General features: G+C 45.0%; 35 protein-coding genes and 1 pseudogene (1 of these 36 cut by a window edge). 27 read left to right on the top strand and 9 right to left on the bottom strand.

Annotated features, from left to right (window positions below; all coding sequences use genetic code 11):
* Positions 1-685 precede the first annotated feature (685 nt).
* The gene (locus G343_RS0106715) at positions 686-1699 is read right to left on the bottom strand and encodes an NAD(P)/FAD-dependent oxidoreductase (protein WP_020007360.1); all 1014 of its coding nucleotides are present in this window, start codon (positions 1697-1699) and stop codon (positions 686-688) included.
* A 133-nt stretch (positions 1700-1832) separates the two neighbouring features.
* Between G343_RS0106715 and G343_RS0106710 the strand changes: the two genes are divergently transcribed.
* From G343_RS0106710 to G343_RS0106660, 12 genes are all read left to right on the top strand, one after another.
* Positions 1833-2762 (top strand): ABC transporter substrate-binding protein, encoded by a 930-nt coding sequence (locus tag G343_RS0106710; RefSeq protein ID WP_020007359.1) that lies wholly within the window; start codon positions 1833-1835, stop codon positions 2760-2762.
* Between the two features lie 18 nt (positions 2763-2780).
* The gene (locus G343_RS0106705; RefSeq protein WP_020007358.1) at positions 2781-3596 is read left to right on the top strand and encodes an ABC transporter ATP-binding protein; all 816 of its coding nucleotides are present in this window, start codon (positions 2781-2783) and stop codon (positions 3594-3596) included.
* The gene (locus G343_RS0106700; RefSeq protein ID WP_020007357.1) at positions 3586-4557 is read left to right on the top strand and encodes a FecCD family ABC transporter permease; all 972 of its coding nucleotides are present in this window, start codon (positions 3586-3588) and stop codon (positions 4555-4557) included. The genes G343_RS0106705 and G343_RS0106700 overlap by 11 nt, the downstream gene beginning before the upstream one ends.
* Complete coding sequence (locus tag G343_RS0106695; RefSeq protein ID WP_020007356.1) at positions 4550-5542, top strand: FecCD family ABC transporter permease; 993 nt, start codon at positions 4550-4552, stop codon at positions 5540-5542. The genes G343_RS0106700 and G343_RS0106695 overlap by 8 nt, the downstream gene beginning before the upstream one ends.
* 167 nt (positions 5543-5709) lie before the next feature.
* Positions 5710-7125 carry an anthrax toxin lethal factor-related metalloendopeptidase gene (locus G343_RS0106690; protein WP_020007355.1) on the top strand — a complete coding sequence of 472 codons (1416 nt, stop codon included), beginning with the start codon at positions 5710-5712 and terminating at the stop codon, positions 7123-7125.
* 124 nt (positions 7126-7249) lie between these two features.
* Positions 7250-8155 (top strand): AEC family transporter, encoded by a 906-nt coding sequence (locus G343_RS0106685; protein WP_020007354.1) that lies wholly within the window; start codon positions 7250-7252, stop codon positions 8153-8155.
* A gap of 149 nt (positions 8156-8304) precedes the next feature.
* Entirely contained in the window at positions 8305-8949 is a 645-nt protein-coding gene (locus tag G343_RS0106680) for a GntR family transcriptional regulator (RefSeq protein ID WP_020007353.1), read from the top strand.
* A 14-nt stretch (positions 8950-8963) separates the two neighbouring features.
* Positions 8964-9863 (top strand): acetaldehyde dehydrogenase (acetylating), encoded by a 900-nt coding sequence (locus G343_RS0106675; RefSeq protein ID WP_020007352.1) that lies wholly within the window; start codon positions 8964-8966, stop codon positions 9861-9863.
* Complete coding sequence (gene dmpG, locus G343_RS0106670; RefSeq protein ID WP_020007351.1) at positions 9863-10885, top strand: 4-hydroxy-2-oxovalerate aldolase; 1023 nt, start codon at positions 9863-9865, stop codon at positions 10883-10885. Before G343_RS0106675 ends, dmpG begins: the two co-directional genes overlap by 1 nt.
* 76 nt (positions 10886-10961) lie before the next feature.
* Positions 10962-11459, top strand: coding sequence for a XylR N-terminal domain-containing protein (locus G343_RS14975; RefSeq protein ID WP_020007350.1), 498 nt, complete (start codon positions 10962-10964; stop codon positions 11457-11459).
* Positions 11366-11839 carry a hypothetical protein gene (locus G343_RS14790; protein ID WP_156823583.1) on the top strand — a complete coding sequence of 158 codons (474 nt, stop codon included), beginning with the start codon at positions 11366-11368 and terminating at the stop codon, positions 11837-11839. Before G343_RS14975 ends, G343_RS14790 begins: the two co-directional genes overlap by 94 nt.
* A 15-nt stretch (positions 11840-11854) precedes the next feature.
* Complete coding sequence (locus G343_RS0106660) at positions 11855-12631, top strand: 2-keto-4-pentenoate hydratase (RefSeq protein ID WP_020007348.1); 777 nt, start codon at positions 11855-11857, stop codon at positions 12629-12631.
* Positions 12632-12795: 164 nt separating this feature from the next.
* Here G343_RS0106660 and murQ read toward each other — a convergent pair.
* Together murQ and G343_RS0106650 are read right to left on the bottom strand one after the other, a co-directional pair.
* Positions 12796-13006: pseudogene (gene murQ / locus G343_RS15740) on the bottom strand (N-acetylmuramic acid 6-phosphate etherase); the annotation flags it as partial.
* Complete coding sequence (locus G343_RS0106650; RefSeq protein WP_020007346.1) at positions 12963-13826, bottom strand: MurR/RpiR family transcriptional regulator; 864 nt, start codon at positions 13824-13826, stop codon at positions 12963-12965. The gene G343_RS0106650 and the pseudogene murQ, both read right to left, overlap by 44 nt.
* A gap of 363 nt (positions 13827-14189) precedes the next feature.
* Between G343_RS0106650 and G343_RS0106645 the strand changes: the two genes are divergently transcribed.
* The gene (locus G343_RS0106645) at positions 14190-15044 is read left to right on the top strand and encodes a MurR/RpiR family transcriptional regulator (protein WP_020007345.1); all 855 of its coding nucleotides are present in this window, start codon (positions 14190-14192) and stop codon (positions 15042-15044) included.
* Positions 15045-15093: 49 nt separating this feature from the next.
* On the opposite strand, the gene G343_RS0106640 is transcribed toward G343_RS0106645, so the two are convergent.
* The 4 genes from G343_RS0106640 to G343_RS0106625 are packed head-to-tail and all read right to left on the bottom strand — an operon-like array spanning position 15094 to position 19478.
* Positions 15094-16476: an alanine/glycine:cation symporter family protein gene (locus G343_RS0106640; protein WP_020007344.1), complete on the bottom strand. Its 1383-nt coding sequence runs from the start codon at positions 16474-16476 to the stop codon at positions 15094-15096.
* A gap of 56 nt (positions 16477-16532) precedes the next feature.
* Entirely contained in the window at positions 16533-18134 is a 1602-nt protein-coding gene (locus G343_RS0106635) for a M20/M25/M40 family metallo-hydrolase (protein ID WP_020007343.1), read from the bottom strand.
* Positions 18135-18156: 22 nt separating this feature from the next.
* A complete protein-coding gene (locus tag G343_RS0106630; RefSeq protein WP_156823582.1) occupies positions 18157-18363 on the bottom strand; it encodes a hypothetical protein in 207 nt (68 codons plus the stop codon).
* 50 nt (positions 18364-18413) lie between these two features.
* Positions 18414-19478, bottom strand: a complete 1065-nt coding sequence (locus tag G343_RS0106625) for a branched-chain amino acid aminotransferase (RefSeq protein WP_020007341.1) — start codon at positions 19476-19478, stop codon at positions 18414-18416.
* A 257-nt stretch (positions 19479-19735) separates the two neighbouring features.
* Here G343_RS0106625 and G343_RS0106620 point away from each other — a divergent pair, with 257 nt between their 5' ends.
* From G343_RS0106620 to G343_RS0106605, 4 genes are all read left to right on the top strand, one after another.
* Positions 19736-20056 (top strand): oxidoreductase C-terminal domain-containing protein, encoded by a 321-nt coding sequence (locus tag G343_RS0106620; RefSeq protein WP_020007340.1) that lies wholly within the window; start codon positions 19736-19738, stop codon positions 20054-20056.
* Between the two features lie 102 nt (positions 20057-20158).
* Positions 20159-21070: a glycine betaine ABC transporter substrate-binding protein gene (locus G343_RS0106615; protein ID WP_020007339.1), complete on the top strand. Its 912-nt coding sequence runs from the start codon at positions 20159-20161 to the stop codon at positions 21068-21070.
* Positions 21071-21368: 298 nt separating this feature from the next.
* A complete protein-coding gene (locus G343_RS0106610) occupies positions 21369-22799 on the top strand; it encodes an SLC13 family permease (RefSeq protein WP_020007338.1) in 1431 nt (476 codons plus the stop codon).
* 21 nt (positions 22800-22820) lie between these two features.
* Positions 22821-23876 (top strand): tartrate dehydrogenase, encoded by a 1056-nt coding sequence (locus G343_RS0106605; RefSeq protein WP_020007337.1) that lies wholly within the window; start codon positions 22821-22823, stop codon positions 23874-23876.
* Positions 23877-23937: 61 nt separating this feature from the next.
* On the opposite strand, the gene G343_RS0106600 is transcribed toward G343_RS0106605, so the two are convergent.
* Positions 23938-24819: a LysR family transcriptional regulator gene (locus G343_RS0106600; protein WP_020007336.1), complete on the bottom strand. Its 882-nt coding sequence runs from the start codon at positions 24817-24819 to the stop codon at positions 23938-23940.
* A 118-nt stretch (positions 24820-24937) separates the two neighbouring features.
* Between G343_RS0106600 and gltB the strand changes: the two genes are divergently transcribed.
* The 4 genes from gltB (at position 24938) to G343_RS0106580 (ending at position 33730) form a co-directional block, all read left to right on the top strand.
* Positions 24938-29410, top strand: a complete 4473-nt coding sequence (gene gltB / locus G343_RS0106595) for a glutamate synthase large subunit (protein WP_020007335.1) — start codon at positions 24938-24940, stop codon at positions 29408-29410.
* Positions 29411-29426: 16 nt separating this feature from the next.
* On the top strand, positions 29427-30896 hold the full coding sequence (locus G343_RS0106590; RefSeq protein ID WP_020007334.1) for a glutamate synthase subunit beta: 1470 nt from the start codon (positions 29427-29429) through the stop codon (positions 30894-30896).
* Between the two features lie 129 nt (positions 30897-31025).
* Complete coding sequence (locus G343_RS0106585) at positions 31026-32450, top strand: SLC13 family permease (protein ID WP_020007333.1); 1425 nt, start codon at positions 31026-31028, stop codon at positions 32448-32450.
* A 113-nt stretch (positions 32451-32563) separates the two neighbouring features.
* The gene (locus G343_RS0106580) at positions 32564-33730 is read left to right on the top strand and encodes an MFS transporter (protein ID WP_020007332.1); all 1167 of its coding nucleotides are present in this window, start codon (positions 32564-32566) and stop codon (positions 33728-33730) included.
* 44 nt (positions 33731-33774) lie between these two features.
* Here G343_RS0106580 and G343_RS0106575 read toward each other — a convergent pair whose 3' ends face one another.
* The gene (locus G343_RS0106575) at positions 33775-34107 is read right to left on the bottom strand and encodes a winged helix-turn-helix transcriptional regulator (protein WP_020007331.1); all 333 of its coding nucleotides are present in this window, start codon (positions 34105-34107) and stop codon (positions 33775-33777) included.
* Positions 34108-34344: 237 nt separating this feature from the next.
* Here G343_RS0106575 and G343_RS0106570 point away from each other — a divergent pair, with 237 nt between their 5' ends.
* The 6 genes from G343_RS0106570 to G343_RS0106545 all read left to right on the top strand — a co-directional run.
* On the top strand, positions 34345-35130 hold the full coding sequence (locus G343_RS0106570; RefSeq protein WP_020007330.1) for a class I SAM-dependent methyltransferase: 786 nt from the start codon (positions 34345-34347) through the stop codon (positions 35128-35130).
* Positions 35130-36629, top strand: coding sequence for an FAD-dependent tricarballylate dehydrogenase TcuA (tcuA, locus tag G343_RS0106565; protein ID WP_020007329.1), 1500 nt, complete (start codon positions 35130-35132; stop codon positions 36627-36629). The genes G343_RS0106570 and tcuA overlap by 1 nt, the downstream gene beginning before the upstream one ends.
* A 137-nt stretch (positions 36630-36766) precedes the next feature.
* Complete coding sequence (locus G343_RS0106560; RefSeq protein ID WP_020007328.1) at positions 36767-37249, top strand: (Fe-S)-binding protein; 483 nt, start codon at positions 36767-36769, stop codon at positions 37247-37249.
* A gap of 112 nt (positions 37250-37361) precedes the next feature.
* Positions 37362-38195: a glucose PTS transporter transcription antiterminator GlcT gene (gene glcT / locus G343_RS0106555; protein WP_020007327.1), complete on the top strand. Its 834-nt coding sequence runs from the start codon at positions 37362-37364 to the stop codon at positions 38193-38195.
* Between the two features lie 109 nt (positions 38196-38304).
* Positions 38305-40338, top strand: coding sequence for a glucose-specific PTS transporter subunit IIBC (gene ptsG, locus G343_RS0106550; protein WP_020007326.1), 2034 nt, complete (start codon positions 38305-38307; stop codon positions 40336-40338).
* A 123-nt stretch (positions 40339-40461) separates the two neighbouring features.
* Positions 40462-41171, top strand: the 5' end (the start) of a protein-coding gene (locus G343_RS0106545; RefSeq protein ID WP_020007325.1) for a S9 family peptidase. 1075 nt of this gene lie beyond the right edge of the window; only the first 710 of its 1785 coding nucleotides appear in the window; its start codon is at positions 40462-40464; its stop codon lies beyond the right edge, outside the window.

Raw genomic sequence — 41171 nt, 5'->3', positions numbered from 1 at the left:
GTTCTCTTGTGTTCGATCCCCAATCGAGTATAAGCGGAGGTGTTCTCCTGTATTCGATCCCCAATCGAGTATGAGCGGAGGCGTTCTCTTGTGTTCGATCCCCGATCGAGTATAAGCAGAGGCGTTCTCTTGTATTCGATCCCCGATCGAGTATAAGCGGTGGCGTTCTCTTGTATTCGATTCCTGATCGAGTATAAGCGGAGGCGTTCTCTTGTATTCGATTCCCGATCGAGTATAAGCGGTGGCGTTCTCTTGTATTCGATTCCTGATCGAGTATAAGCGGAGGCGTTCTCTTGTACCCGATCCCCAATCGAGTATAAGCGGAGGCGTTCTCTTGTATTCGATCCCCGATCGAGTATAAGCAGAGGCGTTCTCTTGTATTCGATCCCTGATCGAGTATAAGCGGAGGCGTTCTCTTGTATTCGATCCCCGATCGAGTATAAGCGGAGGCGTTCTCTTGTATTCGATCCCCAATCGAGTATAAGCGGAGGCGTTCTCTTGTATTCGATTCCTGATCGAGTATGAGCGGGGGGGTTCTCTTGTGTTCGATTCCCGATCGAGTATAAGCGGGGTGCCTGGCACATACCCGATCCCTGATCGAGGATGAACGTTTCAACTAAAAAACTGCAGGCCCGTCATTTATCATGACTATGCCTGCAGTCTGCAACACTTCGACTCCGAAAGATCACATTTCCTTCATCAGCGCTTCGTTCTTCTCGGCGAAAATATCATTGTGCGAAGATACCATGCCTTCTGTGACGGGCTCCTGGGTGATGAAGGCTTTGGCATGGTTAGCGGCCTGGGCGGCTTCGGTGAAACAACCGGCAATAAGTTTTACTTTATTATCGTAGATGACCTGATCACCGCATGCGAAAATTCCTGCTACGGGAGTGTCGACGATATTGTTTGTTTTCAGCATCTGATGTTCATTGAAATCGAAATCGGCTTCCATAGCTTCCAGAAAGCCGCAGTTGGAATCATAGCCGTGACTGACTAATACGTCATCGACCGCCACGTGCGAGCCGTCATCCAAAAAGACGTATTCAATCGCATTTTCCTGCTCATTGGCAATTAACCGGTCGATACATTTTCCTGGTTTAATCGTGATTTCCTTCTTATAAAGACCTTCGACCATTGCCTCATGCCCCCGCATTTCATCGCTTCTGAAAATGAGTGTCACGGAGGCTGCGATATCTGCCAGTGCTGATGCCCAGTCTATGGCGGAATTTCCTGCACCTGAAATCAATACATGTCTGTCTTTGAACCGGCTGAATTTCTTTACGGTGTAGTGAAGATTAGTCATTTCAAACTTATCTGCGCCTTCAATATTCAATTTTACAGGGGTGAAAATTCCGCGGCCTGAAGCGATGATGATTGATTTACTGTAAAATATGCCGTTATCCGTGATCGTTTCAAAATACTTTTCATGTTTATGGATCATTTCGCAAGTTGTCGATGTATGCATTCTAGCATTGAACGTTTTAGCCTGTCTTACCATGTCATCTTTTATATCTGTTGCGGCTGCTGGCGGTACGCCGCCAATATCCCAGACGATTTTTTCCGGATATATATTGAGCTTACCCCCCAGTTCCGGGTGGTGCTCGATGAGTTCGACATTCAGTCCTCTTAATCCGGAGTAAAAACTGGCATACAACCCGGCGGGTCCGCCGCCGATAATCAGCGTATCGGAAATACTCATGACCGTCCCTCTTTTCAATTGAAAATATAATTATTATGATATATTATAAACGCATTGAGAATGATTATCAACGAAGATATCGAGAATATCGGATGATTTTCAAAAAATTATTTTATTAAGAGGAGAAAATGGGATGAAAAAATACATAACATTATTGGCAGCCGCAATTTTACTGGTTGTCTCTGCATGTGGCAATGAAGAAATATCCACGGAGGAAGCCGGCAGCGGGGGATCTGATGAATCGAATATGGTGCCTTATACCACTGATGGAGGCGAAGAGATAGAAATTCCCGAGGATCCGCAGCGCATCGTTGTACTGGCCACCAGTTATTTTGGCAACCTGAAACAGCTGGATGCAAATGTTGTCGGCGTTGGAAATGATGTTGAAAACAGCGAGGTGCTCGGCCCGATGACTGAGGATGTTGAATTGTTGGAACCCGGTAATGTGGAGCAGGTGATGAACCTTGACCCGGATCTGATCATCACTTTCGCTTCTGATGAAAATCTGGATAAATTAAAAGCGGTTGCACCGACGATACCTGTGGATTACAATAGTTGGAATTACCTGGATATCCATGAGGAACTGGGAAGGATTGTCGGTAAGGAAGAAGAGGCCGGACAATGGGTAGAAGATTGGGAGGCTGAACTTGCTGAAGACAAGGAAACGGTTCAACAGGCGGTCGGAGAAGATGCAACTGCCAGTGTGATTGAACAGTATGCCAAGGATATTTATGTCTACGGTACAAACTGGGGCCGAGGCACTGAAATCATTTACCAGGGGCTCGGACTCGGCGTCCCTCAGAAAATACAGGATGAGGTTGTAGAAAGCGGATGGGAGAGTATCTCCGCAGAAGAGATAGAGGAATATGCCGGGGACTATATGTTTGTCGGTTCCGGTGACGGCGGTGCGGACAATGCTTATAGGGATACGGCGGTATGGAATAACTTGGATGCGGTGGAAAACGACCGGGTCACCGAGTTTGATTCCCAGACATTCTACTACAATGATCCATATTCACTCGAACATCAGAAAGAAATAATCGTTGATGCATTGACGAAATAATTCAGGCAGGTGTCGAAAATGACGAATGTTACTCTAAAAGATATAGATGTGGAACTCAATGAAAGAAAAATATTGAATAATATAAACCTGGAACTGATGGAAGGGAAAGTCACGACGATCATTGGCCCCAATGGCTGCGGCAAGTCTACGATGCTCAAAACGATTTCAAGAATCATTTCAGCGAAAGAAGGCGGTGTGTATATCAATGACATGAATATCCGCCAGATGAAATCGAAAGAGGTCGCCAAAAAAGTCAGCATATTGTCGCAGAGAAACGGGCTTCAATACGATATTCCGGTGAAAGATCTGGTCAGTTTCAGCAGGTACCCGCATCTGAAGAGATTCCAGAGTCTGAAACCGGCGGATTATGAAATCATCGAGTGGGCGCTGGAAGAAACGGGGGCCGTCGAATTCAAGGAACGTATGATGAGTGAGCTTTCGGGCGGTCAGGCGCAGCGCGTCTGGATCAGCCTGCTGCTGGCACAGGAAGCGGATGTCCTCCTGCTTGATGAACCGACCACGTTTTTGGATATCCACCATCAGCTGGAAACGTTGAATATTGTTAAAAGGCTGAATGACGATGCCCGTCAGACAGTGGTCATGGTGCTCCATGATATCAATCATGCTATTAAATATTCGGATAACCTCGTCATCATGAAAGCGGGGGAAATCATCACGACCGGGCATCCAAATGAAGTGTTAACCAATGGTATTCTTAATGATGTATTCAACATAAACGGAAAAATTTCCATTGATCCCATAACAAATAAACCCATTCTTGCGGACTATGATCTGTTCTGTGAAACCGTCAAAGGTGTCAAATATGGATCGTAGATGGTACCCGATGCCCGTCATTCTGATGGGCGTCTTTATTTCATTCATCGCTGCGATGATGTTTGGGGCCGACAGTTATGCTTTTTCGGATATCTGGCATGTCATCTTCAATCTGGATATGACACTGCAATCCCATCAGATTTTATATGAAATACGCATGCCGAGAGTGCTGGCTGCCCTTGTCGCAGGTTTCATGATCAGTGTCTCCGGGCTTGTGCTGCAATCCGTGACCCATAATGTCTTGAGTGAGCCCAGCATTCTGGGGATAAACGCTGGGGCCAATCTGGCAATCATACTGGCGGCACTCATTATTCCGGCGGTATCATTTGCCGGTATCATGGTAAGCGGTTTTATCGGGGGTATGGCCGTAGGACTTGTGATACTGGGCGTGACCCGTCACAGGTCTCCCCTGCATCTGATATTGGCCGGCGCGGGTATCTCTTTATTCATCTATGCGATTACGGATTTTTTGGTATTGGCGAACGATATGGGGCAGTATGTGGCATTCTTTACCGCAGGCGGCGTTGCCGGGCAGTCCATGGGCAACCTGGCTATTGTGGTGCCGGTTGCCATCCTGCTGGTCACAGGACTGTACTTGATGGCTAAAGAACTCGATGTGCTGCTGTTTGGAGATGAAATGGCTCTGTCCCTGGGTCAGAACCGCGCGCTCTATTCATGGCTCACTCTGATTATTGCTATCATGCTGGCGAGTGTTGCGGTTTCGATGGTCGGAAACGTAGTATTCCTTGGACTGCTCGTGCCGCATATTGTGAAAATGATATTCGGCAATATGCACAGATTCACAATAATATATTCCGGGCTCTTCGGGGCGACCATTTTTGCATTATCAGATATGCTTGCAAGAATATTCAACGAGACGCCGGTGAATGCAGTCATCGCAATGATCGGTCTGCCTTTCTTCATCTACATCATCAAGAAGAGAGGTGGACAGTATGCATAATACGCGGAAATTTACCATCGTGATTCTGCTGCTTGCTGCTGTGATCATCACCACATTGGTGACGGGTACTTTCAGTCTCAGTTTCAATGACCTTTTAAGCCTGCTCACCGCTCAGGCCGGCCAGGACGTACAGCTTGTAATGTTTGAATTCAGAATGCCCCGGCTGCTGATTACGCTCATCTGCGGGGCGGCGCTCGCGATCAGCGGGCTAATACTGCAAGCTGTATCAAAGAACGCACTGGCCGATCCGGGGATTATCGGGGTAAATGCAGGCAGCGGCTTTGGTGTTGTACTGTTCATCACGTTTATCAGCGGTTCCATGGATCAGCAATTATATATGCTCCCGCTCATGAGTTTCATCGGGGGGCTGTTGATCGTTCTGCTCATATTCGCTCTGTCATTCGCCGGCGGGGCATTCAAAAGTAATATTTTCATCCTGATCGGTATTGCGACAGCGATGGGGGTGACGGGATTTGTGTACGTGTTCACCTCAATGTTTGATGACACACAGATGGAAATGCTGAACCGATATTTCGCCGGTAATATATGGGGCGACACATGGCCGTTCGTCTGGATCTCTGTACCTTATATCCTCCTGATCATGGCATTTGTCTTTTTCAGAATACGGGAGATGAGCATGCTGAACCTGGATGATGAAATGCTGACGGGTTTTGGCATGAATGTCAATAAAGAAAAAATCATCCTGATTGTCCTTTCTGCAATGCTCTCCAGTCTGGCAGTCAGCGTGTGCGGCGCCATCAGTTTTATCGGTTTGATCGCACCGCATATTTCAAGGCTGATGTTCGGTCAGAATATGAAACTGCTCTTTTTCTCAAGCATCCTGATCGGCTCGCTTCTCCTCACAGGTGCAGATCTGATCGGCAAGCTGATAATGGCGCCAATGGTCATCCCCGCGGGTATTGTTGTATCGCTGATTGGCGGGCCTTACTTCCTGAGGCTGCTGTTTAAAACAGGCAGGGTCTAAACTAAAGCGGACTCAGAAAAAACCTGCCCGTTTCAATTGACTTTATCGATTGAATGGGTGTAAGTTGCAATTAAGTTTATTCTTAGGAAATTTATTTTCCAGCATACAAACACTTGAATCAGGGAAGAGATCATTAACGCATAAGAGTAGAAAGGAGGGGGGAGGTCTTGACTATTAAGACCATTGGAAAATTCAGCTTTGCAGCATTTTTCATGATCATCACTTTCTTGATGGTATTTAATACTGATGACGTTTCTGCCAATACTGCCAGCTTGGACCGCATGATTGAAATACGTGATAATGATAACAGCTATGACCAGCAGGAAGCTCAGGCAATGATCAACAGACTGGATAACATCGATGATCGCATTTTAAATCACACTGACCGTGCAGGGGTTCAAATTGTGCTGATGGATATGCCTCTGACTCAGCTGCAGGAATTTGAGCATCTGGCAGGGGTGACGCCCAGAGGCTGGGAGAACACCGGCAGAACCTGGGAGGATGTCCCCGGGGCCGGCGGATATACGACAGCTGCAAGAATCGGTTACAGTGAACCCGGGAATGGCCATTCAACAATCAATCTCGAACTGCATGAATTTGCTCACGCAGTGGATAGTTATGCTGCCGGCTTCACAGTCAGCGATTCGGCATATTTCCAGGAACTGATGGCTAGTGAGAAAAATGCGCTATTCAGTGATCATAATGTGCCGGAATATTTTGATACCCCAAGTGAATATTTTGCTGAAGTTTTCGCAATGTACTACCTGGGTGGTGAGCAGCGTCAAAAACTGGCTGACCGTGCGCCGGAGACCTATCACTTTATCAGCACTTTCCATAACAGACTCGTGACGATTGATAATGTCACCGGTAACACTGCAGAGTTTTCATGGGACGGACTGGAAAATGCAGAGCAATATGAAATCTATCGCAATGATGAACGCATTGATACGACAACAAAAACAAGCTATGAAGATGAAGACCTGGATAGTTCGACAAACTATGATTATTATGTCAGGGCGCTGGATTCGAATGGCGACCCGCTTCTGACAACCTACTTTAGATCGATGACTACACAGGCAACGGATGATGCACAGGATACAGAACTTGAACCGCTGGAAACGGCAATTTCAGAAGCCGAAAATCTCAGTGAAGCAGAACGTTCGCCGGAAACTGAGCAGGCACTGGACAATGCCAATGAAGTGTTGAACAATGAAGAAAGTTCCCAGGAAGAAGTAGATGAAGCTGCCGAAGCACTTCAGTCTGCTGTGGAAAACAACGATGAAGAAGCCAATGTCGCTGAAAATCAAACGGAAGAATCCTCTGGGGAAGAAACTACAGAAGAAGTGACAGAGGAAAGCACTGAAGAAGCAGCGACTGAAGAACCAACAGAGGAGAGTACCGAGGAAGAGACGACCGAAGAACCGACAGCGGAGGAAACAGAACAATCTGCTGAGTCCGTCGATACCGATGAAGAAAGTCAGCAGGCTGACTCAGGGCTTAACATGGTGATGATTTTTGCGGGGGTCATACTGCTAATCCTTGCCATTGTTTCTGGATTCATCATCTGGTCGAGAAGGAAATAATACTGAATGGGGAGCCTGAGTCACTCAGGCTTCTTTTTGCATATAGATACCTTTATCGTAAAATGTATCCTATCATGGAATGAATGGGAATCATCTAAATCTTTACCGAAGGAAGTTGAACCGCTTGGAACTATTGATGATTATTTTACCGGTATTTCTGGTTTTTGCGACCGGATATGTCGCACAAAAAATGCTTCATATGGATATTAAGTCCATATCGGCGATGTCTTTATACATATTGCTGCCGATACTGACATTCAACACATTCTATAATAATGAAATGACGATAGATTATCTGTATCTGTTCGTGTACTCGCTGATCATTACAGTGATACTTGCAGTCATCACCATCATTTTTGGATATTTTATGAAGTCGTCCAAAGAGGATGTCTCGGCCATGATGCTCGGGACACTTTTTCCCAACAGCGGCAATTACGGTTCACCGGTCGTCTTATTTGCGCTGGGGGCAACGGCATTTGACTACGCCATCGTGCTGATGGTGCTGCATGGCTTCATCATCAGTACGGTGGGGATATTCATCGCTTCATATGGGAACGGGGCAGTAATTTCAGTGAAAGATGCCATCATCAGCATATTCAGGGTGCCTGTCATTTACGGTGCCATTTTCGGCGTGATCTTCCAGGTTTCGAATGTACAGATAGATGAAAAGCTGATGGATATTCTGAATATGACAGGGAATGCGGCCATTCCGGTCGTCATGTTGATATTGGGCATGCAGCTGGCACAGATTACAAAAGAAAAATTTGATCTGAAAGACATCACTAACGTGACAATTATACGCATGCTCATCTCACCGATTGTCGCGATGGTCCTCGTCCTGTTCATGCCGGTGGATGAAACGATGAAAATGGTATTCGTTATTCTGAATGCGATGCCGATTGCAGCGAATTCCACCATGCTTGCAGTTCAGTTTAATGTGAAACCGAATGTGGTTTCTTTCTCAACACTCATCACCACGCTGATCAGTCTGATTACCATACCGATATGTTTATATTTGATAGGGATTTAAAGCCGGGCAAATACACTCGGCTTTTTTCTATGTCTTTGTTAACAATAAAGAAATTTCAGAAAATAACTTGACAATCAAACAGGTCTATTATAGAGTATCAATATGTTAATTGTTAACATTTCAGAAAATTTATAAGGTGCGGGATTCATATGATAATTAATCGGAATATTTCTACGCAGGTCGTTGATCATTTACGTAAGGAGATCATCCTTGGCAGATATCAGGAAGGGGAGCCGCTGGTTGAAACATCAGTGTCAAAGGAACTGGGTGTCAGCAGAGGGCCTGTCAGGGAAGCGATCAGTAAGTTATCATCTGAAAATCTGATCGAGAAATTCTCAAATGGCAGAAACGCAGTCGTCGGTTTCGAATTGGAGGATATACGCAACTTATATGACACCCGGATATTATTGGAGAATCACGCACTCAGCCAGATTACTGAAGCATCTTACTCTGAAGCCAGGGAAAAATTACTGCACTTTATCAAGCAGATGGAAGAAGCGGATTATTATGAACAACGGGATGTTGAAACGGATCTTGCCTTTCATCACCAGCTGGTTAAAATGTCAGGCAACAAAAGCCTGCGCCTGCTATGGTCTGCCCAGCGGGACATTTTTAGGACGCTGATAGACATTACGAGTGAAGTGACATTTACCAATCAGCCGGAAATTATCAATCAACATATTGAGATTGTGAAAACGCTTGATGAAGGGAACGTAGAAGCGGCGCAAAATTTATTGAAAACGCATTTATCAGAAGCCTGTGACCATTGTTGCAGAGGGAAAAAATTAATTTAGAGAGGGAGATTGAGATGAGCGAAAAGATAAAATGTGCCATTATCGGCTCCGGGAATATCGGAACCGATCTAATGATGAAACTACTCAGGAGCGAGCACCTGGAAGTGACTGCGCTGATTGGTATCGATCCTGAATCGAAAGGTTTAAAAAGGGCGGAAGCGTACGGTTTGACTGCCATTTCAAACGGTATTGAAGGCTTGAAGGAAAATCCTGAGCTGGCGGATGTGGTGTATGAAGCGACTTCTGCCAAAGCACATATGCACAATGCACCTGTCCTCAAATCACTTGGGATGAAAGCGGTGGACTTGACACCCGCTGCTATCGGCCCGTTCCTGGTACCGGCCGTTAACCTGCGGGAAGAAGAAATTCCGCACATGGATAATGTCAATATGGTGACGTGCGGCGGGCAGGCAACGATTCCGATGGTCCATGCAGTCTCCAAAGTCCTCGATGTGGACTATGCGGAGATTGTGGCATCGATTTCCAGCCAGAGTGCCGGTCCGGGGACGAGACAGAATATTGATGAATTCACTGAAACGACGGCCGCAGCCATCAAGGAAGTCGGCGGTGCCAGGGATTCCAAAGCGATCATTACACTGAATCCGGCAGATCCGCCAATTCTGATGAGAAATACAATCCACGTGCAGACTGCGGGAGATGCTGAGTCTAAAAGTGAAGAGATCATGCAGTCACTGGACCAGATGCTAACAACTGTGCAGGGTTACGTACCGGGTTACCGGTATAAAGCTTCCCCAGTCATCAAAGGGAACGTTGTCACCATTTCAGTCGAAGTGGAAGGCAATGGAGATTTCCTGCCGGAATATGCCGGGAACCTGGACATTATCACTTCTGCAGCTGTCAGAACTGGTGAAGTGATTGCGAAAAGTCTCGCCAGCAAAGGAGTGGCAAAATAATGAGTCAGAAAATAATTATCAATGATGTAACACTGCGCGATGGAATGCATGCGATCCGGCATCAGTATTCGAGGGAACAGATTGCGGAGCTCACTCGGCTTATTGACAGTTCCGGCTCGGATATTATCGAAGCGACCCATGGTGACGGCCTCGGAGGCAGTTCGATTCAGTATGGTTTTTCCAAAGAGGACGAGGAGACGATTATAAAAACTGCGGTTGAAAATGCAGATCATGCGAAAATCGCCGTATTGCTTCTGCCCGGAATTGGTGTCATCGAAGATTTAGAGCGCGCACATGGTTTTGGGGCGCAGGTTGCACGGGTGGCGACACATTGTACAGAAGCCGATGTCTCCGAACAGCATATCGGTAAAGCGGCTGCCCTCGGCATGGATACTGTCGGATTTCTGATGATGTCCCATCGCACGACGCCGGAGAATCTGTTGGAAGAGGCGAAGAAAATGGAAGCCTACGGCGCGCAGACGATCTATGTGGTGGACTCCGCAGGCGCATTGACCATGGACGATACCAGAGCACGGATTGCACTCTTTAAAGAGCATCTCAGTGACAGTACAACCATCGGTTTCCATGGGCATAATAATCTGTCCCTCGGTGTGGCAAATTCAATTGCCGCCATTGAAACAGGGGCACAGCGCATCGATGCAAGCCTGGCCGGTATGGGCGCCGGAGCCGGCAACACAGCCACTGAACAGCTGGCGGCAGTGATGAACCGGATGGGTATCGAACACAATCTGGATCTATACAAAACAATGGATGCCGCTGAAAATGTCATGAAACCGATGATGGAACGACCGGTACAGATTGACCGGCTGTCACTGACCCTCGGCTATACCGGTGTGTATTCGAGTTTCCTGCTCTTCGCTGAAAGAGCCGGCAAAGAGTACGGCGTAGATGCCAGGGATATATTGACCCGGATTGCTGAAATGGGGGCAGTCGGCGGTCAGGAAGACTGGATCATCGGTGTGGCACAGGATCTGGCACAAGAAAAGAAAGTACATTCATAAATAAGTTATAATAATTAATAAGCTCAAGACATACAGTCTTGAGCTTATTTACCGAGATTATAAATGAGGTGTGTATATGGTTAAAGTGACAGTGGAAGATAAGACGCTCGGAGAGCATGAGGTAACAGGCCATGAGCGCAAAATAATATCAACGGCTAATTCGATGGGAATATTAAGATCACAGGTGGCCAAACACATTGGAATTGACAGAATGGATAGCTTTTTATTTCAATTCGGATGGGAAATGGGACGGTCTGACGGCAAGGAACTGCTGAAAGCATATGATTCTTTGGAACAGCTGGTCATCGACGGACCGATTAAACATATTGCTTCCGGGCACATCGGAGGCGTCGATCACAGATGCGACATCGAATACAATGAAGATGGATCCCTCAAAACATTGACCGGCAGAGGAGAATGGTTTGACTCCTATGAAGTCGAGCAGCATTTGAATCATTTTGGATATTCGGAGACCCCGGTATGTCATACATTGGCAGGCTACTCAAGCGGTTTCATGTCTACAATCTTCAACAAACCATTGACCGGCTGGCAGCAGATGCCGGACATCAGTTAGGTGTCTCCAAAGTGGCGAAGGTCGATTATCAGAAAAAGAAAATCAGTTCGACCCGTATCCGGGCGGCCATTATAGCGGGCAGGGTGTCGGAAGTCAGACAGCTTCTCGGCAGAAAATATACTACCCGGGCAACGGTTTCAAACGGACGTCTGTGCCTTAAGGAACATTACCTGCTGCCCCGGGATGGCATATATGATTGTTTGATTGATACAGGCAGCAAACGGCACCGCACCCAGATTTATGTGGATCAGGATGCACATAAAATCTCATTCACGAAGCAGAAGCAGTGCTTACTGAATGAGATAGACCAGCTTGACATTGCCATTACATGGGAGAAACGGATCGCGTCCCATTCTTTCTACCAAATGGCTGCACAATAGGAGGCGATGACAAAAATGCTAAATGTAAAAGAACTGGGACTTGAAATTTATCATGCAGAGAAAAATAGACATGCGATTGCTCCGTTTACCGAGGAATTTCCTGGTCTTACCGTTGATGAGGCCTATGCTGCGCAACTCCAGTATGTGGATAAAAGAGTCGCGGACGGGGCAAAGATTAAAGGAAAGAAGATCGGCCTGACGAGCAAAGCTATGCAGGACATGCTCGGCGTGGACCGCCCGGACTACGGGCATATCTTTGATGACATGATTTTCAGTGAAACAGAAGCCATTGATACTTCAAACTACATTGCCCCGAGAGTGGAGTTTGAGATTGCTTTTATCCTGAAAGAAAATATTGACGGTAAAAATGTGACGCTTGAAACAGTGAAAGATGCTATCGATTATGTAATTCCTGCCGCTGAGCTGATCGACAGCCGCATTAAGGACTGGAAGATCAAATTTGAAGACACAGTGTCAGATAATGGCTCTTCCGCCGGAGCGGTCATCGGCAAACAGCATGTGAAACTGGGGAATATCGACTTGCCGTCGGTGAAGATGGAGGTCTTCAAAAACGGGGAGCGGCTCGATGAAGGGTACGGTTCAGCAGTACTGGGGAACCCACTTGAAGCCGTCGTCTGGCTGGCCAGAGAGTTGGCACAATACGACATTACCCTCAAAGCCGGCGAAGTCGTCCTGGCCGGAGCCCTGACGAAAGCTGTGGATGTCAGCAGCGGCGATCAGTTTAAAGCCATGTTTGACGGATTGGGAGAAGTGGAGATCTCATTTTCATAGCAATCATAAGCATAATAGCTCCCCCGCCGAACTGATATGCTCCCTTTGCAGGGGCCAGAGAATGATAAAATTCTCTGGCCCCTGCAAAGGGAGATTTTTGATGCCTAAAAAAGCTGCAAAATATAAGTTAGATGAAAAGATCAATATAGTATCCACCGTATTGGGCCCCCTCCAATGTAAATAAGCCTGCCGCCTCTGGTAAATGAATCTATCACGGATGAAGCCGCTTTTTCGATTTGGTCGATTTCTTTATCTGCGGCATGCGGTACAGTTTTATCCTCTTCGTTCAATGTTCCGGGTACTCATTTCATTCAAATTCATGGTCTTATCATTACGGTCTTCGGTTATCTTTGTCGTTTTGTTGTATGATTTCATACGTTTGGTTTAAATGGGCTAAAGAACTGTCGTAATCTTCATATGCGCACGCCGTATAAAGCATGTCGACCACATTTAACGAAGCAATTCTTGATGACATGGCAGCACTCCGGAATTCATCTTCCTGGGCGGCAACAAATAATACGACATCTGCGATGCTGCTCAAATGAGTATCTGCATATTTCGTAATCGCGATCACTTTTGTCCCTTTGGACTGTGCAATTTTCACACAGTCAATAATTTGACGGGTTTCACCTGAATACGAAATGGCAACTGCAACATCATCACTATCCAGATTGACAGCGGATACTTTTTGCATATGAAAGTCACTGTAAGCTGTGCAGGTCTTATTAATGCGCATGAATTTTTGAATCGCGTCATAAGCGATCAAAAAACTGGAACCCACCCCATAAAAGTCAATTTTCTTGGCTTTAATCAAGTATTTATATGCTGCTGCAAATTGGTCTTTTTGTATTAATTGCAGTGAACTGTACAATGATTGGATATTGGTTTGGGTGATGACAGACATCATTTTATCGACAGAGTCGTCGGCGGATAATGTTTCTTGTTCCAAGTTGTGTAAGCTGATCACCGCCAGGTCTCCGGATAGTTTCAGTTTGAAATCTTTAAATCCGTTGTAGCCCAGTGTATGACTGTAACGCATAACTGCAGAAGGACTGGCATAACTGGCGTCCGCCAGCTGTTTGACAGTCATTGTGACTGCTTTTTGCGGATGATTTAAAATATACGCCCCGACAGCCCCTTCTGATGGTTTCACATAGTTAAGCGATTCTCTTACTTTATAAAGGATACCTTCCACTATGAACACCTCCAGACTATATAAGTTAGCGATTTCAATATAATGGTATATCTCATGGTATAAAAATCAATATTTTAATGTAAATCGGTATCGAGTTTCAAATTTTGCGGAAGGGAGTGAGCAGAAAAATAATACAATATAAGGTTGGTTGTCAAACAATGCTTTTGAAAAAATAATGTTTCTTATTTGACGATAAATATATATAAAACTTAACTTCCAAATTTTACAAAAAAGGAATTACAATTTGCACAATATTATGCTAGAGTATCAGATAAGTATATCAAATTAGGTAAATTGTATGATGTCAATTTTCTTCCTTGTGTCCGGCGGGGAGACATCATTCAATTTGAATGGGAGTGGCATATGTATTCAGTAACAAAACATATCAGAAGTCAACGGGGCTCATTTAGTCGTAAGGAAAAATTGATTGCCGATTATATATTAAACAATCGTGATTCGTTTCTTAATGCAAGTATTGCAGAAAACGCGTTGAATATAGGGGTCAGCCAGGCAAGCATCACAAAGTTTTCCAAGAAGATCGGTTTGAAGGGCTTACGTTCTTTGAAAGTAGACCTGGCCAAAGAACATACGCGGCCGGAGAGGGAAGTTTACTCCAAATCTTTGTCGACGGAAGATGAGATTAATGATTCCCTGGATAAAGCTTTGAATAATACAATTAGTGCGTTATACAGCACACATAAGACAGTGAATTACGCAGAGATAGAACACGCGGCAGAGGCGCTGGCAAATGCCTCTGAAGTTGTGCTGTTTGGCATCGGTGCATCACGGGTGCCGAGTGACGATCTGTTTTTGAAATTGATGAGAATTGGTATCAAAGCAGTCGTGCCCTTTGACAATCACGTCCTGCTTACTAAAATCCCGGTGCTGGAAAAAGGAGCAGCTGTCGTAATATTTTCAACTTCCGGCAGAACAAAAGAAGTTATCGATATCCTTAAACGATGCCGCAGCAACGATGTGACGACGATACTCGTGACTCAGTCCATCAGCTCTCCGGCCAGAAATATAGCAGACATCGTACTCAGTACTTCTCTTGAAGAGAATAACGTCAGAATCGGTACGATGACAGCGAGGATTTCACAGCTGTTTCTGGTGGATGCCCTATTTATGAGAACAGCCATTAAATCCGGGGATGATATTTTCGAGAAGATTGACACGACCCATGATGCGGTACAGGACTATAAGATGGATGATGAATGAAGAAGTACCGGATAATCCATCCGGTACTTTTTCATCGATTAACTCCCATTTAATTTTCTTCTTTGACATCTTTCTTGTAGTATTTGCCCGATTTGAAGAATTCATCCTTCAACTCAGCAATTTTTGGTGACATGAGTATAACGGCGATGACGTTTGGCAGGATGACAAAGAACAGGGTCAGGTCAAGGAAGGCCCATAGGATGGTTGCCCCGCCGACCGCACCGATTACGATCGATATGACATAAATTGCTTTCATCACTTGTCCGGCCCAAAGACCGAATAAGTATTCCGCCTGTCTGGCACCATAAAATACAACAACAGTAATTGTGGAGAAGACGAAGAATATCAGGGAGATGGAGATGAGGGAACTGCCGAAAGTCCCGAATGTTTCCCCAAATGCTCTGGCCGTCAGTGCTTCACGTACGCTGTCGTTCGCCGCGTCATCATGTTGCCATACGCCTGAAATGATGACGACCATTCCGGTCACTGTACAAATAACCAGTGTATCGATGATGATTTCGATGACTGTCCAGAATGCCTGCCTGACTGGATGATCAGTTTTGGCTGCAGCGTGCGCAATGGAGGAAGTGCCGATGCCCGCTTCATTGCTGTAGATGCCGCGGGCGAAGCCCCAGCGGATGGTTTCTGCAAGGACTGCACCGGCACCGCCGCCCAGTGCGGCTGATGGATTGAATGCTTCTGTAAATATCAGTGCAATGGCATCCGGGATTTGAGGGGCATTCATTATAATCAGTAAAAGACCGGCCAGTATATATAATAATGCCATAAACGGCACCAATGCTGAAGTCACTCTAGCGACGCGTTTTACCCCGCCGAAGACGACAATTGCGACTACAAGTGCTATAGCGGTCCCGGTAACCCACGGACTGAGTGAAAATGATTCTTCAATCGTGCTCGCAACGGAATTACTTTGTACCATGATGCTTGGAATAAGTTCAATCATCAGGAATACGGCATACCATGTAGCAAGAATTTTACCAAGCAGCGGCCATTTGATCCCTTTTCTCATATAGTAGGTCGGTCCGCCGACGTATTCTCCGATTTCATTTTTCTCCCGGTAATGCATGCCGAGAACAGTTTCCCCGAATTTCAACGACATGCCGACAACAGCAATGACCCACATCCAGAAGACGGCGCCGGGACCTCCCATCATGATCGCCACCGGCACACCGACAATGTTGGCAGCACCGATTGTGGAAGACAATGCTGTGGTCAAAGACTGGAAGGGAGTGATGGTCCCTTCCCCTTTGGATTTTTTCCCGACCTTGCCAAGCGTCTGTTTAAAGATGTAAAGGGGATATCTGAACTGGAAAAATTTCAGCTTGAATGTCAGGTAGAGACTCGTGAAAAAGAGCATAAGGATAATTGGATATCCCCAGAGGAAGTCCGAGATTGCTGTAATGATTTCCATAGAAAACCCCTTTGCATTATTATTTATATGAATTAATATTTATACATACTATGATATTACCTGGCAATGAAAAAATTTTCAACCATTTTTACCAGCAGTTTAGGGGTGGTTTCGAAGGCATTTTCCTTATGCAGTCTTTCTGTCAGTTTATGGGCATCTTTGCCATAGGGGCCGATATTGATAAAAGGCACCTGGAATTTCTGCATTTCTTCAAAAGGAACAGTATAGGTCATCCCCCACACCGGTGTATTGTCTTTATAGGTTTCCCAGCTGTCGTCATGGCTGTCATAAGTGACGTAGCTCAGGTCAGAAATTCCATTGAAATAATGAACTTCAATCGGATGGATGCCATAGTTTTCTCCCAGATAGGTTTGCGTAAAACGGACAATGTCTTGTACCAGCCCGCTTTCCGATGCGTTAACGGAAGGATAAAAAGGCGGAGCGAAAAATGTGACTGCGAGCGGTACGAGTTCTTTGGACCGGGTAATCATCCGGTCGGCAATCCGCATCGATTTCTCCCGGTCATCGAGGTCATCCCTGCTGACATATTCACTGATGATCGACTCTGTCTCCTCACGCCCCAGTTTTTCCAGTGTATACTGATGAAGCGCATCATATGTCATTGTGTCTATATGACCAACAGGTGTTATATTTTCCCGGGTACATATATTTTCATATTGCGACTGGCATGCCTCCATCGCTTCTTTGACGATTGAATGATATTTGGTGAAAATATCATCCACATTCTGTTCCATCATGAACACATTATAAAGGGCGGCCACATGATTGGATGTCTGAGTGTTATAATCTTCCTTCAAATCGTAATTTTTCAAAGTGACTGGCAGCGGCGTCTGCTCGTCATACGCGGTTTCTGTAAATGCATCCGTGAATTCCATCCTCTGGTTCAGAAAAGATGACATATAATGGGCATTTAAACCGCTCAACGGTTCTCCGGCATGGGTTTCCACGCCGTAGAAGAGAGCGGACGGCATAATTTTTCCGATGGACCCCGAATAGATATAATAGTTCGGATCCTCCGGCTTTTGTGAAAAACTTGGCTCACTGTTCAGGAATAAGGAAAACGACAAACCGTGCTTTTCTCTCAATTGATCCAGATTTTCCATTGCTGAGCGCATGCCCGCCGAATCGACCTCTTCATCCGGAACAGTCAGCAGGAGAATATTCACTGGCCAATCCTCTTTGTAAGCCTTCTCAATTAGATGCATGTGAAGTGTCAGCCCCATCTTCATATCCATTGTGCCCCGGCCGAAAAGATACTCATCCGAAAAGATATCCGTCTGAATGTTTTGGGGGAAATCGTCCGTAATTTTCTTGAAATAGTCTGTAAGTTCACGGGGCGCACAGGCCAGATGGCTGGCAGCACCGTATTCCTTTGTATGTACTGTGTCAAAGTGGCTCATCAGAACGATTGTATCCTCAGACTTCTCGGTTTTATACAACGCAGAAATTGCGTTGCGGCCGCCGCCGGCTTCGTACATTTCCAAATATTCCGGCTGATGCCAAAAGTAATCGAGTTTAAACAGCTCTTCTTTCAGTCTGAATGGAAAGCGCACTTCCCCTTCAGTACCACTTCTGGACTCCCATGAAACCAGGCGGCAGATAAGGTCTTCGAGCTGTTCCTTTGTTTCCCAGTTCATTAAAACATCCTCTCTGTCTCATTCAGGTTGAGCGATTCAGATAATAGTCTAAAAATCTTTGTTCCGCATTTGGGTTATGTGAAACAAGAATAAGATGGAATTCCTTATCATATTTCATGAACTCCGCATAGCGATCATTCTCGATCGGCGCTTTCTGCAAAGCAAGTGATTTCTTTAACTGTCCAATTAGATAGCTGCTGATCGACATTACTTTTTCTATATTACTCACTCACAGTAAAAGGCACAGACTTTTAAGTAAGCCTGTGCCTTTTTGGGTGGTTAAAGCCTTACCATCCAGCCAAACGGATCTTCCTTTCTGCCATATTGGATGTCAGTCAAGTGATCATAAAATTCCTGTGCGATTTCGCCCGGCTGGTTGTCATTAACAATATAATCCGTGCCGTGGATATTCAGTATACCGACAGGAGAGACTACCACTGCAGTGCCTGCACCGAATACTTCAGTGATTCTCCCGCTGTTGAGATCATTCGCCAATTCATCGATGTGAATCTCTTCTTCTTTTACGGTGTATCCTTTGTATTCGGCGAGTTCAATAATGGATTTACGCGTGATGCCGGGCAGGATGGAGCCGTTCAGTTCAGGGGTGACAAGTTCCCCGTCCCTGACGAAGAAGATGTTCATACTGCCGACTTCTTCGACATATTTCTGATTCACACCGTCAAGCCACAATACCTGTTCATAGCCGAGTTCATTCGCTTTCTTTTGCGCCAGCAGACTGGCGGCATAGTTGCCGCTCACTTTGGCAAAGCCGACGCCGCCGCGTACTGAACGGACGAAGTCATCTTCTACATAAATGCTTGTCGGACTCAATTGGGCACCGTAGTAGCTGGAAACCGGTGAAAGAATGATATTGAACTGATAGGTTCTGGAAGGTCTGACACCCAGGAATGGTTCATCTGCAAATACGAATGGCCGGACATAGAGTGATTGACCTTCGCCATCGGGCACCCAGTTCCTTTCCAGTTTCAGGAGTTCATAAAGCGCGTTGAGTGCATTTTCTTCATTGATTTCAGGCATGGAGAGGCGAGCAAGTGACTGGTTCATGCGCTTGAAGTTCTCATCGGGTCTGAACAGGAGGACCTCGTCTCCCTGTTTGTAAGCTTTCAATCCTTCAAATACGGACTGGCCATAGTGAATAGCCTGACAGCTTGGGGACAGCTCCAAATTCTGGTAAGGGATGATGGAAGGTTCCTGCCATCCATGTTCCGGTGAGTATTTATTGGTAAACATATAATCTGTAAATACCGTGCCAAATGAAACGGTGGATACATCTGGTTTTTCTTTCAACTGGTTAGCTTTTTCGATTTGTAGTGTTTGAGACATGGCAAATCCCTCCTGTATGAATATTTTAACATTTTTTAAAAGATAATTTCCTGCAATTGCACGGAACTGGGTTCTACTTCAATGGATATTCAGCATACCCGTTCAATTAAAATTGTTTACATCTTAACAATTATGCAGGGTAAAAGTCAATATATTTTCTGACAATTATGATTTCAATTATGTTACGGACGTAACAATAAAAATTAATACATAAAATTTAAACTAATATTCATTATCATTGTAGAGGAGAATATTTAATGAAAAACATAATTTATCCGCAGTTGTCACCTTACACGTATACACCTTACTTTTGGTCAGATCAATATGAAAATCGTTTTCAATATTTCGGACATGCCAAGACATGGACTCAAATTATCCAGCGCGGATCGATGGAATCAAATGCATTCACTTATTTTTATTTGGATAATCAAAATATTATTCAGGCAGCTTTCATTTCTAATCAGGCAAAAAACGCTTTGCCTGTTAGAAAAATGATTAAGCAACAAATACCTATAGCTCCAAAAGATCTAGCAGATGAATCTATACCATTGAAAAAATTACAGCGATCCTTAGCATAAATATATGCTTGAATACAAGTCTTTTTCGAATGCTAAAGGATATCCTTTTAACGGACACAATAGCTCACAATACTATTTATAGAAAGGATGGTAATAAAGACAATGACCTTATTTTCAAAAAAATGGATTGTTATTGTAAATGTTAGTGTGATATTGATTTTAGCTGGTTGTCAAAATGAGGCCAGTGAGGCTGAAAGTAATAATACAGATGAGGCAAACAGTAATAACGTAGCTGACATTGAAGAGATTGTAGGTATTGATCCAGGATCTGGAACAATGGATATCGCTGAAAATGCCGTTGAGGGTTATGACTTGGATCTTGATTTAACACCAAGTTCTGAAGGACCCATGTTGGCAACTTTAGATGAAGCCATTAAAAATGAAGAACCGATTGTTGTGACACTTTGGCAGCCACACTGGGCATTTGAAGAATATGATTTGAAATTCTTAGACGACCCCCAAGGACATTTAGGTGAATCCGAAAAAATCCATACATTAGTAAGAGAAGGTCTTGAGGACGAAAAGAATTCTGCTTATGAATTTCTGGACAACTTTAAATGGAAGCCAGAAGACATGAATAAAATTCTATCAGAAACTAAAGATGATGACGTTGAAGCAAGTGAAGTAGCTAAAAAGTGGGTTGAAAACAATCGGGATAAAGTTGACGATTGGAAAGAGGGTATTGCCCCAGTAGAAGATGAGACTGTAGAGTTAGCCTATGTTAATTGGTCGTCAGCAGCCGCTTCAATAAATGTTGTTAAGATCGCTCTTGAAGAATTAGGTTACGATGTTGAATTGAATATGGTTGATATGGGCATTGCATGGCAGTCTCTTGCTGATGGTAGCATTGATGGCATGTTAATGGCCTGGCTCCCTTCAGGCTCGGATGCCTATTATAAGGAATATAAAGATGAAATTGTAGATTTAGGCCCTAATTTAGAAGGAGCACGACAAGGATTTGTTGTTCCAGAATACATGGATATTGACAGCATAGAAGAATTACCAACCAAATAAATGATTATTAGAACTACCCGGGTTAGATGATCTGGGTAGTTTTTGTTAGGGTCCCTGTCACCATCCGAATTTTGTCGTTCCCCGTTCAAACATGCATGATATTGGCGTTCCACGTTTATGATTCAATTTTTAAACAAAGAAAAACCGCACGAAGCAGATTCAAGAGCACGCAACGGAAATGAAGAGTTAAATACGACGTAAAAATATGGCATAATGAATCAATAAGGGAAATACAGTATTTCAAATGCTGTATTTTCTTTACATAGTATGAGAAATGCCTGGAATGGGGATGCTTGGAATGGCAGCGAATGATGGAGGGTCAAATAAAATCAGTATGGCAAGTGTCGCTGTTTTTCTATCTGCCACTGTACTTTTTCTGGCAGTGATAATCCTCCTGCCAGAAGGTATCGGATGGTCTGAGAGGAGCACCATTGCCATTATGCTGTATGGCTTGATTCTCTGGGCGTTTGCCCCCATACCGCTGGACCTGACGTCTGTGATCGTTCTGGTCCTGCTGATGGTATTAAGACCGGTGGAAATCGAAGTGATTCTGAGCGGTTTTGCGTCTCCGGCTGTTTTTCTGATCATCGGCGGCATGATGATGGCCATTGGTGTAAATAGTACGCCGCTGGTGAGGCGGATGACTTATGCCCTGCTGTCATCTATGGGAAGGTCTGCGAAAGGCATTTACACAGGTCTGGTCCTCCTGATGCAGGTTCAGGCTTTTTTCATTCCGGCGACCGCAGTCAGAGCTTCGCTGATGATGCCGGTGATTTCCAATATAATAGAAGAAACGGGTGTCAGTAAGGACTCAAATTTTAATAAGCTGCTCTATATCGGCACGGCTTTCGCCGTAAATATCAGCGGAGTGGCTGTACTGACGGCTGCCATTGGTAATATACTGACGATAGAAATTTTAAGATTGTACGTTGATGAATCGGTCTCCTACCTGCAATGGTTTATATATGCTGCCCCGATGTGGCTGCTTTTTACAGTAGTCATCATGTATATTGTCTGGAAATGTTATACACCGGAAGTATCTTCTTTTGAAAATCTCCATCAGAAAATGAAGAAAAAGAATCGCGAGATTGGTAAAATAAGTGTGGATGAGAAGAAATGCATCGTCATTTTAATTGTTACGATCATCATTTGGCTCACTGAATCATGGCACGGTTATCATCCCACATTCGGTGCGCTCCTGGCAGCAGTGCTGATGGGGCTGCCGGTTACCGGTTTTGTTGAATGGCAGAAAATGCTGAATATCAATTTTGGCATGGTGCTTCTGATCGGGGCAACGCTGTCTCTCGGCTATTCATTGATCGAATCAGGCGCCATTGATCTGCTCGAACTGCTGGTGTCGCCTCAGATCGTCGTTGATATATTCAGTAACCCGTGGCTGGCCATTCCGATCATCATCATCCTTTCCCATGTCTACCATCTGGGTGTAACGAATGTGTCAACGGCTGTTATCACACTGCTGCCTGTTTTGATCAGCCTGTCGGTTCAGTCCGGACTTGATCCAGTGGTCATGTCAGTGGCGTCTGCCATTACCATGCTATTGGGCTTTTTACTCGTCGTTGAAACCATGCCCAATGTAGTCGTGCACAGTACGGGAAGAGTGAGTCAGAAAGATTTTATGCTGCCGGGAATCCTGTCGACAATTGCCAGTATCATCATCATGATTGCCGTGGCATTCACTTATTGGCGATGGATCGGATTCTGGCCGTAGAAAGAAGGGTGGAGGAAACTAATGAAAAAGATACAGTTAGCTGCAGTGCCCGGGGACGGAATTGGCAATGAAGTCGTTCCGGAAGCATTGAGAGTGCTGGATACGATCGCCGGTATACATGGCGGGCTGAAATTTGAGTATGAACATTTCGATTATGGCTGTGATTATTATTTGAAGCATGGAGTAATGATGGCAGAAGACGGCCTGGAACGTCTCGGTCAGTCTGACAGCGTATTTCTGGGGGCTGTCGGCGATGATTCCAAAGTGCCGGATCATATTTCTTTGTGGGGATTACTCCTTAAAATCAGGCGGGAGTTCCAGTTGGAAATCAATATGCGGCCGGCAAAAGTGTTCAGGGGCATCCAATCACCGCTCCATTCCCCTAAAGACTTTGACATCCTGGTTGTCCGTGAGAACAGTGAGGGGGAATACAGTTCTGTCGGCGGCAGGATGTTTCAGGGTGATGATGAAATCGCTATACAGAACAATGTGTTCTCCAGACGGGCAACCAGCCAGGCAATGAAACATGCCTTCCGAGTGGCCGGATCCAGGCGGGGGCATGTGACAAGTGCGACAAAATCCAATGGCATTTTTCATTCCATGCCGTTTTGGGATGAAATCTTTAAGGAAACAGCGGCTGAATATCCGGATATCAAGACAGCTTCCCAGCATATCGATGCTTTGGCGGCGATGTTTGTCACCCATCCGGAACGCTTTGATACAATCGTTGCCAGTAATTTGTTTGGAGATATTTTGACAGATATCGGCGCAGGTCTCATGGGAAGTATCGGCATTGCGCCTTCAGCCAATCTGAACCTGAACGGCAGACATCCGTCGATGTTTGAACCTGTCCATGGTTCGGCGCCGGATATTGCCGGTAAAAATATGGCGAATCCGATCGGCCAGATATGGACGGCGAAAATGATGCTTGATCATCATGGGGAAACCCAAATGGGGGATCATCTCCTTCAAACAATGGAAAGTGTCACTGCCGACGGTATTCTGACCCCTGACATCGGCGGCAGGCATACAACGAGAGAAGTGACGGATGAGATTGTACAAAGGCTCCAAAAGTGAAATATGCATTATGTAAGGCGTAACCATTGGACTCAGGTTACGCCTTTTTCGTTGCTCTCGCCTAATTCATAAAGCGTTCCGACATCATCATGAATTCCTGTTTTAATTGGTTGAACCATTTGCTGACAAATGGTTTATCCGTGTTTTTAAGCATGCTGACATACATCGGCTGTGAAATGTTCAAATGGTTCAGACTGTGCACCGTAAATTTAGGGTAATTATATAAAAGCTGTTTGGCTTCGTCGTTGGTCAACACGGCGACGTGATTATGATGCATGAGCAGGTGCTGGATGATGGATATGTCATTGTAGTTATAGACGCGGCTGTTTTTAAATGTCTGATTCATATCTATGATGGGCTCAAGTGTTGCGATTGGAAATTCTTCCAGCTCACTTAAAGTCGCCTGCACCGGCAGGTTGATCTTTTCACTTTCCCGGAATACGTAATAGAAATTCTGTTCAAATAGAAGTGTGCTTCTTAATTGATCGCTGTGCATTTTACGGGTGGAAACCGCAATATCAAGCGTCTGATCAAAGAGCTTTCCTTCCAGTTCGTTTTCTTCAGCAGTCTGTATGGAAAAGTCCAATGTATCCGCCTGCCTCAGAAATTGCTGGAAGGATTGCAGTAATTTCGCAGTCATATCACTTCTTGTGATATGTATATTGAATGTATTTTCTTTCTTATCCGCTTTGCCTGTAATCTTTTCCTTTGTCCGATCGACAATTTCAAGGATCTGTACGGCATCTTCGTAAAAATCCTCACCTTCAGCCGTCAATTTTATATTTCTGCCTTCCCTTTTGAATAACTGAATTCCCAAATCATTTTCCAGCAGATTAATTTGTCTGGACAGTGCGGATTGTGCGACATTCAGTGCCAGAGATGCCTCTGTCATATGCTCCTGCCGGGCAGTTTCTACGAAATAAATCAACTGCTTAATTTCCATTGAATCACCGCCGATCTAATTCTGATATGAATATTATATCATTGATATATTGATTGTATAGATGAATATATGGATAATATTGAATTACATAATTATTCAGAAAAAGAGGTGACTCACTATGAGTTTGTATCAATCAATCAGACAAAAAGGTCTGTATGATTCCAAAAATGAACATGACGCCTGTGGCATCGGTTTCTACGCCAACATGGATAATAAGCGTTCCAGAGACATCGTTTTAAAATCTCTCGAAATGCTCGAACGGCTGGATCACCGCGGGGGTATTGGTTCTGATGGGGTGACAGGTGATGGTGCTGGTATTATGACAGAAATCCCTCACGCATTGTTCAAGGCGGAACTCTCCGTCAGCCTTCCTGAATTTGGTCAGTACTCTGCAGGCATGTATTTGATTGACTCAGATGCCTCTTTGGAATTATTCAAAACGATTGTTGAAGAGACGGTGAATGATTCAGGGCAGGACGTACTGGCGTTCCGCCATGTGCCGGTCGATGAACAGGCAATCGCAGAAAACGTGAGAGAAACGATGCCTCAGTTCATGCAGGTGCTTACGGACTGTCATGATGCATTGGATCTTTATTATATGAGAAAGATGATCGAGCAGAATCTGGATGATGAAAATGTCGGCCATTATGTGACCTCATTTTCCAATGAAACGATTGTATATAAAGGCTGGCTGCGTTCAGAACAGATCCGGACGTTCTATCTGGATTTGAGTGACGACAGGTATGTATCGAAATTCGGTTCAGTGCATTCGAGATTCAGCACGAACACTTTTCCGAGCTGGGCAAGGGCGCATCCGAACCGCCTGCTCATGCATAATGGTGAAATCAATACGATCAAAGGGAATATCAATTGGATGAAGGCGCGTACGAAGCAATGGCTGACGGATGTCTATGGTGAAAAGGGAGAGAAAATCATCAGCATCATTGATGAAGCGGGCAGTGATTCAGCCCTTGTTGATAATGTCATGGAATTCATGAGTCTGGTCATGCCTCCTGAGCAGGCAGCCATGATCATGATCCCCGAACCGTGGAAATATCAGGACTATGATAATCCGGTGATCAGGGATTTCTATGAATATTACAGTTATCTGATGGAGCCTTGGGACGGCCCGACCATGATCAGCTTCTGTGATAATCATAAGCTCGGTGCGCTGACGGACAGGAACGGTCTGAGGCCAGGACGTTATTATGTAACGGATGAAAATGAAATTATCTATTCATCCGAAGTCGGCGTTGTTGATGTGGACGAGAAGGAAGTTGCGTTTAAAGGACAGCTCAGTCCGGGTAAGCTGCTGCTTGTGGACTTTGATGCATCCAGGATTATTGAGAATGATGAATTGAAACATGGCATCGCAACTGAAAAACCATACAGTGAGTGGATGGATCAAAAACGGAATGAATCGGTGTCTATCCCAGGGCTTCACAGGAACGAATTGGATACAGAGACCCTCCACAATGTGCTGGTCCGTTTCGGATATACAAAAGAAGATATCGAAAAGTATATGGAACCGTTGACCAGCCAGGCGAAAGATCCGATTGGCGCGATGGGCTTCGATCAGCCGCTTGCCTTTCTGTCAGACCGTCCGAAACTGTTGTTTGATTATTTTAAACAGCACTTTGCGCAGGTGACAAATCCGCCGCTCGATTCTTATCGGGAAAAGATTGTGACGAGCGAAACAGTATATCTCGGCGGCGAAGGACATCTGATCAAGCCGGATTTCACTGCATTGAAAAGGGTTCAGCTAGAGCGCCCGGTCATCGATCACCGGACTTTGGAACGTGAAGACGTCAAAGCATTGAATATTACCGGTCTGGACATTACCTATCAGGGTGAATTGAAAAAAGCGCTGGACAGGATTACAGCAGAAGCGGTCAGGAAAGCGGATGAGTATGGCGTCATCGTACTCAGTGACGACAAGGTCACCTCGAATGATTCGTTTTATACGATACCGTCACTGCTTGCTGTCAGTGCGGTCCACCAGGCGCTGATTGAAAATGAAAAACGCATGCAGACAAGCATCATCATCAAAACAGCAGAAGTCAGGGAAGTTCATCATGTGGCAACACTCGTCGGTTTCGGCGCAAATGCGGTCATGCCGTATATTGCCCAGGAAACATTGGTCGCACTCCACGAAGGGGATACTAAAATAATATCCGCTTATAATAAGGCGCTGACCGAAGGTCTGATCAAAGTGATGGCCAAGATGGGCATTTCAACGGTCCAGAGCTATCACGGGGCCCAGGTTTTTGAAGCCGTGGGGATCGGTAAATCCGTGATGGAAAAGTATTTCGGCCAGGCGACTTCGAAAATCGGCGGATTATCGCTTGAAGATATAGATGCAAACAACAAGAGGCAGCAGGACATGAGACTTGAGTATCTCGAATCGGGCAGCAGGTTCCAGTGGAGACTCCAGGGTGACTACCATGTGGTGAATCCCGAGTCAATCAGACTGCTGCAGCAGGCATGCCGTACGAACGACCCGCAAGCGTATGATGAATATAAAAACCATATGCAGGAAAGTCATCATTCAAGTATCAGGCATCTGCTTAAATTTAAAAATCGGAGATCCATTCCCGTCGATCAGGTTGAACCGAAAGAGCACATCGTCAAACGGTTTAAAACCGGTGCGATGAGCTTTGGTTCATTATCTCAGGAAGCCCACCAGACACTGGCTGAAGCCATGAATATGATTGGTGGAAAAAGCAACAGCGGCGAGGGCGGGGAACACCCTGACCGTTTCACACCTCAAGAAGACGGAACGAACTACAACAGCGCCATCAAACAGGTCGCTTCCGGAAGGTTTGGGGTGCATAGCGAGTATCTGAACAGTGCCAAAGAAATCCAGATCAAAGTGGCACAGGGGGCGAAGCCCGGGGAAGGCGGCCAGCTGCCGGGACAGAAGGTTTATCCATGGGTGGCTGAAATTAGGAACTCGACACCAGGAGTCGGCCTGATTTCACCGCCGCCGCATCACGATATTTATTCGATCGAGGATCTGGCGCAGCTGATTCATGACCTTAAAAATGCCAATAAGGATGCAAATATTTCGGTGAAACTGGTCGCTAAAGAAGGTGTTGGGACAATTGCTGCCGGCGTAGCCAAAGCCTATGCGGATAAGATTGTCATCAGCGGGTATGACGGCGGTACCGGTGCATCACCGCTGACAAGCATTCAGCATGCCGGGCTCCCGTTTGAACTTGGATTGACCGAAGCCCATCAGACACTTCAGTTGAATGGCTTACGGTCGAGAGTGACACTTGAGACTGACGGTAAGCTGATGACGGGGAGAGATGTCGCCGTTGCCTGTGCACTTGGCGCTGAAGAGTTTGCGTTTGCCACGGCACCGCTCGTGGTGCTCGGATGTATCATGATGCGTGCATGTCACAAAGATACATGCCCGGTGGGGATCGCTACCCAGAACGGGGACCTCAGAAAACTGTATGAGGGCAAAGCCGAACACGTTGTAAATTTCATGCATTTCATCGCGGAAGACATCAGGGAAATACTTGCGGAACTCGGCTTGAAATCTATGGATGAACTGGTCGGCGCCGTGGAACATCTTGAAGTGGATGAAGCGAAAGTCAGCCAGCATCAGATGGGTGAACTTGATCTGTCGCCGATTCTTACAATGATTGAAGGGGACAGGAAAAAAGAACAGGGGCAGAAACACCCGTTTGAATGGTCTCTGGATGAATCGGCGCTATTGCCTGACTTTAATGAAAAGGTGGAAATGGGAGAAAGACATGAAGCTGCCTATCATATAACCAACAGACACAGGAATATCGGTACGAGACTGGGCAGCAGAATTACAAAGACACATGGCATGAGTATGCTGGACCATGGTCACTATAAAGTGAATACTTTTGGGCATGGCGGTCAGAGTTTCGGTGCGTTTATCCCGCAGGGTCTGACCCTTCATCATACAGGGGATTTGAATGATTATGTCGGTAAAGGGATCTCGGGCGGACGTGTCATTGTACAGTCTCCCAATGTGAATCGCAGTCATGAGATCATCGTCGGTAACGTCTGTCTCTATGGGGCGATCAGTGGCCAGGTATTTATCAACGGCGTCGCCGGTGAGCGTTTTGGCGTCAGAAACTCAGGTGCAGAAGTTGTGGTTGAAGGGATCGGAGATCATGGCCTTGAGTACATGACAGGCGGGAGAGTCGTCGTATTAGGGGACATCGGTAAAAACTTTGCGGCAGGTATGAGCGGAGGCATCGCTTATATCATCAATGAAAAATCGCTCATTGAGAATCAAGTGAACATGAACAGCGAAATGATTGAAGTGGGCAAAGTTGTGGATGAGGAGGAATTGGAACAGGTCAAACATTTGTTATACGGCCATTCCTATTTCACTGACAGTGGTAAAGCACGTGCGACAATTAAAAAATTGGAGTCGGATGCACTTGAAATCGTCAAAGTAATACCGACTGAATACAGAAAGATGCAGCAGAGGATCAATCATGGTCTGAATGCCAGTCAGACGCGGGAAGAAGCGGAATTAAAAGCATTCTATAATGATATGACTGTCGACGAAACTGAGCTTGATAAGATGAATATTTACTAGAAAGGAGCACTGCCATATGGGAGAATTCAAAGGTTTTCTGAAATATGACCGTAAAAAACAAAGTGAAGAGGATCTGGAATCCAGAATTGAAAACTATGACGCATTCCAGCATCGTTTCTGTAATGATGATGCCAGCGAACAGGGTGCGCGTTGTATGGATTGTGGCACACCGTTTTGCCAGACAGGCACCGGTGTCGGCAAAGAAACCGTCGGGTGCCCGATCGGTAACTATATTCCTGAATGGAATGATCTTGTCTCCAAAGGTCAGTTTAAAGAAGCGTTTGAGCGTCTGGCTGAAACAAACAACTTTCCCGAGTTTACAGGCGCGGTCTGTCCCGCACCCTGTGAGTCCTCCTGTGTGTTATCGATCAACAGCGATCCGGTAGCTATCAAAGGCATTGAGCGCACGATCATCGATGAGGCATATAAGGAGGACTGGGTGAAGCCAAGGACACCGAACCATCGTCTCGGTACACGTATTGCGATTATCGGCAGCGGTCCGGCCGGTCTGACAGCAGCTGATGAGATGAATGCCTGGGGCCATAAAGTCGATGTATACGAACGTGATATGAAGCCGGGCGGCTTGCTGCGTTACGGTATTCCGAACATGAAGCTGGATAAAGAAGTCGTGGAACGCAGAGTGTCTCTGATGGAAGATGCCGGGGTCCGCTTCCATTGCGGTATCAATGCCGGTGTGGATCTGACATATGAAGCTTTGGATGAAAAATATGATGCTGTCATCGTGGCGACTGGTGCAAGGAAACAGCGTGACTTGAAGCTGGAAGGCCGCCAGAGCCGTGATATCCAATTCGCAATGGATTATTTGACCGAGCAGATAAAGTATCAGTTCGATGAAATTGATGCGCCATCCATTTCTGCAAAGGATAAACAGGTCGTCGTCATCGGCGGCGGAGATACCGGAGCTGATTGTGTTGCAATGGCACTCAGGGAAGACTGTAAGTCTGTATTCCAGTTCAACAAGTATGACAGGCTGCCTGATGCAGTAAAAGGCAATCCGTTCTGGCCGCTTGAAAAGAAAGAGTTCAAACTCGATTATGCCCATGCTGAATATGAAAAGAAATTTGGTGTGGAACCAAGAACCTATGGGGTTCAGACAATGGGGTATGATGTAGATTTCCTCGGTGACTTAAAAGGATTGAACACCCAGGTATTGGGGGAAGAATCACTGAATGGGCTGAGCGTTGAAGATCAGGAAAGGTATTTTAAAGCGGATCTCGTCCTCCTTTCAATTGGCTTTGAAGGTGTGGAGAGTGAACTGCCAAAAGCATTCGGGCTTCAGATGGATAACAATAAGATAGCTGCTGCAGAAGATGACTACAGGACCAGCCGTCAAAAAGTATTCGCAGCAGGTGATTCGAGACGCGGACAGAGCCTTGTGGTCTGGGCGATCAAAGAAGGCCGCGGGGTCGCTAAAGCAGCGCACAAATTTGCAGTACAGAACAAGATGTTTTATAAAAGTTCCTGATAAATTCAAAGAAGCGGGGGATCACAGCGGTTCCCCGTTTGTTTTTGATCCTATGTCCATCATGAGAGGTATGGTAATATGGATATAACGTAAAAAATTGCGCGCGTTGACACAGAACGGGTGATAGAGATGGGCTTTAAAAGCAGATATATAAATTTTTCAATGCACCTGCTTATAATTATTGGCATCATACTTTTTGCGGTCATTGCTCCAGAAACCGTCCTTCAGGCGTTTAATCCGGAGCAGGAACGCACAGTGCTGCTGCTTCTCATTGCCATATATCTTTGGACATTCTCAAAAATACCCGCGGGGGCTGCAGGCATACTTTTACTCCTGATGATCATAATATTGAATCTGACAGACTCGGTGGAGGATGCAATGGCCGGGTTCCTTTCTTCTGCCCTCTACTTCATACTGATCCTTTCCTTATTGAGCGGAGTGATCGTTAAAACGAATGCGGACAAGCTGATATCCGGCAAACTGTTAAAGTTGAAAAATATCAGCCCTAAGAAAATCATTTTGATACTTCCGGTGTTAGTGTCAATACTGCCTGTACTTATGCCTTCTGCGTTTGCCAGACTGAAAACAGTACTCCCTTTTGTGGACAGTCTGAATGATGCCTTTGCCCTCCCTGAGCAAAGCATGTTCAAGAAATACGCCATGTACGTCGTGGGTTTCGTCAATCAGAACAGTACCATGATCGTCTATACAGGCGGGGGCTATCCGGTGCTGGCAGCCCAGTTGTTAAATGATTACGGTGTGGCGAACCTGGGCTGGCTGGAATGGTTCCTAATCATCGCACCGCCGCTGTGGTGTGCCCTGATCATTACGAGTATATTTTCCTGGTACTATTTGAAATTTTCATATCCATCAGAAAACGAGGCGGATTTTGGTGATTCCGCCCGGGCAGTACAGAATGATTATCATGAATATCAGCCGACGAAAACGTTTTGGTTTGTGATCATTACATTTGGCCTCATGGTATCTGCATGGGTTTTTACAGACCCTGAAAGGGTGCCGGTGCTTTTACCTCCAATGATTCTGCTCGTACTTTACTCGATACCGGGTATCAGCCTGATTACCAACGATGATATCCGAGCGTTTAACTGGGAAAATTTCCTGATGATAGGGGCCGCTTTGTCTGTGGGTATAATTATGGATCAGAATGGTACTGCTCAGGTAATCGCCGAGCAGCTGATCCGGATTATTCCTGAAAATGCAAATACTCTGGTTAACATCATAATTGTTACGTTCACCGTATTTTTATTCAGAATGATTTTCATCGTACCGACATCTGCGGTGATCGTAATTTTCCCCGTCATGATTTCATATGCGGATATGACGGGGGTGCCGGCACTTGTCCTGGCATTTATCGTCATCATGATGATCGGCGGTACAAATATTCTTCCGATTCATTCTCCTACATTATATTTTACATTCAAGGAAGGGGTGCTGACTAAAAAGGACCATTATACTATGGCAGTCTTTTCAAGTTTCACATTCTTCATTGTATCCATTCTTGCCGCATATCTATATTGGGTATGGTGGGCTTAGACTGGCGTCAGACAGGGGGGATCTCTAAAATTTTCGGGAGATAAAAAGCGTGATATGATATGATTCACGTAGGTGTGAATCATATCATATTTTATAGTCTGGGGAATGATTGGATGGCAAAAGAACGTCTGTGGACGAAAGATTTTATCTTCGTTTTTATCTTTAATTTCTTAATCATGCTGGCAATGTTTCTGCTGATGGTAACGATCAGTGGTTATGCAGTCGAAGCATTCGGGATTTCCACCAGTCTGGCCGGGCTCGTTTCCGGCATTTTCATCGTCGGTTCATTGGCAGGAAGAGTGCTGACAGGGCATCAGCTGAATCTGATCGGTGCCAGAAAAATCATGTATATCGGTACTGTGATGTTCATCGTTACATACGGTCTGTACTTTGTGGCCGACAATCTGGCGCTGCTGCTGATCGTCCGTTTTTTTAATGGTCTCTCAAACGGGGTCGCTACAACTGCAGTCGGGACAATCGCGGCACTTTCACTGCCACAGGCAAGAAGGGGCGAAGGGATCAGTTATTTCAGTCTGAGTTTCGTTATTGCAACCGCACTTGGTCCGTTTATGGGGTTCTTTCTTTTGCAGTATATCGAATATCAGATACTCTTTTTAATCGTTTTCATCCTCGTATCGATGGGAGGGGTGCTCACTTTATTCGTTAAAACGGATAATGAAACTGTCGATCTTGAAAAGGAGCCAAAGCCAAAATTTGAATGGATCGATAAAAAAGCCATGCCTATTGGTCTGGTCGTACTCATTATATGTATGGCCTATTCAACAGTGCTGTCATTTATGACATTGTTTTCTGAAGCACAGAATCTGGTTGAGGCGTCATCATACTTCTTCCTTGTATATGCCATCGTCATATTGCTGAGCCGCCCCATTACCGGACGGATCATGGACCAGAAAGGTGCGAATGTCGTCATGTATCCGGCGTTCATCGTACTTGCTATCGGTTATCTTATGCTGGGACTGACAAGTACAGGGTTCATGCTGCTGCTTTCAGGCGTGTTAATCGGGTTTGGATATGGGAACTTCCAGTCCATATCCCAGGCACTATGCATCAAACTTGCAGACGCAAAAAACGTCGGGCTTGCAACATCGACATATTTCATCTCACTCGATTTCGGCCTCGGTGTCGGTTCCTATGTATTGGGGACACTCGTGCCGCTGCTCGGTTACAGTGGTCTGTACAGTTCAATGTTCATCCTTGTCACCATAGGCGGTGTCATCTATTTCCTCGTCTATGGCAGATATGAATCCAACAGGGTATAAAGTAAAAAAACAGCGGATCAATACTTGATCCGCTGTTTTTTACATCAGGATTTTTGCAGTTTCTTCTCAGCAGGCTGACAATAATTTTCAGCCCATTTTTGCAGTTCATTCATAAACGGTCTTAAAGCTTCGCCTTTTTCAGTAAGCATATATTCTATTCTTACCGGAGTTTCCGGAAAAACTTCCCTTTTAACGATTCCTTCATGTTCAAGCGTCTTCAGTCTTTCAGAAAGCACACGGCCACTTACTCCCATGGACGATTCGAGGTTACAGAAACGTTGCGGTCCATCCATCAGCTGATAGAGGATCAGACCAGTCCATCTCTGGCCGAGAATTCCCATGGCATTTTCAAATTTTGGACAGATTGAATAATCCATGTAATCACTCCCTACGAGTATTATATACCCCCCTGCAGGAAATTTACAAATTAAATATATTGTCTCATAAAAATTATTTGAAGATAATTATTCAGATAAAATAAGAATAACTTATATAATATTATAATAATGATAGATTTTAGTTATTTTAAAACTTGTGATAAAGTAAATGGTAAGAATGAGTATTTGAAAATTCAGTTAAATTTGCAATCGAATAAAGAAAGGGATGGAGAATGCATGAACAACAAACAAAAGATAAAAAACCAATTTGGTCAAAGCGCTGAATATTATGTTAACAGTGAAATACACCGCCATGGAGGAGATTTGGATACACTGATGGATATGGCAGCCACAAAGGGAACAGAAAGCGTTCTCGACGCAGCCACAGGCAGCGGACATACAGCCAACGCCATCTCCCCGCTTGTTCATAAGGTGACAGCGATGGATCTAACTCCGGAAATGTTACGTTCTGCTGAAAAATTTATAAAAGAAAACGCACGCTCCAATGTGGAGTTTGTTGAAGGTGATGCTGAAAGAATGCCTTTTCAAGAGGAATCTTTTGATATTGTCACCTGCCGGATTGCACCACATCATTTCTCTAACATTGAAGATTTTGTACAAGAAGTGTATCGTGTCCTGAAACCTGGCGGTCGTTTCCTATTGGATGATAATGTTGCACCTGAAGACGATGAATTGGACCATTTTTATAACAAGGTGGAGAGAATGAGAGATTACAGTCATTTTCGGGCATGGAAGAAGACAGAATGGCTGCGTATGCTGGAACTAAACGGGTTTGATATTCAGGAATTACACCGTTTTGATAAACGATTTGAATTTGAGGACTGGTGCGATCGAATGCATTTATCAGTTGCAGAGAAAAATAATTTGAATCATTTGTTGACTGACGCTGCAGAAAAGATCAAACAGAAATTCCAGATTCAATCCGAGAACGATAGAATTAAATCATTCCAGGGAGAAGCTTTATTATTAAGCTGTGTTAAATGTAATCGGGAGGGTATTTGATGACAACTAAATCTCAATTTGACGTAGTAATAGCAGGGACAGGAAATGCCGCACTCAGCGCAGCCATTTCGGCCAGCGAACAGGGTGCAGGGGTTTTGATGCTTGAAAAGGGGCCGAAGTCAAAACGCGGGGGCAATTCGTTTTTTACCGACGGGGCGATCCGATTTGCCTATAATGATATTGAAGGGATAAAAAATGTGGTCGACGGCTTTAATGCAGAGGATGCCAGGAGTATAGAGGTGCCTGAATATAAGCATGCACATTTCCATAATGATCTGATGAAAGTGACGCAAGGGAAAAGTAATCCCGAGTTAGCTGAGCATTTGATTTCTAATTCCTGCGACACAATACAATGGATGAAAAAACAGGGTGTATCCTTTGTGATGAATGAGAATCAGTATTTTGAAAAAGAGGGCAAAAAGATTTTCTGGGGCGGCCTCCCCGTCAAGACGGAGCGAAAAGGGATTGGTCTGGTAGAAGCTTTATTTGCTAAAGCGGAAGAAAAGGGTGTGGAAATATGGTATGAAGCGCCCGGAGTCAGACTGGAACAGACAGATGACAGGATAACGGGAATTATTGTTAACAAAGATGACCAAGAAACACTGGTGAAATGTAAATCAGTAATTCTTGCCTGCGGTGGTTTTGAGGCAAATAAGGAAAAACGGATGAAACATCTGGGGGATGAATGGGAAAATGCGATTGTCAGAGGCAGTGAGTATAACACAGGTGACGGCATCCGGATGGCAGCAGAAGCCGGTGCTGCTCAGGCGGGACAATATGATGGATGTCATGCACATACGACCGATTTTAATGCGCCAAAAGTCGGAGATTACAGCAAACCCGGTGATATATATAAGAAATCGTCTTATCCGGTCGGTTTAATTGTCAATCAGGAAGGCCGGAGATTCGTGGATGAGGGAGCGGATTTCCGCAATTATACCTACGCAAAATACGGCAAAGAAACCTTGAAACAGACGAACCACAAAGCTTTTCAATTATATGACAGTAAAGTCCGTCCAATGCTCCGCAAAGAATATGAACTGGAGGAAGCAACAGTCATCAAGGCAGATTCTTTAGATGAACTGGCAGTGAAAATGGAAGTTGATAAATCCAACTTTTTAGAAACTATTGAAAACTATAATCATGCTGTCCAAGATGGAGAATATAATCCGAGTATTAAGGATGGGAAGTCCACTAAAGGTGTGTCTCCGGAAAAAACAAACTGGGCATTGAAATTCGATGAGGCGCCTTTTTATGCCTATCCGGTCACATGCGGCATCACGTTTACATTCGGGGCGATAAAATCCAACAATCGTGCAGAAGCCCTGGACACTTCTGGAGAAGCTGTAAAAGGTCTATATGTGGCCGGTGAAATGGTCGGGGAGTTGTTCTATCATAACTATCCGGGCGGTTCCGGTTTAATGTCAGGTTCAGTATTTGGCAGGACTGCCGGTATTTCTGCTGCAGAATACATTCATTCGATGGCAGCAATAGAATAAGTGATGGATTGACAAACTCCTGGGATTTTCCAGGAGTTTTTATTTTTTTGTTTAAAATGATTGATTTATCACAATGAAAACGTATACAATAAGGGTAATATAGTTAAGATGTAAAATATATAAAGGTGGCTGAGTGAATGGATCATGGGACTATCAATATTCTGGAATATGATATAAATAATTACTTGAGTAGACTTCAATACAGTACATCATCGCATTTTAGTTTGAACCGAGGTTTGAAGGATGCTCAAAAACCGATGCGGTATAAAGGGGTTTCCATCGGTGCTTTTGATGTTGAAGCTTCTGATATTTGCGAACACACACTTAAAAAGCTGGAACGGAAGAAGGTTAAGATTATATACCTTCCGGATCAGAGAAGCAGCGATGGGCTGGCTGACCATGCCGGTGAATCTGATGAAGCGCTGGAATTGGTCATGAAAAACATAGAAGCATATGAAGCACATCGCTTTGATTATATCATCAACTCGACTGATGGGAGCGGTGTGACCCTGAAAGATTATTATAAGCTGTTTGTCCCTGGTACCGTCTGGTACGATCGTGCCCAAAAATTTTCAGACAGGGTTATAGAAGGTTCAGAAATTATGACAATGATAGATTGAGAATTGTTCCGGCTGGATTATGGATATTAGTCTATTTTCTTTACATCAGTGACTGGCAGCGGTTTTTTAATGTATACTGATGAAGAATACAGCATCTGAAGGATGATATTGATTGGTTACGATTGAAAAAGCTTTAAACAATAATGTCGTCATCGGCCGGGATGAATTTGAAGAGGTCGTCCTGATCGGCCGGGGCATTGGCTTTGGTAAAAATCAAGGGGATACGATTGACAGTGTAGATGCGGAAAAGATATACAAACTGGAAGGTCAGCAGGATACAAGCCGTTATCAGACGCTTTTAACCATGGCGGATGAAATGCTGTTCCAGTCGACACTGGAAGCGATTGAACTGATTGATGATATGACTTCTGCGAAAATCAACAACCGGATACTCCTTTCCCTGACGGATCACCTTCTGTTTTCTATGAAGCGGATGGAGGAAGGGATGGATATTGCCAATCCGTTTGTGAATGAAACCAAAGCATTGTACCCGAAAGAATATAGAATAGCAGAAGCGGTCGTGGACATGTTTGATCAGAAATATGGCATGAGACTGCCTGAGGCGGAGGTCGGTTTTATCGCACTTCATGTGCACTCTTCCATATACAACCGGTCATTGACGGATATGAATCGATTATCTGAAGTGGTCCACCAGGCGATTACCATGATTGAACATGGACTTGATACCACAGTGGATCAGACCACAATACAATATGACAGGTTCGTCAGACACATCAGTTTTTGTGTGCAGCGTGTCATGAATGGGGAAAGCATGCCGGTCCAGGAACACTTCGATGCGATGTTGAAAGCGGAATATCCGGTGTGCTATAATATAGCAGTGAAAATCATGAAGATGATACAGAATAAATTGCAAAGAAAAGTCTATGACTCTGAAGTCGTATATCTAACTATGCATATACAACATTTCAAATATTATTCTGAATAGACGTGTTACCGCAAGGGCATGAGTTTATAGGAATGGTTTATTTAACTATCCCTGTATACTTATGCCCTTTTTTTCTGTGGATTCTTTCAAACTTAGGAGGATAAATATTATGTTCAAGAAGCTTTTTGGACAGCTTCAGCGTATTGGTAAGGCGCTTATGCTGCCAGTTGCGATTCTGCCTGCAGCGGGTCTGATGCTGGGGATCGGTACTGCGATGCAGACGGATGTAATGATCAATTTGATGCCATTCCTTGAAATGGGCTGGCTTGTAGCATTATCAAACATGCTTGTAGCTGCCGGCGGTATTGTATTCGATAACCTGGCACTGCTGTTTGCACTTGGGGTTGCGGTTGGCCTGGCGAGCGGGGATGGCGTGGCAGCCATCGCAGCATTTGTCGGTTACATGATTATGAATGTCACCCTGGGACAGGTTGCAGGCGTAACTTCTGAAATGGCGGCGGATGATCCCGCTTATGCAACCGTATTGGGTGTGGACACAATACAGACAGGTGTTTTCGGTGGTATCATCATTGGTATTCTGGCCGCCTGGGCTTATAACAGATATTACAATATCAGCCTGCCGGACTTTCTCGGGTTCTTCTCAGGTAAACGGTTTGTGCCGATAGTGACTGCAGTGTTTTCATTCGTTATCGGTCTGGCAATGTTCGTCATCTGGCCGCCGATCCAGACAGGATTGAATGAAGTCTCATTATGGCTGATGGAAGAAAATACCGCGCTTGGCGTATTCCTGTTTGGAACAATCAAGCGGCTGCTGATTCCGTTCGGGCTGCATCATATTTTCCATGCGCCATTCTGGTTCGAATTTGGTACGTATACAGATGCTGCAGGAAATATTATACGCGGTGACTTGAACATCTTTTTCGCACAGCTGCGGGATGGTGTCGAACTGACCGCAGGCAACTTCATGCAGGGTGAATTTCCCGTCATGATGTTCGGTCTTCCTGCAGCAGCGCTCGCAATGTATCATGCAGCGCGGCCTGAACATAAAAAGTATGTTGCAGGTATCATGGCATCCGGGGCACTGACAAGTTTCCTGACAGGGATTACAGAACCGCTCGAATTCTCATTCCTGTTTGTGGCACCGATCCTTTATGTCGTGCACGCACTGCTTGACGGCTTGAGTTTTTTAATCCTTTTCTTCCTGGACCTGAATTTAGGTTATACATTCTCAGGCGGATTTATCGACTTCTTTATGTTCGGCATTCTGCAAAACCGTACCGAATGGTGGTGGGTACTCATCGTTGGCGCAGTGTACGCGGTGATCTACTATGCAGTGTTCCGTACATTAATTAAGATGATGGATCTGAAAACACCCGGGCGTGAAGCGGCGTCTTCAGAAGCATCCGGCGCGTCCGTGCAGGAACTCCCGTTCAATGTGCTGAACGCAATGGGCGGACAGGGAAATATCAAACATCTTGATGCATGCATCACCCGCCTGCGTGTTGAAGTTCAGGATACATCGACAGTAGATGAAGCGGAGTTGAAGGCACTGGGGGCAACCGGTGTGATGAAGGTCGGCAGTAACATGCAGGCAATATTTGGTACAAAATCCGACCAGATCAAAAATGATATGCAGCAGATCATCGACGGTAATATCACTTCGTCAGAAGAAACAACAGTGACGGAAGCGTCTGATGCTGAGGATACAGAGGCAGTACAGACGATGCCGGAAGGCAGCAAGGATATATACGCACCAGTTGAAGGTGAAGCAGTGGATCTCTCAGAAGTACCTGATCAGGTATTTAGTGAAAAAATGATGGGTGACGGCATCGCCATCAAACCGGAAAATGGTATTGTGAAGGCGCCCTTTGATGGGGAAGTTGTCACAGACTTTCCAACGAAGCATGCACTCGGTCTGACGAACGACAGCGGACTTGAGTTACTGGTCCATTTCGGCCTGGATACAGTCAACCTTAAAGGGGAAGGTTTTGATCTGAAAGTCGCAGCCGGAGACACGTTCAAAAAAGGTGATGTTCTGATGGAAGTGGATTTGGAGTATATCAGGGAAAATGCCCAAAGTGACATTACGCCCATTATCATCACTGGCCCGGCAGGTACTGAGGTTGCTGCCAGTGAGAAAGGTAAAGTAACAAACGAAGATATTATCATTAACATAAAATAGTGATTGTTGTATAAGAGCGGCCGGATTTTAAATGATCCGGTCCTCTTTTTATTGTGTGAACCATCATATTTGTATACGATTAATAGAGAGAAAATTCTATCAATAAAGAAGGAAGGGTAAACAATGATTGAATTTCCAAAACCGACGGTGGAACAGTTTTTCACGTCGTATAACATCGGCAGTATCAGCGCGACCCCTGATGGTGAGAAGGTGTTCTTCAGCACGAACCTGAACGGTAAGGTGAACATTTGGGCGATGGATACGAACGACCGGTTTCCCTATCTGTTTGCGGAGAAGAATGAATCCACGAATTTTGTACAACATGATCCAAACGGACGATTTGTACTGGCAGGCTATGATCATGACGGGGATGAGAATTATCAGATCTATGCGATCGCGCCTGAAGGCGGCATCCCACAGCCGCTCATCACAGGTCAGCCGGATGAAAAATACTATTTTGCGAAGCTGTCAAAAGACGGCACCAGAATCTATTACAATACTTCAAAAGACAATGAGCAATATCTGAACTCATGTGTCTATGATCTTGAGACCGGTGAACATGAAATTATTCATGAAGGTGAGGAGAGTGCAACGTTCATCAGTGATGTATCTCCGGATGAAAAATCAGCTGCCTATATAAAACTTTTAGCGAACACTTATGCACTGGGCATAGTTCAAAGAAATGGAGAAATGCATCACATTACACCTGAAAAGGAAAAGGTACATACGGTGTTCAATATTTGTTTTGTCAGTAATGATGAAGTCTGGTTTGATACCAATTATGACAGTGAGTACGCTTATCTTGCCAAGTATAATCTCACAGAAAAGAAGTT

The organism is Salinicoccus albus DSM 19776, from assembly GCF_000385175.1.
In the GTDB taxonomy this organism is placed as follows: Bacteria; Bacillota; Bacilli; order Staphylococcales; family Salinicoccaceae; genus Salinicoccus; species Salinicoccus albus.
This window is presented reverse-complemented; position numbering and strand designations above follow the sequence as displayed.

Excerpts from the sequence above, each read along its gene's own strand:
- G343_RS0106715 (WP_020007360.1), bottom strand. The coding sequence starts at position 1,699 with ATGAGTATTTCCGATACGCTGATTATCGGCGGCGGACCCGCCGGGTTG.
- G343_RS0106710 (WP_020007359.1), top strand. The coding sequence starts at position 1,833 with ATGAAAAAATACATAACATTATTGGCAGCCGCAATTTTACTGGTTGTC.
- G343_RS0106705 (WP_020007358.1), top strand. The coding sequence starts at position 2,781 with ATGACGAATGTTACTCTAAAAGATATAGATGTGGAACTCAATGAAAGA.
- G343_RS0106700 (WP_020007357.1), top strand. The coding sequence starts at position 3,586 with ATGGATCGTAGATGGTACCCGATGCCCGTCATTCTGATGGGCGTCTTT.
- G343_RS0106695 (WP_020007356.1), top strand. The coding sequence starts at position 4,550 with ATGCATAATACGCGGAAATTTACCATCGTGATTCTGCTGCTTGCTGCT.
- G343_RS0106680 (WP_020007353.1), top strand. The coding sequence starts at position 8,305 with ATGATAATTAATCGGAATATTTCTACGCAGGTCGTTGATCATTTACGT.
- G343_RS0106675 (WP_020007352.1), top strand. The coding sequence starts at position 8,964 with ATGAGCGAAAAGATAAAATGTGCCATTATCGGCTCCGGGAATATCGGA.
- dmpG (WP_020007351.1), top strand. The coding sequence starts at position 9,863 with ATGAGTCAGAAAATAATTATCAATGATGTAACACTGCGCGATGGAATG.
- G343_RS14975 (WP_020007350.1), top strand. The coding sequence starts at position 10,962 with ATGGTTAAAGTGACAGTGGAAGATAAGACGCTCGGAGAGCATGAGGTA.
- G343_RS14790 (WP_156823583.1), top strand. The coding sequence starts at position 11,366 with ATGTCATACATTGGCAGGCTACTCAAGCGGTTTCATGTCTACAATCTT.
- G343_RS0106660 (WP_020007348.1), top strand. The coding sequence starts at position 11,855 with ATGCTAAATGTAAAAGAACTGGGACTTGAAATTTATCATGCAGAGAAA.
- G343_RS0106645 (WP_020007345.1), top strand. The coding sequence starts at position 14,190 with ATGTATTCAGTAACAAAACATATCAGAAGTCAACGGGGCTCATTTAGT.
- G343_RS0106640 (WP_020007344.1), bottom strand. The coding sequence starts at position 16,476 with ATGGAAATCATTACAGCAATCTCGGACTTCCTCTGGGGATATCCAATT.
- G343_RS0106635 (WP_020007343.1), bottom strand. The coding sequence starts at position 18,134 with ATGAACTGGGAAACAAAGGAACAGCTCGAAGACCTTATCTGCCGCCTG.
- G343_RS0106625 (WP_020007341.1), bottom strand. The coding sequence starts at position 19,478 with ATGTCTCAAACACTACAAATCGAAAAAGCTAACCAGTTGAAAGAAAAA.
- G343_RS0106620 (WP_020007340.1), top strand. The coding sequence starts at position 19,736 with ATGAAAAACATAATTTATCCGCAGTTGTCACCTTACACGTATACACCT.
- G343_RS0106615 (WP_020007339.1), top strand. The coding sequence starts at position 20,159 with ATGACCTTATTTTCAAAAAAATGGATTGTTATTGTAAATGTTAGTGTG.
- G343_RS0106610 (WP_020007338.1), top strand. The coding sequence starts at position 21,369 with ATGGCAGCGAATGATGGAGGGTCAAATAAAATCAGTATGGCAAGTGTC.
- G343_RS0106605 (WP_020007337.1), top strand. The coding sequence starts at position 22,821 with ATGAAAAAGATACAGTTAGCTGCAGTGCCCGGGGACGGAATTGGCAAT.
- G343_RS0106600 (WP_020007336.1), bottom strand. The coding sequence starts at position 24,819 with ATGGAAATTAAGCAGTTGATTTATTTCGTAGAAACTGCCCGGCAGGAG.
- gltB (WP_020007335.1), top strand. The coding sequence starts at position 24,938 with ATGAGTTTGTATCAATCAATCAGACAAAAAGGTCTGTATGATTCCAAA.
- G343_RS0106590 (WP_020007334.1), top strand. The coding sequence starts at position 29,427 with ATGGGAGAATTCAAAGGTTTTCTGAAATATGACCGTAAAAAACAAAGT.
- G343_RS0106585 (WP_020007333.1), top strand. The coding sequence starts at position 31,026 with ATGGGCTTTAAAAGCAGATATATAAATTTTTCAATGCACCTGCTTATA.
- G343_RS0106580 (WP_020007332.1), top strand. The coding sequence starts at position 32,564 with ATGGCAAAAGAACGTCTGTGGACGAAAGATTTTATCTTCGTTTTTATC.
- G343_RS0106575 (WP_020007331.1), bottom strand. The coding sequence starts at position 34,107 with ATGGATTATTCAATCTGTCCAAAATTTGAAAATGCCATGGGAATTCTC.
- G343_RS0106570 (WP_020007330.1), top strand. The coding sequence starts at position 34,345 with ATGAACAACAAACAAAAGATAAAAAACCAATTTGGTCAAAGCGCTGAA.
- tcuA (WP_020007329.1), top strand. The coding sequence starts at position 35,130 with ATGACAACTAAATCTCAATTTGACGTAGTAATAGCAGGGACAGGAAAT.
- G343_RS0106560 (WP_020007328.1), top strand. The coding sequence starts at position 36,767 with ATGGATCATGGGACTATCAATATTCTGGAATATGATATAAATAATTAC.
- ptsG (WP_020007326.1), top strand. The coding sequence starts at position 38,305 with ATGTTCAAGAAGCTTTTTGGACAGCTTCAGCGTATTGGTAAGGCGCTT.